45 protein-coding genes and 1 pseudogene (1 of these 46 running past the window's edge) are annotated in these 57,671 nt (G+C 52.9%); 26 read left to right on the forward strand and 20 right to left on the reverse strand.

The window, feature by feature from the left end; all coding sequences use genetic code 11:
• Positions 1 to 411 precede the first annotated feature (411 nt).
• Positions 412 to 1,599 carry an MFS transporter gene (locus ACIONG_RS02230; RefSeq protein ID WP_401296419.1) on the forward strand — a complete coding sequence of 396 codons (1,188 nt, stop codon included), beginning with the start codon at positions 412 to 414 and terminating at the stop codon, positions 1,597 to 1,599.
• Positions 1,600 to 1,728: 129 nt separating this feature from the next.
• On the opposite strand, the gene ACIONG_RS02235 is transcribed toward ACIONG_RS02230, so the two are convergent.
• From ACIONG_RS02235 to ACIONG_RS02260, 6 genes are all read right to left on the reverse strand, one after another.
• The gene (locus ACIONG_RS02235) at positions 1,729 to 2,766 is read right to left on the reverse strand and encodes a dienelactone hydrolase (RefSeq protein ID WP_103302077.1); all 1,038 of its coding nucleotides are present in this window, start codon (positions 2,764 to 2,766) and stop codon (positions 1,729 to 1,731) included.
• 236 nt (positions 2,767 to 3,002) lie between these two features.
• A complete protein-coding gene (locus ACIONG_RS02240; protein WP_129393628.1) occupies positions 3,003 to 3,614 on the reverse strand; it encodes an FMN-dependent NADH-azoreductase in 612 nt (203 codons plus the stop codon).
• Positions 3,615 to 4,375: 761 nt separating this feature from the next.
• The gene (locus tag ACIONG_RS02245; protein WP_401296422.1) at positions 4,376 to 5,542 is read right to left on the reverse strand and encodes a tyrosine-type recombinase/integrase; all 1,167 of its coding nucleotides are present in this window, start codon (positions 5,540 to 5,542) and stop codon (positions 4,376 to 4,378) included.
• Positions 5,543 to 5,759: 217 nt separating this feature from the next.
• A complete protein-coding gene (locus ACIONG_RS02250; RefSeq protein WP_401296424.1) occupies positions 5,760 to 6,263 on the reverse strand; it encodes a hypothetical protein in 504 nt (167 codons plus the stop codon).
• Positions 6,263 to 8,557, reverse strand: a complete 2,295-nt coding sequence (locus ACIONG_RS02255) for a hypothetical protein (protein WP_401296426.1) — start codon at positions 8,555 to 8,557, stop codon at positions 6,263 to 6,265. The genes ACIONG_RS02250 and ACIONG_RS02255 overlap by 1 nt, the downstream gene beginning before the upstream one ends.
• Positions 8,554 to 10,761, reverse strand: a complete 2,208-nt coding sequence (locus tag ACIONG_RS02260; RefSeq protein ID WP_401296427.1) for a hypothetical protein — start codon at positions 10,759 to 10,761, stop codon at positions 8,554 to 8,556. Before ACIONG_RS02260 ends, ACIONG_RS02255 begins: the two co-directional genes overlap by 4 nt.
• 697 nt (positions 10,762 to 11,458) lie before the next feature.
• Here ACIONG_RS02260 and ACIONG_RS02265 point away from each other — a divergent pair.
• A complete protein-coding gene (locus tag ACIONG_RS02265) occupies positions 11,459 to 12,289 on the forward strand; it encodes a hypothetical protein (RefSeq protein ID WP_401296429.1) in 831 nt (276 codons plus the stop codon).
• A gap of 40 nt (positions 12,290 to 12,329) precedes the next feature.
• The gene (locus ACIONG_RS02270; protein WP_401296431.1) at positions 12,330 to 12,923 is read left to right on the forward strand and encodes a hypothetical protein; all 594 of its coding nucleotides are present in this window, start codon (positions 12,330 to 12,332) and stop codon (positions 12,921 to 12,923) included.
• 434 nt (positions 12,924 to 13,357) lie between these two features.
• Here ACIONG_RS02270 and ACIONG_RS02275 read toward each other — a convergent pair whose 3' ends face one another.
• Together ACIONG_RS02275 and ACIONG_RS02280 are read right to left on the reverse strand one after the other, a co-directional pair.
• Entirely contained in the window at positions 13,358 to 15,238 is a 1,881-nt protein-coding gene (locus ACIONG_RS02275) for a serine/threonine protein kinase (protein WP_401296433.1), read from the reverse strand.
• Positions 15,239 to 15,755: 517 nt separating this feature from the next.
• On the reverse strand, positions 15,756 to 16,958 hold the full coding sequence (locus ACIONG_RS02280) for a hypothetical protein (RefSeq protein ID WP_401296435.1): 1,203 nt from the start codon (positions 16,956 to 16,958) through the stop codon (positions 15,756 to 15,758).
• 532 nt (positions 16,959 to 17,490) lie between these two features.
• Between ACIONG_RS02280 and ACIONG_RS02285 the strand changes: the two genes are divergently transcribed.
• From ACIONG_RS02285 to ACIONG_RS02300, 4 genes are all read left to right on the forward strand, one after another.
• Positions 17,491 to 18,444, forward strand: a complete 954-nt coding sequence (locus ACIONG_RS02285; RefSeq protein WP_232248870.1) for a ParA family protein — start codon at positions 17,491 to 17,493, stop codon at positions 18,442 to 18,444.
• A gap of 215 nt (positions 18,445 to 18,659) precedes the next feature.
• Positions 18,660 to 20,093, forward strand: a complete 1,434-nt coding sequence (locus ACIONG_RS02290) for an ABC-three component system protein (protein ID WP_401296437.1) — start codon at positions 18,660 to 18,662, stop codon at positions 20,091 to 20,093.
• Positions 20,090 to 20,794 carry an ABC-three component system middle component 1 gene (locus ACIONG_RS02295; protein WP_401296439.1) on the forward strand — a complete coding sequence of 235 codons (705 nt, stop codon included), beginning with the start codon at positions 20,090 to 20,092 and terminating at the stop codon, positions 20,792 to 20,794. The genes ACIONG_RS02290 and ACIONG_RS02295 overlap by 4 nt, the downstream gene beginning before the upstream one ends.
• Positions 20,791 to 23,202 carry an AAA family ATPase gene (locus tag ACIONG_RS02300; protein ID WP_401296441.1) on the forward strand — a complete coding sequence of 804 codons (2,412 nt, stop codon included), beginning with the start codon at positions 20,791 to 20,793 and terminating at the stop codon, positions 23,200 to 23,202. The genes ACIONG_RS02295 and ACIONG_RS02300 overlap by 4 nt, the downstream gene beginning before the upstream one ends.
• 284 nt (positions 23,203 to 23,486) lie before the next feature.
• On the opposite strand, the gene ACIONG_RS02305 is transcribed toward ACIONG_RS02300, so the two are convergent.
• Complete coding sequence (locus tag ACIONG_RS02305; protein WP_401296443.1) at positions 23,487 to 24,335, reverse strand: DUF2726 domain-containing protein; 849 nt, start codon at positions 24,333 to 24,335, stop codon at positions 23,487 to 23,489.
• A gap of 191 nt (positions 24,336 to 24,526) precedes the next feature.
• Positions 24,527 to 25,774: a DUF4427 domain-containing protein gene (locus ACIONG_RS02310; protein ID WP_401296445.1), complete on the reverse strand. Its 1,248-nt coding sequence runs from the start codon at positions 25,772 to 25,774 to the stop codon at positions 24,527 to 24,529.
• A gap of 499 nt (positions 25,775 to 26,273) precedes the next feature.
• Here ACIONG_RS02310 and ACIONG_RS02315 point away from each other — a divergent pair, with 499 nt between their 5' ends.
• From ACIONG_RS02315 to ACIONG_RS02340, 6 genes are all read left to right on the forward strand, one after another.
• On the forward strand, positions 26,274 to 26,870 hold the full coding sequence (locus ACIONG_RS02315; RefSeq protein WP_401296447.1) for a hypothetical protein: 597 nt from the start codon (positions 26,274 to 26,276) through the stop codon (positions 26,868 to 26,870).
• Between the two features lie 468 nt (positions 26,871 to 27,338).
• On the forward strand, positions 27,339 to 28,544 hold the full coding sequence (locus ACIONG_RS02320) for an ABC-three component system protein (protein ID WP_401296449.1): 1,206 nt from the start codon (positions 27,339 to 27,341) through the stop codon (positions 28,542 to 28,544).
• Positions 28,541 to 29,047: a three component ABC system middle component gene (locus tag ACIONG_RS02325; protein WP_401296451.1), complete on the forward strand. Its 507-nt coding sequence runs from the start codon at positions 28,541 to 28,543 to the stop codon at positions 29,045 to 29,047. The genes ACIONG_RS02320 and ACIONG_RS02325 overlap by 4 nt, the downstream gene beginning before the upstream one ends.
• Positions 29,031 to 31,028 carry a DUF3732 domain-containing protein gene (locus ACIONG_RS02330; protein WP_401296453.1) on the forward strand — a complete coding sequence of 666 codons (1,998 nt, stop codon included), beginning with the start codon at positions 29,031 to 29,033 and terminating at the stop codon, positions 31,026 to 31,028. The genes ACIONG_RS02325 and ACIONG_RS02330 overlap by 17 nt, the downstream gene beginning before the upstream one ends.
• 103 nt (positions 31,029 to 31,131) lie before the next feature.
• Positions 31,132 to 31,941: a hypothetical protein gene (locus tag ACIONG_RS02335; RefSeq protein WP_401296454.1), complete on the forward strand. Its 810-nt coding sequence runs from the start codon at positions 31,132 to 31,134 to the stop codon at positions 31,939 to 31,941.
• A gap of 122 nt (positions 31,942 to 32,063) precedes the next feature.
• Entirely contained in the window at positions 32,064 to 32,477 is a 414-nt protein-coding gene (locus ACIONG_RS02340) for a helix-turn-helix domain-containing protein (protein ID WP_401296456.1), read from the forward strand.
• Between the two features lie 81 nt (positions 32,478 to 32,558).
• Here ACIONG_RS02340 and ACIONG_RS02345 read toward each other — a convergent pair whose 3' ends face one another.
• Positions 32,559 to 32,888 carry a hypothetical protein gene (locus ACIONG_RS02345; protein ID WP_024717970.1) on the reverse strand — a complete coding sequence of 110 codons (330 nt, stop codon included), beginning with the start codon at positions 32,886 to 32,888 and terminating at the stop codon, positions 32,559 to 32,561.
• A gap of 6 nt (positions 32,889 to 32,894) precedes the next feature.
• Complete coding sequence (locus ACIONG_RS02350) at positions 32,895 to 33,773, reverse strand: hypothetical protein (protein ID WP_401296458.1); 879 nt, start codon at positions 33,771 to 33,773, stop codon at positions 32,895 to 32,897.
• Positions 33,774 to 33,862: 89 nt separating this feature from the next.
• Between ACIONG_RS02350 and ACIONG_RS02355 the strand changes: the two genes are divergently transcribed.
• The 5 genes and pseudogenes from ACIONG_RS02355 to ACIONG_RS02375 all read left to right on the forward strand — a co-directional run bounded on the left by ACIONG_RS02355 (position 33,863) and on the right by ACIONG_RS02375 (position 38,412).
• Entirely contained in the window at positions 33,863 to 34,963 is a 1,101-nt protein-coding gene (locus ACIONG_RS02355; RefSeq protein ID WP_401296460.1) for a helix-turn-helix transcriptional regulator, read from the forward strand.
• A gap of 128 nt (positions 34,964 to 35,091) precedes the next feature.
• The gene (locus ACIONG_RS02360; RefSeq protein WP_016486484.1) at positions 35,092 to 35,994 is read left to right on the forward strand and encodes an FRG domain-containing protein; all 903 of its coding nucleotides are present in this window, start codon (positions 35,092 to 35,094) and stop codon (positions 35,992 to 35,994) included.
• 150 nt (positions 35,995 to 36,144) lie between these two features.
• Positions 36,145 to 36,993: pseudogene (gene proC, locus ACIONG_RS02365) on the forward strand (pyrroline-5-carboxylate reductase).
• A gap of 59 nt (positions 36,994 to 37,052) precedes the next feature.
• Positions 37,053 to 37,247, forward strand: coding sequence for a hypothetical protein (locus ACIONG_RS02370; RefSeq protein ID WP_401296462.1), 195 nt, complete (start codon positions 37,053 to 37,055; stop codon positions 37,245 to 37,247).
• A gap of 436 nt (positions 37,248 to 37,683) precedes the next feature.
• A complete protein-coding gene (locus ACIONG_RS02375; protein WP_401296464.1) occupies positions 37,684 to 38,412 on the forward strand; it encodes an abortive infection family protein in 729 nt (242 codons plus the stop codon).
• Between the two features lie 84 nt (positions 38,413 to 38,496).
• Here ACIONG_RS02375 and ACIONG_RS02380 read toward each other — a convergent pair whose 3' ends face one another.
• The 3 genes from ACIONG_RS02380 to ACIONG_RS02390 form a co-directional block, all read right to left on the reverse strand.
• Complete coding sequence (locus ACIONG_RS02380) at positions 38,497 to 39,201, reverse strand: HNH endonuclease (RefSeq protein ID WP_016486481.1); 705 nt, start codon at positions 39,199 to 39,201, stop codon at positions 38,497 to 38,499.
• On the reverse strand, positions 39,198 to 40,412 hold the full coding sequence (locus tag ACIONG_RS02385) for an AAA family ATPase (RefSeq protein ID WP_401296795.1): 1,215 nt from the start codon (positions 40,410 to 40,412) through the stop codon (positions 39,198 to 39,200). The genes ACIONG_RS02380 and ACIONG_RS02385 overlap by 4 nt, the downstream gene beginning before the upstream one ends.
• Before the next feature lie 277 nt (positions 40,413 to 40,689).
• Entirely contained in the window at positions 40,690 to 41,037 is a 348-nt protein-coding gene (locus tag ACIONG_RS02390) for a hypothetical protein (protein ID WP_401296466.1), read from the reverse strand.
• A gap of 85 nt (positions 41,038 to 41,122) precedes the next feature.
• On the opposite strand from ACIONG_RS02390, the gene ACIONG_RS02395 reads away from it, so the two are divergent.
• Both ACIONG_RS02395 and ACIONG_RS02400 read left to right on the forward strand, forming a co-directional pair.
• On the forward strand, positions 41,123 to 41,290 hold the full coding sequence (locus ACIONG_RS02395) for a hypothetical protein (RefSeq protein WP_016486478.1): 168 nt from the start codon (positions 41,123 to 41,125) through the stop codon (positions 41,288 to 41,290).
• Between the two features lie 229 nt (positions 41,291 to 41,519).
• Entirely contained in the window at positions 41,520 to 41,729 is a 210-nt protein-coding gene (locus tag ACIONG_RS02400) for a branched-chain amino acid transport system II carrier protein (RefSeq protein WP_122556966.1), read from the forward strand.
• Positions 41,730 to 41,791: 62 nt separating this feature from the next.
• On the opposite strand, the gene ACIONG_RS02405 is transcribed toward ACIONG_RS02400, so the two are convergent.
• Entirely contained in the window at positions 41,792 to 42,124 is a 333-nt protein-coding gene (locus ACIONG_RS02405) for a hypothetical protein (protein WP_016486477.1), read from the reverse strand.
• A gap of 1,083 nt (positions 42,125 to 43,207) precedes the next feature.
• Between ACIONG_RS02405 and ACIONG_RS02410 the strand changes: the two genes are divergently transcribed.
• The 5 genes from ACIONG_RS02410 (at position 43,208) to ACIONG_RS02430 (ending at position 52,603) form a co-directional block, all read left to right on the forward strand.
• A complete protein-coding gene (locus tag ACIONG_RS02410; RefSeq protein ID WP_016486476.1) occupies positions 43,208 to 43,852 on the forward strand; it encodes a hypothetical protein in 645 nt (214 codons plus the stop codon).
• Positions 43,849 to 45,048: an XRE family transcriptional regulator gene (locus ACIONG_RS02415; protein WP_024717971.1), complete on the forward strand. Its 1,200-nt coding sequence runs from the start codon at positions 43,849 to 43,851 to the stop codon at positions 45,046 to 45,048. Before ACIONG_RS02410 ends, ACIONG_RS02415 begins: the two co-directional genes overlap by 4 nt.
• Positions 45,049 to 45,203: 155 nt before the next feature.
• Positions 45,204 to 47,963 (forward strand): ATP-binding protein, encoded by a 2,760-nt coding sequence (locus ACIONG_RS02420; protein WP_401296469.1) that lies wholly within the window; start codon positions 45,204 to 45,206, stop codon positions 47,961 to 47,963.
• Positions 47,964 to 48,526: 563 nt separating this feature from the next.
• The gene (locus ACIONG_RS02425) at positions 48,527 to 51,427 is read left to right on the forward strand and encodes a UvrD-helicase domain-containing protein (RefSeq protein ID WP_401296471.1); all 2,901 of its coding nucleotides are present in this window, start codon (positions 48,527 to 48,529) and stop codon (positions 51,425 to 51,427) included.
• Between the two features lie 123 nt (positions 51,428 to 51,550).
• Positions 51,551 to 52,603, forward strand: coding sequence for a restriction endonuclease (locus ACIONG_RS02430; protein ID WP_016486472.1), 1,053 nt, complete (start codon positions 51,551 to 51,553; stop codon positions 52,601 to 52,603).
• Between the two features lie 61 nt (positions 52,604 to 52,664).
• On the opposite strand, the gene ACIONG_RS02435 is transcribed toward ACIONG_RS02430, so the two are convergent.
• Together ACIONG_RS02435 and ACIONG_RS02440 are read right to left on the reverse strand one after the other, a co-directional pair.
• A complete protein-coding gene (locus tag ACIONG_RS02435) occupies positions 52,665 to 53,009 on the reverse strand; it encodes a hypothetical protein (RefSeq protein ID WP_401296473.1) in 345 nt (114 codons plus the stop codon).
• A gap of 332 nt (positions 53,010 to 53,341) precedes the next feature.
• Positions 53,342 to 55,969 (reverse strand): AAA family ATPase, encoded by a 2,628-nt coding sequence (locus ACIONG_RS02440; protein ID WP_122556963.1) that lies wholly within the window; start codon positions 55,967 to 55,969, stop codon positions 53,342 to 53,344.
• Between the two features lie 330 nt (positions 55,970 to 56,299).
• Here ACIONG_RS02440 and ACIONG_RS02445 point away from each other — a divergent pair, with 330 nt between their 5' ends.
• On the forward strand, positions 56,300 to 56,929 hold the full coding sequence (locus tag ACIONG_RS02445; protein ID WP_016486469.1) for a hypothetical protein: 630 nt from the start codon (positions 56,300 to 56,302) through the stop codon (positions 56,927 to 56,929).
• A gap of 49 nt (positions 56,930 to 56,978) precedes the next feature.
• On the opposite strand, the gene ACIONG_RS02450 is transcribed toward ACIONG_RS02445, so the two are convergent.
• Positions 56,979 to 57,245, reverse strand: coding sequence for an antitoxin Xre/MbcA/ParS toxin-binding domain-containing protein (locus ACIONG_RS02450; RefSeq protein WP_122556962.1), 267 nt, complete (start codon positions 57,243 to 57,245; stop codon positions 56,979 to 56,981).
• Between the two features lie 206 nt (positions 57,246 to 57,451).
• Positions 57,452 to 57,671, reverse strand: partial view of an HAD family hydrolase gene (locus ACIONG_RS02455; protein ID WP_016486466.1) — the 3' end only. Its footprint extends 416 nt past the window's final position; 220 of the gene's 636 nt are visible here — the last part of the coding sequence; its start codon lies beyond the right edge, outside the window — the gene reads right to left on this strand; the stop codon is at positions 57,452 to 57,454.

Genomic DNA, 57,671 nt, shown 5'->3' on the forward strand with positions numbered 1-57,671 from the left:
CTACCCGGGCACGCTGATCTTCGTCAGCCACGACCGTGAGTTCGTATCGTCCCTGGCCACGCGCATCATCGAGCTGAGCCCGAACGGCGTGACCGACTTCAGCGGCACCTACGACGACTACCTGCGTAGCCAAGGCGTAGTGTTCTAAAACGCTGCTGCAATCTGAAAGCCCTGTCCACGTGACGGGGCTTTTGCATTTTAAAGCGCTGATCGTTCCCACGCTCTGCGTGGGAATGCATCCCGTGACGCTCTGCGTCACACGAGCGGGACGCGGAGCGTCCGTGGCGGCGTTACCACGCAGAGCGTGGGAACGATCGGTCACTTTTCAGGAAAATAGTTAGCCTGCTTTCTTTTGATTCAGACCCAAGCCATGATGCGAGCTCTCCTACCGCCGCCCGCGAACGAGTTCTCATGTCTGCGCAGCAACAGCCACCGCAAAGCTCCATGGCGATCACCCTGCAGATCGTCTCCATCGTTTTTTATACCTTTATAGCCTTCCTCTGCATCGGCCTGCCGATTGCCGTGTTGCCCGGTTACGTGCATGAACAGTTGGGTTTCAGCGCGATCATTGCCGGACTGGTCATCGGCTCGCAGTATCTGGCCACCCTGCTCAGCCGACCGATGGCCGGGCGCATGTCGGACACCATCGGCACCAAACGGGCGATTGTTTATGGCTTGCTGGGGATCGTGCTTAGCGGTGTGCTGACGCTGATTTCCACGCTGTTGCAAAGCTTCCCGCTGACCAGCCTGTTGATACTGATCGCCGGGCGTTTGCTGCTTGGCATCGCTCAGGGCCTGATCGGTGTCGGCACCATCAGTTGGTGCATGGGTCAGGTCGGCGCTGAACACACGGCGCGCTCCATCGGCTGGAATGGCATCGCCTCGTATGGCGCGATTGCGATTGGTGCGCCGCTGGGCGTGGTAATGGTCGCCGACTACGGTTTTGCCAGTCTGGGGATTGCGCTGACAGCATTGGCGACCATGGCGCTGATGCTCATCCGCAATAAACCGTCGGTACCCGTGGTGCGCGGTGAACGCTTGCCGTTTTGGGCGGTGTTCGGCCGGATCGCACCGTTTGGCGCCAGTCTGAGCCTGGCGTCGATCGGTTACGGCACGCTGACCACGTTCATCACCCTGTATTACCTCAATCGCGGCTGGACCGGCGCGGCGTACTGCCTGACGGTGTTCGGCGTGTGCTTCATCCTTTCACGCCTGATGTTCATTTCTGCGATTGCGCGATTCGGCGGGTTCAGCTCGGCAATTGCCTGCATGACCGTCGAAACCGTCGGGCTGACAATGTTGTGGCTGGCGCCTTCCACCGCGTATGCGCTGATCGGTGCGGGTCTGGCCGGATTTGGCCTGTCGCTGGTGTATCCGGCGCTCGGCGTCGAAGCGATCAAGCAAGTGCCCAGCTCCAGCCGTGGCGCGGGGTTGAGCGCTTATGCCGTGTTCTTCGATCTGGCGCTGGCGGTGGCCGGCCCGTTGATGGGCGCAGTGGCGTTGAACCTGGGCTATTCGTGGATTTTCTTTTGCGCGGCGATGCTTTCGGTCACCGGGCTGGGGCTGACCTTGCTGCTCAAGCGCCGCGCGATGGCTTGAATCTTCGGTCTAAAACCTGTGGGAGCGAGCCTGCTCGCGAAGGCGTAGCTTCAGTCGATACACGTGCTGACTGATTCACCGCCTTCGCGAGCAGGCTCGCTCCCACAAGGGTTCTGCGGTGGGATCAGGTTATTGATCGGCGGTCTGCATGCCAGCCCGCGTCGGTTTGCCCAGTGCATGTGCAAAGAACCGCCCCGCTTCGGAGATCAGATTGCGATGGATGTCTTCGCGATCGACGCCATCGGCGTCGGTGCACAATGCCGGCATCGCAAGAATCTGCTCTTCGGTGCACGGCGCCATGAACACGAAGTGCCCTGCCCCGGCCAGTAACTTGAAGTCCGGTGCGGTGGGCAGTTTGCGCGCCAGTGCGGCAGCATTTTTGTCGAACGCGACGAGTTTGTCGCCGTCGCCGCTGTAGAGCAGCACCGGCACATGCACATCGGCCAGGGTGTGACGACCAAATTTCAGGCTCAACGGCGCCATCAGCAACAACGCGTGCACGCGCGGATCGGCCACCGGCTGCAGGTCATCGCGATCAACGATCAGTTCGCCCTGGGTGTTGCAGGCGTCGCGGTCGTCTGGACGTTCCTGGCAATAGCGGCGCAGGCGATCCAGATCCGGTTGCGCGCCGGACAGAATCAGCGCCGTCTCGCCACCCGCCGAATAGCCGATCACGCCAACCTGATCAGCATTGACGAACGGCGCCAGCATGCGATCGCCGAGGGTCGCGGTAATCGCTTCGGAAATCTGGATGGGTCGGCCGTAGAGATTGCTCAGGGTGCCGAGACGGCTGTGGTCTTTGGAGTTGTCGCCGGGGTGAATCACCGCCACCACGACAAAACCTTTGCGCGCCAGCGATGTGGCGAGGTCGTGCAGCGCCAGCGGTGTGCCGGTGTTGCCATGGGACAGCATCAGCATTGGAAAGCGGCCCATGGCGACTTTGGTGTCTTCACCGGCTTCGACCGAATAGCCTTCGAGCAGGCTCATGTGCTCACGGTCGCTGGAGGGGTAGAACGCGATGGCGCGCATCGGTTGCAGGTCGAGCGGATCGAGGAAGGTCATCTCGTGATAACCGACGCTCCAGACAGGGTGTCGCCCCGGCGCAGCCTGCACTGAATTCAGGCTGCCGAGCAGGCAAATCAGTAACGTTGCACAAAGACGCATCATGGGATGCCCCACCCTGTTGTTACTCAATCGAAAGATCCGTTGCGTTGTCAGGCCGGAACGCCGGGGATTCAGCGCTCCGTTACGACACTGCACTCAGACGTTGATCGTTTGACTGCATAACCCGGGCCAGATTATGTAACAGTCAGAAACAAAAAACTCCGTATTCGGCCCTTGCAGAACCAGAATACAGAGTTTTTTGGGTATTACCTGAACCTCAGCTGTTCTTTACGCAAGCCTTACGCGGCGGCGAACAATTGCTCGCTGATCTTCGCTTGAGCTGCGGTCATGGCGTTGTTGCGCACTTCGTCACCATACGCCAGACCTTCGGCACGGACGATTTCGATGTCGGTGATGCCGAGGAAGCCCAATACCAGCTTCAAGTATTCTTCGTGGGCGATGCCGCTGGCCTGACCGGCGTGGATACCGCCGGAGGTGGAAACGATCACCACTTTCTTACCACCGCACAGGCCTTCAGGGCCGGCTTCGGTGTAACGGAAGGTCTGACCGGCAACGGCCACACGGTCGATCCACGCCTTGAGTTGGGTCGGTACAGTGAAGTTGTACATCGGCGCAGCAATCACCACAGCGTCAGCAGCGATGAACTCGGCCAGGGTCGACGCGCTCAGCTCGGCTTCGTGCTGTTGCGCGGCGTTACGCAGCTCAGCGGTGGTGCCGGCGGCGACCAGCGTGGTCGAAGAGAAGTGACTGATGGCGTCAGCCGCCAGATCGCGGTAAGTCACCACGGCGCTTGGCTCAGCAGCTTGCCAGGCTTTGACGACTTGGCTGCTCAACTGACGGGAAGCCGAGTTGTCGCCCAGAATGCTCGAATCGATATGCAGCAGTTTCATGTGGAATCTCCTGGAATGAATCGCCGGTGGCGACGGAATGGAGAGAATCCTACGCAAGAAACCAATGGATGATTAGACGGCGACAATGCGATAGTTTGTCCCACTGATAGAACAGTTGGATTTAAACCATGCAAGACCTCAACGTTTTCCTAGCCGAACCACTTACCCCCCCTTTTTTGATCAAAACCACACCTCCCTCCCTTAACCAATAGTCATCAATCTCTTCTGATGGGGAGTGACCCTGAGCTGATCTCTCTGACACACCATGCCTTCATGCTCTGATCATCCCATGGAGCCGTAGCCTGTTTACCCTGAACCATCTGAGCCCGAAACATCAATCCAGATACTGGATGTCCTACCTCTGCAAACCCCAAAGAACCGCTGCCCCCCTGAAAACCTCGAACCACCGAAACCACCCAGTCAGTCTCAATGATCTGTTTCAGGATTACCCGAAGCCGACCACGCCATTCAGTTCTGCCCCACCCGCTACCGAACCTACAGAGCCATGTGACACACCTTAGGCACGTGATGAGCCCTGATGCCCCTAATTGCCCCATGGCAACCACGAAGGCTGTAGAACTCCCCAAAGCAGCATTACCAAGCAAAGATGGCACGTGCCCAGAGAGGATCTTAACCGGGCTCAGAATGCCCCCATGCGCCGGTAAAGCCCATCCGCAACGAAACGGCATCGCACGAAATCCGTGCTCATGACTGCCAGTGCCCCTTCCCAGTGATCCCTGCCAACGCCCCCGAAAGGTGGGTCATTTGCGCGTGCGCACATAATCCAAAACGACCTGAACCGATTTCTCCTCTTGCTCGACCGCCGAAATAACACCGGCTCGAAACTCTTGCTCATAGTCAGAGAGAACGGTCGAAAGTGCTTTGAGACTGGCATCAGCTAAGACGTCGCTGACAACAGTTTCCATGCGAGCCAGCTCGTTGAACGCCAGGTGGATGTAGCGATCCAGGCTTTCGGTGACTTTGTGCCCAGTCCACTCCTGTAAGACACGCTTAATAACATCAGAGTTCGCAATTGCCCTGCGCATGACATCGGTGTTTTGCAGGTCATAGTGCACGATCAACTCTTTGAATTTCTCCGTTATGAAACGATGCCTAAACATGTGAGGATGCGACCGCTCAGAAATACCAGATGCCTTTTTAAGGTCGGAAACCACATTGGTGACGGTGTTAATTGCCAAAGGACTACCATCCACTGAGCCTACAAACAAGAAACCATGCTCCTCAAAGTTGGAATATTTAGCCGTACCCTTCAAATTTCGAATCAAATCAAATCGAGCACCTTCAATGTAATTCTCAACCCATGTTTTAATTACCACATGCGGGACTGGAACATAGCGAAAGGTGTTATCACCTTTTGCAGATGGAACCCTCACCAGAGGGTGAGATAACTCAGATCGATAAGCCCTCATAATATCTGGAACTTGAATCCTTGCAGCTTCGCTACGCCTGCAGCCAGTGTGCGCAAGCACGTCTATCATCGTTTTAGCTCGTGACGCCAAGAAAGTAGGTAATCTCCTAGCAGCTGCCTTCAATGCGCTGATAGCGCTGGGCGTGATAGGAAATCTGCGCCGGTCACCACTAGATACTGGAAACGAGGGATGATACCAAACAATTTTCCTATATCGAGCGGGCATCTTTTTGCGCATATGAGGCTCTACCTTATACGCTTTTACGACCCCTTTTTTGCCCACAAAGTTCGGATAATTATAAAGCGTGGCCACATAGCATATACAATCAATGCAGACTGACCCGATAGCCCTGGCCGAATCTGCGACCATTGCTGGCTCATGGCGTTTTTCGGGGATCGCCGTGAGGCCTTTGATAAACATGGTGAAGTAGGCGTCAGTAAGCTGCAAAAAACCAAGCCTGTTCCTCTCTAAAAATCTGATTAAAGGACTCAGCTGCATACAGTATTGCCTGAGTGACCCTCCATTATTCAGTAGAGAAGTTTTACTCCGGCGCCACTTTTCAAGGATGTAAGCATTGACCTCAAAGCAATACTCACCGCTAGACCAGTAGACACAAGGTATACCAGAACTATCTCGCTCGCTAACATCATATGTCAGCCCATCATGTAAAGTCGAATTCTTGGGCAGAGGTCGGTGGAGTTGATAGTTCGTCAATTTACAATCTCCTAGTACCTAGCATTTTCATAATTCGCTTTATTTCCAGCAGATAATATTGCTCACGATCCACCAAATCCAAGGTGACCAGTTCAGAGCACAGCGCTAATAGATCTGTCACCACTAATGTAAAACGATGAAGATCAACGTCCTGGGATGCACGCTCTGTAAGCAATTTCTGTTTCTCATCCTGTAGCGAACGTCTTGAGCCTGGTTTTCGCCTATCTTTCTTAAGCTTAGAAAATGCATAATCCAGTTTGGTTCTCAAATTCTCTACGCCCTCAAACCCCTCCCCCAATTCAGCGCAAATCTTCTTGAAAGTATTCAAGCTAGAACCAAAAACGCCATGCTCTGGATCGTCAAATGCTGCCAATTTCAACTGAGAAGTGACCGCCATGCGGAACCCTGGAATACTGACGTACTCAACAGGGGTAGCCAGCGCCGCATCCAAAAGCTTTATAAGATTTATTACGGACTCTCTGGTCGCTCGCGATCGTCTGCTCACTATATATTTATCCTAACGACGAGATGAACATCCTGCTGAACACCATCACTCCTCTCCACCCGAACAAATTCGGGCTGCAGGTCAATTAGTTTCACGCTCAGAAGATAGTTCAGATCCGAATAGACATCTTGCTCAAGCAGTTTAGGTATGGCATCGTCGTCTACCTCACTATCTGCCATCGCCGCCCGGTTCAATACGGCTCGTAGCGACGGAAGCGTTCGAACACTCAAATCGTGAAAGCCATTAATCTCACACAAATATTTTTTGATAATGTTAATGTTTTCGATCGATGAGTTACCCGTCAACACTGCCTCAGTCAAGGTTTGTGCCTGAACGCTTTGCAACATAGAGCCAGGAGTGACCTCCAAAATATAAGAATACAGATGCTGAATATCGCTATGCCCTAAAAATGCACGAAGCGCATCCAGATCTTTAAAACCTGCACAGGAGAAAAAGGCTGTTGCAAAAAAACGTCGGAGTTGATGTTGCCGTACGTAAAACCTGTGAATTTTACCGTCGATAACAACAGTTGGGGCCTGCGAATAATCACTGAACTGGGATATACACCAATTATATGTAGTTGGACTCATCGGTGTTACCGACAAGTCCATAGGACTGACATAACAAAGTAAAGGTGCGCTTGCAGGAACCAGACCAGATGCCACGAATCTTTGGTGCAAACATTTCAGATCCCACAACAGCCTGGCCACCAATGACGGGATTGGAACCGTGAGAAACTCTTTATCACGACGATTCCCTGTCTTCGCCGCCATGAAACCAATATCGTATTCGGTATCAAAATTTGCAGCCAAGTAAGGATTTGAATTGGGTACCAAGCACGTTTCTGCCGACAGCGTTAACAACTCCGTTTGCCGTCGAGCGGTCAACGCGCCGATGATCGATAGATAGGCGCCCATTAACACGGTATATGCGTCAAATAAAGACTTACCTTCACGCAAGAAAGTGTAACACTCGTCATCTTGCCTAGAGAATGGATTGAGCCAATGGCTAAAATTACTTCCTGAAAGTGCCAGCATATTGCTTACAGAAAGGGCATCATTGGAGTTAAGATTAAGGTGCTCAAACTGATAATCCAGGACGTTCTTTACGGCCAGTTCTATAACATTGTCCACCACCCTGTCTTTGACGGAAAGAATGTACTCATAGGCATCATGAATGAGACCAAACACAACCTCTCCTGGCACTGAGCGATATCGTCCCACCGGCTGATACACAGCCCTCTTACTTATGACCTCTAGGTTGATATCCTTGAGCACGTCCGGATTAAACTTCAAGCCCGGAACCAACTCCTGTACCAGTCTGAGACGAAGAATGACTTTGAGGTGTCTGGTGACTGCCCGCTTCGATGGTGGTCTCTTGGACTCATTGCGTACAGGCACTGCTGGATATTCACTTCTCCAGGACTCCCCCTCATTCAACTCAATGAACGTTTTCGGGGTGAGATCACGCCCAGCCAAGGTATTTACATACAACGCCTTTAAAAAGCTAGTGGAGTTATATTTAACCAAGCCAAATTGCCGACTGAAAAGCTTATTCAGCACAATATAAGCACGCGCACGAATAAGCTCATCATCGGTCAAAACCAACACCCTATCTTCTGATGAAGGTAGTTCCATTAGACCTTCAAAACTCCTTAACGCCAACTCAATTTGACTATCAGAAACCTCCTGCGCCACACAACTCAAAAAGCTACTTAGCTTTGTTGGGTAGTCATATAAACATGTAGAAACAGGATTCCCTGTCTTTTTAACCATGTAGTCAAAAAGATCTATTGACCTGATGAGATTAAAACCCGTGCTAGCCAGTTGTAGGCGCTCGCCATTCATCAACAAATGATCGACAAATTGCATCCCATACCGAAACTCTGTCGCTTCAACAGTCCCGGATCGCCTCTTATTTCCATTAAACCTAGGATGAACCTGTACAGCCAGGAGCACCTTAATCCCCTGAAGCAAAGTTTCGTTTTCTGGACTGGTGAGCATTGTTCCATTATAAAGCTCAATGTTGAAATCCACCGTAATCCTAACCGTGTCATTGCCTACCCCAAAGCAGCAAGGCCACAGAGTTGAGTAAAAATTTGCGCCACCGATAATCCAATCAGGAAAATCGAGATCTTTGTCCCCAAAAGACCCAGATTTTTTGAGTTTGCGCAACAAGATTCGCTGATCGTAAAAGCTCAGTTTATTAAATTCAGCCTGGTCGACCTTGGGTTCTCCGGCGGCGTCTATGTTTGCCCCCTGCCCTTTACGTGCCGTTTTTTTTCTGGTGGTCATGGAAGTTCCGCTCCTTCGAGCTTTAAGGCCTCAGTCAACATTTTTACCAAAGGCTCCGACACCTCAATTTTTGACAGGATCGAGAGCACTTCATCTTCGACCAAATCAAGCTCACCGCTTCTACTGATTTCGACAGCATGCCGCGTGTACTCGGCGTTTAGTCTCCAAGCTTTAAGAAACCCCGGTAGTTCCATATCAGACGCCTGGTACTGTTTCGCAAGGAAATCCATGCTCACCATTAGCGTAGATATACCCGCGCCTACCAGAATTACCCCTTTAGTTAGCCCCTGCTTAGAATTCCTCTCATCCGCCGGCAACCAATTTCTCAAATTCATCTGCGGAGGCAGAGGCTTCAGCTTGTGATTCGCAATAAATTCTTCAATTTCTGCTATAGTTTTTATTCCCATAGCAAGAAAAAGAAGTGGTGATTCTTTAAATGCCTCAAATATGATTCCGTTTTGAAAGTTCCTTATCCAACTGCCCAGATAATAACGTCTGATCGCCTTTGGTAGATACCGATTGAGCAATTTTGAGTTGTAGGTTTTATGCCCTAAGGCTTCTGACATTGCATAAACACTGGAGGTTCTGAAATACACAATAACTGCGGAGGTAAAACGCATTGAGTTTATCGTGAGGCGTTTTAGTATAGTGTTACCATGACTACCAAATCGCTGTAAAATCTTTGATGCCAGGATACTTGTACAGTTTTTTTGACCACTCATCCCCGACAGCTTTCCAAGCTTTGTCGGCTTGGTAACTCCGGACGCTGAGCTCAACAATGTATACTGCGCTGCCTGGTCACCTTGAGCCTCCAGCCACTCCCTCGCCTCCGCTGTAAGCTCATAGATTTCTGCAAAAAGCTTGTTTGCTTTTGGCGTCAAACGAACAACTTGTTCAGAGTCACCTGGCCCTCTCCGAGGTTTGATACCTACGGCATGGTTTGATTCTTCACTGTAGCCGAACACCTGCTTATTCTTATCTTTGTATAAATGGTTTAGAATCCAAGACTTAGTAATCGCTGGCACTTCATTGACCAAAAGATAAATAAACGGCAACAGTGTTACGCTACTCAGCAGACCTAATTGCCGGCTGGCATCAGGTTTCGAAACCCCATAAAAGCTTTTGAATTTCTTATCCTTCATTGTAGGATAGGGATGATCGCGCCACCTCTTACATAACACCATGTATTGTTGTTCTTCTGGACTTGCAGCCCAAAATAATTTTTTATCATCGTAGTTATCAGCAGCCGCTTGCCGACGCCGGAACAGATCAAGAGTTTCGCGTCGGGCCTCCTCACAAGCAGAAATCACACCTTCAACATCCTCGTTGATTTTCGCGTATAGCCTCTTGGCCGCGGCCTCATTGCTAAGATGGGCTGGTAGCTTTGTTACGAGGCTTACGAGCTTTTTGCTTTCACCCGGGGTAAATGGATTATTCGCTTCAATGGGGACATACTTCTCAAACGCAAAGTCGTACAGCTTCTCTGGAAGTATTTCATTTGCAATGAATACCTCCTCGACAATGTGCATCATTGCCATCCACTGACGCGAGAAAGCCTCCATATCTTGACGATTCTTTATCCTTCGCTGCTGCTCTATTCCGTGCGCATATACAAAGAATGCGTGCATTTCTGTAGGATCTTGCAACAGCTCCAACTGCTGGCCATCCTTAAAAACTTCAGTTAGCAGACCAAGAAACATTGAAGTCAGCCGATTAATTGCTAACGCACTTGTATGGGCATATTTTGTTATGTAGTCCCGCACCCGCCGAAAGAAACTATCAGAAACCGATTTGCCATATTGCCTGTAGACGGTTGCCAGCTGCACAAAAACTGTTTTTTGGTTTGCGAACGTCAACCACCAACCTGCATAAAACGTCAAGTTCTCTATGCTTTTAGGAAGTGATTCATAATAAACTACAGTTTCATGTGTACGTTTTTTTCCGCATAGCACACGATATTGACTGACGTCCAGACCAATTACATGAGCTACCTTCCTCAGCTTCGACACAAGCAAATGCAAATAGGCAGGGTTAGCATCGGTTTCTTTTGCTAAAAACCCCCAGAAGCCTGCAATAGTTTTTGGATCTTTGAGCGCACCAATATTTTGACCAGTGATGTCCAGGTACATATCCAACAAACCTAAAACCTGCTTAATCGCGCTTTGATCACAGACAGCTGGAAAAAAACGCGCACACTTGGCCATAAGCCGGTCGCTTATAACTACCCGCGAATAGTACAGGTGCGATACAGTTCTGATCATTATCTTCACTCAATCGAGATATAACTATCGATAGCACAAGCCGTTTAAATATTCAATAATAATAACTATATATATTTCCAAACTTTTCGTAGGTACGCCTAGAGCAAATAAACGCACTCCGCACCAATCAACAATGATGCCGACTTAATCACTGATACTGAATTTGCGGTCTACCCCAATTTGGGTATGACAGGGTATTTCTGGCCTGGATCGAAACGCTGCCCTATCGCCTCACGTCAGAGGGGCTCACCTCTGGGCTCCCTGGCGTATCAAGCGTTACCCCAAATTGGGGTAAATGCGGAGTCGCTGAAAAGATAGTCAATAGCCATAACAGTAGGAATCTATAAAGATCAATATTTTCAGGTAGTTACCGTATCCATAGCGATTTCGGCTTGTGATTGTGATTCATGAAATTGCTGCGACAGGCTTTCACGACGATGAAGGAATCGGTCACCTAGAGCCCCCCACCACGGTCTCAGCGGCTGATCGTGCTGCCCTGTTCAACGCAATATACTGGACTTAATGATAACCGCCCCCACGCGGCTGATTTAGGTGCTAAGGTCACCTTTACCACTTTAAACTGCGCTCACAATATGAGTCAGAATTTTTAATATGCGGCGGGCCGATAATGAAACTTCCTATGGACTTCAATGACCTTGCTCAGGATTCTGGCGCCCTTTACTCACTCGCAGCTCATTTGCGCCGGGTCTGGCCAAGTAGTTGCGCTGTCTCGGCTTTCACTGCAAGGAGACTGATTATAAAAGCCTTTGGTTATGAATCTCTTCGACAAATGACGATGAGTGCCGAAAGTTTGAAAACTAGTGGCTTCAATTCACCAGCACTAAATCAGATCCGCACAAGCGTTATCATAACTGTGGGCCGCTATCTGACTTCCAGAGACGACACGAGCTGTACTTTTGCTGATGTAATAAATGCAGTTTCAGCGCTGGATCTTCAGTCGTTAAAATACTTCTCCACCCCCAGCATTGACTTACCTCCACACGTTAACAACCATGCCATCCCGGTAATCCAACGCACCTCGAACGTAACCACGATCCTGACTGCAACTGAGATCGAGTCAATTACCGCCGTCGTTGCAACATTCAATCTTCCGCGAGACTCACTATTGCTACAAGCCTTAAAGTCCGGCTTCCAGCCTGCCGATATCATACGTTTGCGTGTCAGCGACTTACACTCTGTCTGTACTCCCAGTGATTCATACAATCGACTGCCCGTTGAATTGCTTGCCGCCATGGAGCACTACATCAAACTCACCAAAAGAAAACCTGGGCAATTCATATTTTCCGCTTTTCCAGGCGCCAAACGACCGTTGGCATTGAGAACCCTCGCGCGAATTTTCAATAAATGGGGTCGCGAAGCGTTGCCCTATAGACCTTTCATAACAATGAATGCCTTTTGTCTTTCCCTTGCCAAACAACGTTTCTATGCGATTGGGAAGGCTCTAGGCTGATCGCCCAAAGCTGGGCAGGCCATCACGAGAATAATTAACCATGATCTATTCACGCTTTCTTTACACCGAACATGAAGACCCACCCGGCGAGAACGGGGAAGGTGCTTTCACCATTTTCAGCACTCAACAGATCAATGATCGTCACCTCAATTTGATGGATGAAATTTGCATACAAAGGTTCGCCGTACTTTGGGACAAGGTTAAGGACACTCGCATCATCGACCTGATCGAGCGCTCCATCGTTCAAGGTGTCCTTTCCCCGGTCAAGCTGCTTCATGCGTCTAAAGGGACACTGATGGTTGTGTATGACCACCGGATTGTCCAATCAGTCAAAGAAGATCTGGAGGAAGCCTGGCAGGATCTTGCCGGCGAATTCATGTATGACGAATGGACTGCGGAGCTTATTCCTGATTCGAAAGCTGGAAGCCTGGCGTGTGGTGGACGCATCCTGAGGCAGAATGGCCCAACCATTCTACTCAACGATTTGGGTATTACAGAGTTCACCCGGGACATGTTCCTGTTCGCTGAGGAATGGAAAGCCGAAGCAGTGTTCGGGCCCGACGCCAAGCCTAGCAATCTGAACGATCCAACGCTTCGAGACCCAGATTTCTTAGATGATGATATTGGGTTCTGACCCCCTTTCTCTCGTCTACCCTGCTTGCCAATGTTGGCCCACTGCCCGCGGTGGGCATCCGGATGTGGATCACCATACATGCCTCATCACGTGGTACTCCTCCAGCAGTAGCCTTTGGTGGCTAACATCCAGTTGCTGTCCACGTGGATCGAACGTTGACGGTGAACGCGATCGGAGCACCGATTTGTCGCGTGAATCAGCTCTCTGACTCGGTACGTTCGGGGGGCATAGTCCGAACGCCGCATGAGCCGCCCACGTCAGCACTGCCGCCAACCAAAACTGCCCAAGCTGAAGACTGGAGGCTGTGGCAGTGCTGAATGTAGCCAAAGTCACGCTCTCCGAGCAGCTCGCATCGATGGATGCTCCTGGGCACCTACTGATTTTCGAGAAAGCCCCTACGAGACTTCGCAGAGTTTCGTTAGCTCCACGAGTGATCAGTCATACAGCCTGTTGACGTTGATCAAGAATACTTTCCCTCGAAACGCCTGAGGGCAGACAGTAATCGCCTTACCGTGCTTGTCACGGATGTGAGTCTCGCGGCCAAGTGCTATATATCCGGGATGCGAGACACCGTGGTCAATTACAGCTTCGACAGCATACATGTAGGTATTACTATCGTCGTTGATCAGCTCGAATCGGCTATTCAACTCAGGCCAGTAATCTGCGGCGCCAGCGGAGATAAAAGACCCAATGCCTGGTGCCGACGTCAGTTGGATTACGTTGTCCGATTCAAGTCTCCATTGCATCTGGCCGCGATGCTGCGGATGAGCGATAAATGCAACGGGGGCAATTGGAAGATGAGCGCCTAGCACAATGCGGCCATCTTGATCCGTAAGACCATTAAACCAAGCTCCATCGCTGCCAACTAACCCTACCTCCGCTCTCGCCAACGGAGCGCCCTCACAGTCCAGTACCAGGAACGTGTAGTTGCCCATTTTTTCAACGGGTTCTCGCTCTGCGAAAACCATCGTGAATGCCTGTGCGACCGCTGCACCAACGGCTTCCTCAACGTACTGCTCAAGCCGTCGAAGCGCATGGGGTTCTTCGCTCCCTGCATCCAAAAATGTCTCAAGATGCTCCCAAAGCAGGAATTGGGCTGTTGTCGCTTTTGTCCATGCGAGGGTGATACGGCCACTGATCATCAAATTGGGTGGTTGGAGGTCTACGCCAATCCGGATAACCAGGTCGCAGGCAGTGGTACCAGGCAGGCTGCCCCTGATGGTTAACGAATGATCCGTAGAGCTCCACACAGGCTGGACAACTCGGAGGTTTGCCTCTTGCAACGCTAACACCAGATTGTCAGAGAACGACGCAAGTTCCCCTTTGACTCGGGCTGCCGCTTTGGCAAGCTGCTCCCGCCTGACGACCTCCCTGTTCGAGGCCATAACTCGCGCGCGCTGTTCTTGTTCGATTCGCGCTTGAAACTCGCTTACGTCAAATTTGATCGCCAATTCGGGCTTCTCCTGAGGGTTCAACCACGCATGCAATTCAACCCGCATCTGAGCCATGCTCGGACGTTTTTGGGGAGAGAATGCTGTAGCGCTGGCTATCAAACTGTCTAGCTGATCAGTACGCTCAGCGGCGGGCAGATAGGTTCCTATTCGAAACGCCTCATGGTTCAAATCATATGCGCCAGGTAAAGCAAAGCGCTGACCGGTCGCGAGTACCCATAAGGTTTTTGCGAGGGAAAACACGTCCGCCGGCCTACCGTCTGCTTCTATCGCATCGTTGAGCATTTCAGGGGCGTTGAAGTAGATTGGGCCAATGCGCTCGTTTGGTTGCGTTTTCCCCTGCTTACCCTCAAAACTCACCAAGCCAAAATCACCCACTGTCCAACGTTCTTCGTAGAAAAAGAGGTTGTCAGGCTTGATGTCGCGGTGGGAAAACCCGCGCCCATGCATCGTTTCAAGCACCTGTGCGATGTCGTGGATCGCCTGGACGACGTCATGAAGAAAGGGCGACTTCCCAAGCTGTTTTGATAAAGGCTTGGCCAGTCCCATCACAAACCACGGTAATTGCTTGGAATCTGTGCCCGTGTCAGCGTCAAACACAGGGATGACACCTGGGATATCCGCACATTGTCCGAGCGCAACCACTTCATCGCGGAAACGGTCTATCCGTTTTTTCACATGCGCTTTGTCACGTTGTTTGATATTAATTCTGAGTTCTTTGAGGGCACCGTCCCGCCCTTCCTTCTTTGCGAGAAAGACATCACCGTTGCCACCATCGCCGAGTTTTTTGCTGGTGTTGTAAGACCATCCATTCACCACCTTTAGCTTGTTCTTCACCACTTTCGACCTGTTCTCCCCGGCCATATCACTCCCTCGATTTTCTACAACGCTGGCAACAATCAGACCTCAGCCTGGGCCTCACGACGAGCTTTGCGCGATCTCAGACGCGCGACGGAGCCCTGATGATCAACACCAACACTGCCGCCCAGATCGCGATGAGGTTGGCCAGTGATCAGGTGCGATCTTTGCTGAGCTCAGTCCTTGCACCATTGCACCACATCCGCCCTGGGATGTCGGTCACTGGCAGAATGCTGCGTTGAATTAATTCCTGGGAACCTAGTGTCCTATATCGAAAATAAGCTGTTCACTTTTGGCGGCGTCTTGGGAGCCCGGCCCGCTTTGCCACTCCTCGCCATAGCCCTGCTATGACCCGTCGCGACGCCTTGGCCGAACACCCAAGACACTCGCCAAAAGAGAACGTATTCCGAGACAGGGATCGTAATAGCAGCAGCCCTGCACGCGAAAGCAATCTTCCCTACCAATCACCCTGCGCTTGCCAAGCCCCCTCTTCCTCATCAACAACACCCGAAACCTGCATTACTCAGACCGTTTGGTGCTCACACCCCTTAAGCGCGTCAATAATCGCGACGGGGGACGCCACAACCTCGGTGCCAAAGGCTTCGGCTAGCGGCTGCAACACGCCGCACATGTACCGATCGGCCCGGAAGTAGGAGACGTAAGGGATGTATAGGGCATGGATCAGGTCGACAAAGTCACTGGCCTTAGGCTCTCGTCCATTCTCCCCCAGCGACTTTTGTAGCGAGGCGAAGAACGCGTTGATGCATACGTAAAGGCCTGGACAGTAGCGCTCAATAAGCGAGGCGTCTTCACACTTAGGGGCATCGGGCAGCAGAAGCTCAAGCAGGCGGTTCACGATGTCGACCATCCCCTGCTTCTTCAGCTTCGTCCAACGCTCCCCCCTGACCCCTTTCATCGCATCGGCACGTTCAGCCTTCGGCAGTTGGCTCATCAGATAGTTAAGGTCGTCGAGCGTCTGCTGGCTACTGGCGAAAAGCTGCTCGGCGGGTTTCCTGAGCCATTCGACAACCGATCCCAACTGATGGTGGTTGTGGATGAACCACTGGGACATGAACGTAGGGTCTCGCAGGCTTTCCAGGAACGCCTGGTCGGCCTGTTCGCGTGTGGCGGTACCTAGGACATACCGCTTTAGAACCGCCGCATCCCGCGGGCGCATAGGCACCTTCTGAAGCAGCGCTGTGAAGTCCAACGTCTCACCGGTCTTCTTTTCAAAGTCGTTTTTGAAGCCACCTTTCTTCGAAACGCTTTTCTGGAAGATCCGGCGCGCCTTGCGGTTCATCTGCTGCTTGTCCATCTCCGCTTGCATCACGCCGGGGATGTCCAATTCATCGAGAGGACTAATCAACGACCCCATGTCCGGGAACCAGCCACCATTGCTATCCAGGACATCCACAGGCACAGGATCGTGCCCGACCAGGCGCGCCAGTTCGGCCTTCATCAGGCGATCGCAGGAGATCATCGTAGTACGCCCACAAAGCTCAACCATGAGCGCGGTACGCGTCACGCCTGCGCTGGCGTACTGCTCCTCCAAAGGCGACATTTCTGCGATGTGGGCACCGGAATACACGAACGTCACGTCGTCGCGCTTTTTGAGCGCCTTCAGCGCCGCCAACTGCTGGTTCTGCGCGGGCTCCAGCCGTGGGCGGGTCAGGGTCGAATAATCAGAGCTATCGAGATAGATGACGGTTGGCTTGTTGCCTTGCATGTCCTTTTCCTTGTCAGTACGAACGCGGATGAACAGCTGCTGAGAATCTAGTTGGGCAAAGTCGATGATCCGAGAAAACCTTCCGCTTCGCCACCTTGGCAACGAGCCATTTTCGCCCTGCCCCTACAATGAACTTTTGCCCGACAGCCCAGGACGATCAGATCGCCAAATCCCGCTGCACCTGGAACTCGTGCTGCTGCCAGAGCGCAGACCAACTGCAGCTCTCCAAAGGAGCAGTTTTGCATAAATTGTCTCTATGACAGGCGGTGGCTCACCTACAGCCAAGGTTCATAACGAAGACGGGGCACTTGTCCCGGTGCGCACGACTTCTGGCATCATCTGCTCGGTACCCTGCACCCGAACAGGAGGCTGGAGGTGAGCTGAGAGCCCTGGAAACTGGGCACCAGCACACCTCACTATTTTTCCGATGAAATTTGCGAGCAGATCATTCTTGTTCTACGGTCAATAGCATTAATAGAAGTATTGACCGAGGATCAAGCAAGTGCTGAATGCTGTCCTACTCAAACGGGCCATGAATTACCTGCAGCTCAGTGGCGTGGCCCTGGCCGATAAGGTCAGCGCGCTGCGTGAAGATGGGAAGCGCACGGCGCCGGAGACCATTAGCCGGTGGCTTAACGGAACGCGGCCAGTCGATCCATTTCTCATGGGGTGGATAGCTGAGTTGGTGCGCTCCAAGCTGGCGAGCAACGAGCGCTCACGAGTCGTCTTGCCCAATGGCAGGCTAGTTATTGCAGTTGCCAATCTCAAAGGGGGTGTCGGCAAGACAACGCTAGCCAGAAACCTCGCCGCCGTCGCAAAGTCCCTCCATCTCAAAAGCACTTTCCTGTACGCCGAATATCCTGAAGCGCGTCGCCGGGCCGGCTACGTCTTTTACGACCTGAAGCCACTCAATATCAACTGCCCAGAGCTCAGTCCTGAGGAAATCCTTGCCTATGAGCCCGGGGATGGTGAGGTGGTGATCGTTGATGTCTGCAACAGCATCGCCCAAGACTCATTCTTCACCGCCAGTGAGCGGGACGAGCCTTTGAAGGCAAACCCCCAAGGGTTCCTAGCGCGCTTCAATCCCGATATCTATGTGATTCCGGGAGAATTCGCCAGCAGCTTGGACAACTGGGGGACGCAACGATTGATCGAGAGCAACGCCCTCCAGGCCCCCGTACAACTCCTGCATCGACCGAGCTTGATGTGCATGGATTTCGCTGCCACAGCCAGCCAGGATGGCTTTGACGTTACCAGCCAAATGTTTTGCCCCTTCTTCATCCCCCAGTCCGTATCGGCAAGCTCGCCGCTTCCTCGTGACTTCATGAGCGAATGGCAAAACCTTGACCAGAAGCACCACCATTTCAGGCTCTTCGAACATCTGTTATCTCAAGTAGGTGGTGAGGTCTTTGAGAGTTATCAGATGGAGCAAGAGATGAAGGTAGTAGGTCTGGAGAAGTTGCTCGACTGGGCGGAGGCTACCTAGATTCAATGGAGGCCTAACACTGAGGGCTTTCTAGCCGCAGCCGACCTACATCAGCGCGGGCTGACTTATGGGTCACTGCATGCCACCGCCCTTCGGAAAGATGGCAGATAGCCACGACTTTCCCTTATGATCTGGGGCTGCGTAGGGAGACGCTAGCGTTCACCAATTGACCTCCCTACCCTCGAAAATTTTGTGATGGTGCTGGAGATTGTCTGATGGCTTTCGATGCTTCACCCTCCTGGAGCGGTTTCAACTACCAGGGCAAAATCGCTCTCCATTACGCGCTGACGTTGATTAATGCTCAGCCAGTCAATCACGATTTTTCAACAACCGATTTGATGCTCGAAGCCAACGAGGACTTCGAGATCTTGGTCAATGGGAACTCCGTCTCATTCCACCAAGTCAAAGCATACAACTCCAGTACATTTGAAGAATACTCAGATGCTCTATTTGGCCTCACAATAGAGCTAAACAAGAGAGCCGGCGTATCGGGCTATATTCATACCTGGAAAAAAATCAATGACCGCCCTGGGTTTACAGGCCTGTTGGAATCGGTAAAAAACGACTTCAGCAAAGTGCTCAAAGAATATAGGGACAGCGAGCCTAAGACGGGGATAACGATTCTTGAAACCGCTGCTGCAGGTGGAAACAACCTCAAGAAAAAAGCGTCCATTCTAAAAGCATCACTCCCAGGCTTCGATGCCGACGCGTTAGCTGAGACTATCGATAGCATAGTCATACAAGAAAGTGACGCACTGGCTCGCCTGGCGAGCTACGTTTATGAGGATGGTAACGCTTTTTGCGACCTCAGCGACATCAACAAAAAAATAAAAAATCAACTTTCAATCGCGCTAGCAAGACGAGAAATTGAAATAACTGATGAGCAGCTGGAAAAAGCATTCGATTACTTCCTAGGCGTCATCGACAACTATATTATTGAACGCCACAAGACAAAAACAGACGCACTTGCCAGACCGATAAAATTCGAAGAAATAATCAGCATCCTTAACTTTGACCATGAGGACGTGAGCAAACACTACATCGCCTGTCGGTTCAAGGATCGCTTTTCTCGATTGATCGATGACTACCTGAGTGACGAAGACGACTATCCGCACCCAGCCCCAGAACTTTGCAATTTAAAGGCTGCGCAGAAGCTGCTCCTGTCGCTTCCCCCTTTGGAGCTATGGGAGCACTACAGGCACTTTTCGCCGCAGCTTCATTTGGACAGTGGAAACAACACTGACAACGCTTTCAGAGCATCTGATGATGGTATTCGTCACTGCCTATTGAAAATCCTACACGAAATAGATTTTTCACGTTTAGCGCAAGAGGCGGAGCGCTTTAGATTTTCATACAGATGCGCCACGACTCCACCACAAGGTTATCTCCCGACTACCATAATGCCCGTTGGCAGGATCAGCTATACGATCCGGCAACTAAGCACAAATCCATGCCTTGGCGAGCTACTCTACGAGATTCCTAATCTCATATATTGTGGTACTGAGGTGCATCCCTTCTCACCGGATTCCGACAAAAGCACCACCGCGCCAAGGGCGGCAGCGGAGGATACGCGTGCCAAGCGTGACGATATATTGCCGTTAATTACCCTCCTCCCTCTAGAACAAGCTAAAGGTGTGCTTGCAAAATGATAACAATCCTCAACAATATCATGGCAAGCAACCGGTTCACGCCAGTGGATGTCAACCTGCCCAACCAATATTTTGAATTCAGCTTGTATAAGGCCGAGAGCCGCCACAGAGAAGAGTACTTCTTAACCGTCCAGCTTGACAATAACAGTGACCAAGCGCTTCAAAACTTCCTTGACAATACTGCGCAAGAGATATTTGAAGAGATCCAAAGCACAGGTAAAGTTGAACTGTACTTTGAGAAAAACTGCACCATGTTAATTTGCCTAGAATCCCATGGCCTGAATCATGACTTGGTGCTAGCCCTTGAAGAAGACCCTTATAATTTCAAAAAGAATGTTATCAAATACTCCTTACCCGAACTGACGGCACTTAATGTTTACCTGACCAGCAACGCCATTGAGGCGATCACGAACGACATCATTAACGATATCTTAAACGCCAATAACGGAAAGGATTTTCTGGCGTTCAAGTACCAGAGTGGAAATGGACACCATTTATATGATCTTGTCGTACGGGTCATACTGAAGCTTTCCTTCCTGTCTTACCACCCACAAGAGCAAAAATTAGAAAACCTCACAGGACAGATCGACTCAGCCCTACCAGCCGCATTAACCGAAACTTTTGAAAAAATTCTGGCAGTAGACTGGGCAGACGAGATGGTCATCGGGAACGTCGAATCGATCTGGGGAAATAAAGCATGATCACATTGAGCAAGGTGACGCTAAAAAACTTCAAGATCTACGGAGGTGAGCATTTCACGGTCAACTTCGAAAACAATCGCTTGGTTCTGCTGGACGGCCCGAATGGGTATGGAAAAACAACAGTATTCGACGCCATTGAGCTGGCCATTACTGGTACCCTTCGCAGGCTGATTGTGCTCGAAGGTCGGCAAAATCCTGCTGACATTGTTGTAGCCCATAATGGGCAGAGCGACGTTGAGATCACCATCGAATTTTTGGACGAAGACGGCGAAAGACGAACCTTTCTGCGAAAGCTCAAGCGAGACATCGCAAACTCAGCGAGGCGTATCGGCAATTTTTCTGCTCTATGGGAAATCCATGAGATTGTTAAATCTCAAGCGAAACCTGTGGACAACAAGGAGTTCGACCAACTCTTCAATAGCAAGGATTTTGCGCGCGACTTCCTATTATTTCATTACATTGAGCAAGAAGACACGTCTCGATTCCTCAAGTCAAATAACGAGGCACAGCGCGCTGAAAAACTGGCCAATCTATTTGGGGATACTTATGAGTCAGAGCAAAAACTTCAAAAGCTTACAGATGTCAAAAGGAAAATCTTTACAGCGCGCCGAGACATCAATACCAAGATAGAAAACATTCGTAGCCTGCACAACCTGGAGGCCATCAATGATCTATCTACAGGAGAAACGGAGCAACATGTCTATGCCTTGCCTTGGCTGACGGGCGAGAAGTCACCGTTCTGGGATCGCCCCACAATTGCCCAGCTCAACGAAGATCGCATGACCAAAGCGATTGCTGAACTGCAAAAAATATCCGCCCTATTTACTCATAGAGACTTCTTCCTGCGCTCACGCTGGTATCAGCGAGCAGCACAAGAGCGTGAACTCATCGAGCAGTACGTGGGCTATGCAGGCACTTACCAACATTACCATCAAATCGAAATAGACCATGGCATCTATCAATATATCAAGCGGTCACGTGACATACTCAACAGCGGTGACTTTAAAGTCATACAGCAAAACCTAGAAGCAGCTAAACTTTTTCAGATCCTGAACGTCGACTTCCCTGATGCATTCATCAACGAAGTAACCTCACTGATCGGCCTTACAGATAAATTCAGGGGACTGACGTCCATTTACACTGAATTGATGAAGCATCACACGGCTATGCATGAAAGCATGCAGGCACATCCGACAGAGACCACGTGCGGTCTTTGTGGCCATGACTATGCAACTCATGACGCATTGGACAAAGCGATTACCGACCATGGGCATCTTTTGCGCAGCCAGTTGGGCGATCAAGACCGGGAGTTGGTTACAGCGCGGGAAAAATTCGAAAACAATCAACTCAAGCCACTGCTCAAGGCGTGCGACGATTTCCTACAGCTGCGGGAGCCACCGTCGCAAGAAGAATTGTCGAGAATTGCGAAAGCGGCGGCCAACAAAGACCGAGTGGAACGCCTACGTGGTTGGCTGGAAAGCGAAGATATTTCTGACCTAGATCTCATTGCACCGGCATTCCCTGTAACAGGTGGACAAACCTATATTTCAGAGAAAGCTGACTTGCTGTCTGAAAGAATCCGAGGACAAATCGGCGCATCCCCTGACGGTTACACGGAATCATTCAGTACTGATATTTACGAACGTGTTTATTTAGATTACTTCCAACGTGAAAGTGAAAAGCTTCGCAGCTACGACATAGCTCAGCTTGAACGAAAAGAGAGATTCATTAAGTCTCAATATTTCAGCTCTCTCACTGAAGTAGCAGCGCAACTCCTTAAACTCGACGAGCAGAAAGCGCTCCTTGAAGTGGCATTGACCGAAACAGGCGAACTAATAGCTGTCGTCGGAAACCAGATAGGTCAATATCGAAAAAAACTTATCACCGACATCGAGATCCCGTTCTTTATATATTCGGGTAAAATCCTTCAAAGCCATCAAGCGGGTAAAGGCCAAGGGGTATTCATCAAAGACCCCCAAGGCAATGACGTGCTTAAAAACGTGCGTTTGGTGTCAGATTGGACGACAGACCACGACATTATAAACACCATGAGCTCTGGCCAAATCTCAGCGGTGGTTATCGCTCTCACCCTTGCCCTAAACCGTGTCTATGCCCGGCGATTCTCTACTATACTCATTGATGACCCAGTGCAGACCATGGATGACATCAATATGTCGTCGCTTGTAGAGCTTCTACGCAATGATTTCAGCGACAAACAAATTATCATGTCCACCCATGAAGATAAGGTTGCGCGATATTTCACATACAAGTACATCAAGCACAATGTAAGGGTGAAAATCATTAATCTTATGCAGCGCAAAGAATATGAGCCGACCAATAGCTATGTGTACCGTGCGCTCGTGAAACCTCCAACGTCTAACCAGAGCCAGCAACCGAGGCGAGACTGATGGCGGTGATAATATTCGCTTGGACTGAAAAAAATTGAGCCGTTATCAGACCTTAGGACACCTTGATTAGTCAGCGTTTCCACCGAGATTCCAGCGAAGCGATCCCCTAAGACACAATCCCGCCCAGGGGCGGGACGGTCTAGGTCTCCTCTCTTGGCGTTGCCGATGAGCGCCTGTCCAGCCGCAGCCTCCCCTCCCAACTCTTCAGCCCCGGCCCACACAACCAACAAGCCCAGCAGCCCAGCAGCCCAGCAGCCCAGCAGCCCAAAGACGTTACGCCATGATCAAAGTTGGCGCATCAGCTCCCGCACCAGTCGCTCAAACTCGTCCACGGAAGAGGCCTTGGCATTCAAAGGGCGAATGCGAATGAGCTTCGTGTTGGCAGCTCTGAAGATGGCGTCCTTCAGCTGGTCATTGACCTGCGCCTGTGGGTCATCATGAAAGCTGCTATCCAGCTCAATGAAGTACTGAGGCACGTATCCACTGGCCACGTCGAATAGGACGTTGTCGACGATGCCCCGGAAGAAATAGGACTTGGCCTGCTCCGACAGCTGATCTTTGATGGCTGGATAATCCAGGACACAGCTCAAGGCGACGTTCGGATACGGATGGTGGGTAGGGAAAACCCGGCGTACCGCCTCGTAGAAATTCTGTTCCTGCTTGGATTTGAACAAGCTGATGGTCTTGGGCTTTCCGGGCTTTACTTCTGTGGCACGGACAGTCATGTTTTCCCTCAGACTTGCTGCAACCACTTCAGGCTTGGCATGCAGGAAGGACTGAATGATTTCCTTGGCAAGCGGACGGTGCTGGTGCGTCTGCGCATAGTTGAGGAGTGCCGAGTGCTTGGTGTCTTGCATCAGCTTCAGCCGCTCATCAACAAATTGATCGACGAAACCCTGGCTGAATCCATGCTGATTCAGCTCAATGATCAGATTGGTGGACTCAAACTGCCTGGAGCGCTCAGCAGGAGGAAGGGGTTCTGCGAAGGTAAAAAATTCGGTCTCAAAGTACCCGGTCATTAGTGTCAGATAGGGATCCTGTACCTTGGCCTTCTTCTTTTGATAAAGCAGCTTGCCAATCGCCTCCCAATTCTTGTCCGCCAACAACGAAAACCAATGCTCTCTGTCTTCCATGACCGCGCTCCACGGTTACTGCCGTATGTCGCGCTAGCATAGGGCGCAGAAGGAAAACCGTGCAAGGTCAGGTTAGGCGGAGCTTCCCGGCCCCATGCCACGAATCCCATTAACCGCGGATGCCCATCTCCTGCCCCTCTACCGACCTGCGACATCGCTAGATGAAACCGCATTGGCAATCCCCGCCCTGCTCACTCGTCATCTTCATCCATCGTTGCCGTGATGAAGTATCCCCCACCCCAGATCCTGCCAGCGTAGGCTGGATCATCGTCGGGGGAATACGAATACTTCACACTGAAATAGCTGCTCTGGACGCCGTATTTCTCACGAAGTTGCTCGGATAAAGCCAACACGATTTCTTGGCGCTCACGCAGATCTCGCTTCGTGTCTAGTTCGTCCAGCGATGCGAGATAGCGCCCCTTGTTGTTCGGTTTGACACGGCCAGCCTGCACCAACTTCCTGACGTACGGGTGGCTGTTGTCCTCAAACCACAGCCAGCAGCCTCCTCGCTCGTGTTGAGGTGCCCTGGGGGTCGAGGCCTCAAGCACAATGAGGCGGGTGGAGAAATCCATCGCAGCCAGCCCCGCCTTGAACGCCGGGACATCCCTACAGGATTTGAAGTCAAAGCATGCATTGGAGAAAGCCGCATACAGCGCTTGCTCATCCAGCCCCTCAAGGGTTACCGGCAACTGGTCGCAGACGAGGATGTGATCGAACTGTGCTTCGGATACCAGCCCCTGATCAATCAACATGAGGACGTCGTACTGAAGCCTGTGGGCCGTCGGCATATCGGGCACTACGATACCCAGGCCCGACCATTTTTTCTGGGTAATCTTCAGGCCAGGGATGACGTTATCTTCAAAACCGTTCGCCTCGATCTTCTTGATGTTGCGGCGGTAGTTCCTGGGATACCTCCACCGCCATTCAGGGTGCGTAGTGGGCTGGCTGGACGCCGTCGGTTGGTCACTGACGTACCGGTACTGGTTGTCGGCATCATCTGGCGTCAATCCATCAACTGAAGACCCGTCCAGCAGGCTAGCCTGGCCGTTCGACCATTGAACGACCGGTTGAATCCCCCCTTTCAGCGCAGCCGTTATAGGAAACGTAATGGCGTACTGAGTGGCCGCGGCATTCTGCGGGGTAAAGCCATCACGCACTGCGATGAGGTCAGCCAGGTTGAAACCCGTGAAACACACCGCAGGGTGCTCACCCTGGATGGTTCTCATGCCCTCGCGAACCCCGTACGTGGGCCAAAGATGGTGCATACGCAAGGCAATCCTGAGCAGAATCCCACCCGACCACTCGTCATCGTCAAACTGGCAATAGGAAGGGAATGATTCAGGGATAAACTCCGGGCACGACGCGCCGAGAATATTGGTCGCGCGAAAGTAATGAGCCATACGAGGTACAGAGCAACCATCTTTTTTCTTCATTGGCATTTCAAAATCCCCGCTGATGCTATATATCGACCTTCAAGAGCACGTCCAACTCTGCGACTAACACTCAAGTTAGGGAAACCATAGGTACACTCTCAAAACAACGCAAGCATTCTACTAAACTTCTGGACACCCCAGACAACATCGACTTAAGCCATTATTATCCTGCCAGCAATAAATACATCTGCGAGCTCTAGTCACCTTCCCGTCCCAGTCAAAAAATAAAGCACCACATTTCGCCATCGTACAATTAAACCTTTATTGACCATACCCCACAGCAACCTACTGATTTCACTGAGCAACCCTCTACCAGACCTCATCCCCCAGAGAAGCACCCTTGCACTTATATTGCACCACCATCTTGATTTCGCCTTAAATTGCGAAATCATCAATATTTAAACCCACCAACAACATCCACAGGAAAACTTCACCTTCGTATCTTGACAGCATCTCAACCCTATACTTCAGTGAGCAATACAATCAGCATCCACGCGAAGCAGCCATGAACTACTCAAAAGTTATCAACATCGTCCATGAAGAGCCCATGAATGATTATGCTGAAGGTGCTTACACCGTTTTCAGTGCGACTCACTGCTTCAATGTAAACCTCACTCCTGAGCCCAGGGTGTTCATTCAAAATCTTGCTGTGTTTTGGAACGACCGCGTCGACATCCGCATTATCGGCATGATAGAGAGAGGGTTGATTCAAGGTGTACTTTCGCCCGTCAAAATACTGAGCATAACTGAAGGCAACCTGAATATTCTTTACGACAGTTCGATCAGCAGAAACGCACAGATCCGCTTCGAGCAAACCTGGAGCGAAATCGCGCGTAAGGCTTGGGGAAAGGTATGGATTGCAGGCTTTATCTCCGAATCTCAGCTTCGCGACATAATCGTTCGCACTACTGACTTCGCGACTTACGCTGACGACATTATCTGCAGTCATTGTCTTGGCATTGAGGAGTTCAAGGGGGACAGGCTGCATCACCTCAATAGTTGGCAACCGGACAACCATTCCGATTCGGGAGTTACCAACCCTCGGCCTGAAGCGGGCCCAGAGGACGATTTCGGAACATTTGACGACGAGTTACCCTTTTAGATGGCTCATATCCCCCCACCCAGTGGCTATCATCTGAGCGAAAGGCCATCGTAACCATATGGCCTGATCGGCACTGCTCGGTGTACGGGCGTACTGGGATCCAGCCGAACCGTTTCTAGAAGTGCCAATCCGTGAGAAGAGTGCCTCCCTGGGTCACCCTCCCCCCCGTGCTGGAGCAGTGATCTTTCCTGACCGTGGAGTCCTTCGAATCCCAACCGCTGGCTGACGGGGTAAGTGACCATCAGAAACAACACACACCGATCTCATCCGAGACGAAATGCTGGTAGGCCTGGGTGAACGGAATTCCGTTGCCGATGGGGTCATTCCGTGTCACATCCGCCCATCTAGCACCTCAAAGCTATGGCCAAATGACATCTTCGCCGGTACATTCCTTTACCCGTTGCGCCATGGAAAGAGGAATGGGGGCTCGGCCCCGCCGTTACACGGGTATGGACTGAGAGATAGAGGATGAAAGATCCAGATGCTAGCCCCAGCGCAGCGGGGTATGGCTACCAGTACGAACGCGCGCTGTACCGCATCTTCACGGCACCCAACGCGCAGACCAGGTTTGGCATTGAAACGGCTGATGATGTTGAAGAGATCAGCCAGACAGCGACAGGTTCTCGGCGTGTGTCAGAACAAGCGAAACTGTCTGTCCAACCTCGCAAAAACCCACTGCAAGACAGCAGTAAAAACCTTTGGAAGACACTCCGCATCTGGTTGAACGGGTTAGCGGCTGCTCGGAAGGAGCATGAGGAGTTGCAATTCCTCCTCGTCACGAACCGAGTGCTTAAGAAAGGTACGCTGGCCATGCGGCTTTCTGATGCCCTTTCAAAGCAAGACGTGGCAGACGCGGTCGTTGCCCTTCGAACCCATGCCGGCGGCATGACAGGCAAGCCTGGCGAGATCGCCCGGGATGTCATCGCCTACTCGGACGCCGACTTGGCATTTCTGATCGAGCACATGTCCATTGAGGACGGCCAGCTCAATGCCCAGATGAAGCAGCGGGTGATCGCGTCCCTCCACCTACCGGAGGACGCGGTGGCGAATGCTGAGGACATCTACCATGGTCTGGTCGGTTTCCTGTTCGACCGCTGCCAGGAAACCTGGGTAGCCCGAAAGCCTTTCTGGACGACCGCTCAGCCTTACTACAACAAGCGTCAAACGCTCGTTGAAGCGTTCATGAATGGCCCTTGGGAACCTCTGCCCTTCGAGAAAACCGAGTTCGCAGAGTGGGCCGAGAAGATCGACCCCGCGGACATGCTGTTCGTGGAGCAACTCACCAAAATCAACATGCCGAAAAACCTGCTGATGAAGCAATTCGGCTTCTACTGTGCCGCCTACTCTGAGCGCATCCGCCTTCTGGAATCTGGTGGAGTTCTGGCCGCGGACTTTGATGTAGCTGAGCGTGTGCTCAGTGATCGCTGGGAAGCGATCAACGACCGCCACCAGCTGGACAACATGACGTCGCTGGATGACTACGCCACGGCTGATTACAGATCTGTGATGACCAAAACCTTGTTTCCAGAAACCTTTCCCATGAAGGTGGGACGGGTGAACTCCACGGCTCAGTACCTGTTCAGCGGCACCTATCACCGGATGGCCAATGCCGATGGAACACAATCCCCCATCCATTGGCACCGTGAAGCGCCGACCTCGGAGGAAGAGTCATGAGTGAGGTGTATCTGGATCATCAATTGATCCACAACTCGTCATTGGCCTGCTTTCTCCTGACGCACTTCATAGGCGAATACCAAGAGGCAGGGCTTGGGCAAACCCCGGATCTACCGAAACTGATGTTGGTGCTGCCCTTGGTGTGGAATCAGCGCGCACGCGATGCGTTGAGCCCGCGCACCAGCCGCTCCACCCTGAGTGCAGTGCTCAGGGAGACCCCGGTGTTGAAAATTGATCTGCAGCGAAGGGTGTCTGCCCATGCGGCTACCACCCTACAAGGGCTCAATCTCGCCGTCTCTTCGCGTCTGGTTGGAAAGATCGGCTCCAAGGGCAGTGAGAACAGCTTCCAAGTCCTGGTCGATCGTTGGCCACGAGGCATCAAGAACACCATCCCCGCGGCGATGCTGCAGACCACTGAGAAACTGGCGAAGTGGTTTGCCACCGACACGACAGAAAACCTGTACAAGCACTTGTTTGGGATTCCCAATGAAATTCACGATTGACGCTGTCATCCTCTGGCCTCGCTGCCCTGGCCTGGAGCCACGAGTCATTCCCTTTCAAGACGGGAAGATCAACATCATTTACGGGCTGAGCGGCACCGGCAAGTCGTCAATTGTGCATATCATTGACTACGTGCTGGGCGCGACCAAGTGCCAGATTCCGATCGGCATCATCCGCGACACAGTCGATTGGTTCGGGATGAAGATCCGCCTTCTCGATACCACCTACATCGTCGCGCGACGTACTCCAGGAAACTCCCAAGGCTCCAACGAGCTTTGCATGCTGGAGGTCGACGATGAACAGATCCCGGACTCCGTTTACCGTACCCATTCCCTGGCGCAGTACAAAGCCGCCTTTGATGGCATGGTTCGGGTCAGTGATCTCCCCCACTCCGATGAGGAAGAGCCGTCCAGCTTTGATCGCCGCAGCTCCTATCGCGACATGGCAGCGTTCAACTTCCTGCCTCAACACATCGTGGCAAACCCCAACACCCTGTTCTTCAAAACCGACTCGTTTGCTCACAAGGAGCGCCTGACGCGCGCCATGCCCTACGCGCTCGGTATGGTGGATGCCAACTACATCATGAATGAGCGGCGTCGCGATGAAGCGCAGCGCGAGCAGGATCGGCTGCGCAAGCAGCTAGCAGTCCACCATGCGGCAAAGGCAAGCCACTACGCTGACGTCGACCAACTGTTTGATCGCTGCATTCAGCTGGGCTTGCTTGAGCGCACAAGCACCCAGGGTGCTCAGAAAGTCGAACTGCTCAAGAAGGTCGTCATCGCGACCCATGAAGGGCGGCTTGAGCAGACACTTCTGGAACCTCAACGGCTGCATATCTCAGAAAAGCTGAAGGTGGTCATCGAGGAGGTCGGGAAGCAGCAACGTATAGTTGACGAGTTTGATGCCCAGATCGATGGTTTCGACCACCTGGCGCGTAACAGCAAGCGATTCGTCGCGGCGATTGATACTGAGAAGTCCCATGTCATTGGGCTCGACTGGCTCAAGCAGAGCGTCACTGATGGTGGGCACTGCGTGGCCTGCGGCTCGTTCACCAACGCCTTGCCTATGGTGATCGAGAACCTAGAAGAAAAGGTCAACAAGGTCACCCGGATTTCGGACGCGCTCAAGGACAACCCCGTCGTCGACAAGCAACTGGCTACGCTGAAACGGCAACGTGCCAAGGAGGAGCGTGAGCTGTCTCGTTTGGTGCGAGAGCAGGGTCGCTTGATCCAAGAGGATGAGCGCACACGTAATGCCATTGGCCAGATCTACTACGTGGCGGGTGAGATCAGCCGGCTGATCAAACAACTGGATGGCTCTGAAGCAGACGAGGGTCTGACCAAGCGCATGGCCGAGCTGGAAAGCCTGATTCGGCATTACAACTTCCAGATGTCGCTGACCGACATGGCTGAGCAAGAGCGGAAGGTGGATGCCCAACTGGCCCCGATGTTCGAGGACTATGCGGATCAGTTCGGCTTGAACGGAACGCCTGGCGCTCAGATTTATCTTGATCGGAAAGAGCTCACGCTTCGCTTCGACTCCCACGGCCAGCGGGATTTTCTCTGGGAAATCGGCAGTGGTGCGAACTGGATGGGGTATCACATCGCGACGTTCCTCGGCATTCATGAATACCTGTCGAAGGACGAGAATCGCAAGCTCCCCCCTTTCAGCTTCATCGTGATCGACCAGCCGAGCCAGGTGTATTTCCCAAGCAATACCGGTGGCATCAACGCATTGGATGCAGGTTTCGAAGCGGTGAATCAAGCCCGGCCAGCGGATGTCGTTGCCACGCGCCGAATCTTCGAAGTCTTGGCTGAAGGCCTCAAGCGTGCAGGCCATTTCATCCAGATCATCGTCCTTGAGCATGCGGGCCCGGACATCTGGGGCCAAGTCGCTGACACGGTGCCCGTAGCGGCATGGCAGAGCAAAGACGACGGGCTCATCCCTGCCCACTGGATCCACCGTCACAATGACTTAGCGTAAGTACACGTGGCCAGTTGTGCTCCTCGGGCACAACTGGCTTCGGCGTTGATCGAATCAATAGCCATTAGCGTGAAAAAAAGAACATCTTGGCAAAGGAACCTGTATGTCACTCATGCGCATTAACCATGTGAGAAACGAACTAAAAAGCTTGAGCGACGTGATAGCCTCATTGATAAAAAACCATGAGCGAGACCTCACGGAGTACAACGCTCAGACTAGCGAGAGCGAAAGCAACTTCACTGAAAGAGAAAACATGGCGCACAGCCAGCAAGACTGGGATGCCCTGCATGAAATACATATAGAAAAACTCAGCAGCACTCAACCCCTGAAAACTATCGAGTCGCTTGCAAAGCTTCAGAATGAGCTCATTCTCGTCAAACACGTTGCGTTAATTGAGAGCATGATCGTCAAAACCTTCTGGTGCCTGACCCATGTGCTATCTCACCAAGAATATCAAAAACAATACTTCTTAGATCAGAAAAATTTTTCAGATGGCTTTGAAGCAGCCAGCAAAATACAAGAACTCACAAATAATAATGTAAAACTAAAATCCTTGAAATTTTGGGACATTTTCGAAACACTGAAGACGATAAGAAACACAATCGCACATGGAGATCCGCTTTTCGTAATCAGCTACAGAAGGGCAAATAAATTCAACAAACAAATAGATCTTATCCATTTATCATCAGAAAAAAATGAGTGCCCTCACACCAAAAGTCTCTATCCGAGCCGCCCCCACCCTTCGTGTGAACCAACATCCAAATGGTTCTGCAGCTTAAAAAGTGATTTAGGGGGGATTGAGCAACTCAACAAAAAGTGCCTCGACTTCGTTGAAGAGGTTCGAAGCCAGTACTTGAAATTTGGAGAGCTCAGAGGAATATCCAAAGACATGCTTTACGCATGCCGATTTTAATTCGCCATAGGCTCAAGCTACCGGGGCACTCGTGATACGCTCTGATGCTCTATGTCAGAGCTTTCCGCCGCTTCAAGCAAGCGTGGAAAGCTTTTCTCGCCTCGCTTTGGCCAGGAGCATCTATGTCGCTCAAAACAGGCTTCGCCACTGTACTGAAAGCCATGCGCGTCAGCCGCGGGCTTACTCAGAAGCACATGGCCGACACCACCAGTCGGACTTATATGTCGAAACTGGAGCAGGGGCGATCTAGCCCTACCATCGACAAGCTGACGGCCATCAGTGGGGCGCTGGGGCTCAGTCCATTAACGCTGTTCACTCTCACGTTGAGCGTGGAAAGCGGCCAGACCGTTAAGACCCTATTGCAGCACCTCGAAGCCGACATTGCCGACCTTGAGGCAATGGGTGCACTCAAGAGCCTTGGCCTCAGCTCGGTCTCAGACATCCGCCCAACCCGAGCCATCCTATCCCGCCTGGAAAGGACGACTGCCCCATACTCGCAAGCTGAACTGTGCTTCGCTGAGCAAGAGAAAGCGTGACCTCAGGATCAAATCCTTAGACCCATCGAAAAGCGCATCTCTGAGCTCAGACGGAGGCGCTTGATCCTCCAGAGGCAGCGTCTAGCTCTTGGCACTCCGGGCCTTCACGAGCATGGCTTCAAGCTCCGCGATCAGCTCATCGACATCGACCTCCACGAACTCCCCCGGGTTGAGCAATTGCTCCAAAATCGCGGGGTTGTAACACTCCACGATTTCAGCATGCCCTGGTAGCCACATTCCGCCAGCGCCAATGATCACACCCTGACGCTGCAACTCCAGAAGTGCCTCATCGATGTCACCCACGGCCAGGCTCGGCGATTGTCCGGTGAGTAGCGCTCTGAGCGTTGCGTCCAACACGCCATGCCCAATGAGATCGATGATCAATGATTTGATGTCAGGCGACGTACTCAAGGTTGTTCACGCTGCGATGCCGAGGTCGTACCCCATCATGAAGAGCGCCATTTCGAGCCGACGCAGCGCGTTTGCACCACCGCTGAGGAAAGGGCTGGTCGCTGCGGATTGATGGGCCAATGCCTGGCTCAAGATCCAGCTTGCGCGCATGTTCCAGATCGCATGATGGTGCCCGCGTCGCAAGCCCGGGAATTTGAATGCGTCGCCCTTACTTGGATTACGACGTTTAGGGACAGCGGCGCTCTCCCCCTCCTTTGCGGGAGCCCACGGGAAACGCAGGCCGTCAGGAAGAGCATGGATGCCCTTGTCCTCACAGAAGATGATGACGAGCATGCCCAGGGCAGCGGCGACGCGGCTGTCGTAGATGATGAAGTCCTGGCAGATCAACGAATACACCTTAGTCATGCCTGCGTTGAAGCGAAGACTTTTCAGGAATCGAGGACTGTCGAGATCCCCACTACGCAGCACCTGTACGACCTGTGCAACCATGTTGGCCAAGCCTTTCTGATTGGCCTCAAGCCACTGATTGTTGTGCGCCGACACGCCACCCCAGGACATCGTAGCTTTCGTTCCTCGCAGCATGGTGGCATCGCAGCTTGCCACGCTGAGATCAGTGCTCAGCGCATTCAATGCACTCGTGTTGCTCGTGGCGCAACTGCCAGCGCTCACCTTCAAATGCGGTATTCCTGGGTGCTGCCACTCGTACTGTTGGTAAGCGTCGTACAGGTCAGTGAACTGCCAATGCTTACCCGTTTTCCGGTTGACGTACTCATGCTTAAGCGGCTGATTCGAACCAAGGTGCAGGGCGAGCCACTCGATGAAGGTTTTAACTTCTGCGCGTTGTTTGTATGGGGGATAGATGCGACGGGTCACTCGGGTTTTCATAAGCACTCCAAGGGCAATGTCCAAAATTCGTTGCTGGCAAAGCGATACTGCAGCACCATAAGGACACTTTTTGTCCCTGAGTGCCTGATGTGAGCGAAATTAAGCCGAAAGATTTGCGCCGCAGAACGCTGACGAAGATTTTGCACCGTGCAAGAACTCCGCTGACGACCGAGGAACTGCATGCCCTGCAAACTGAATGGGCCGAGCAAATCCCTCACATCAAAACGACCTTGCGTGATCTGCGAGCCCTCGCCAAAGATGAGCAGGTCGTCGGTGAGAAACCCAAAGGTAAAAAGTCATTTCAATGGGGGTTGCACAAGAATGTGAGCCTCGACCTGGTACTGACGCCGACCGAATCGATGACCCTACTCGCGATGCTGCAGCATTCTGAGCGCTTCGGCTTCAAGCTTGTGACCAAGCAACTGGTCAAGCTGCGTGACTATGCGTTGGGCGTAGTCACTCGGAACTCAAAGCAAGACCTGATTGCACAAGGCCGCATCACGTCCGGCACGCGATTCATGACCCTCCTCCCTGGCATCTACGACCCGGCCCACTTGGATATCATTCAAGCCGCTTTATTGGCTGGCCATAGCCTCACCATGGTGTACAAGCCGCGGGATGCCGAGGACGCGGAATGCACCTATCTGCTGAAGCCCTTGGCGCTCTCATTCCAGGATTCCAATATTTATCTATCCGCTTACGTGGACTCAGAACAATGGCCAAGCGGCGAAGCACCTGAGCCGGGTGCTTCGCGTGGCAAGTACAGCAGCAATGGCCCTGGAATGACCTGTGTCCTGATGCTGCATCGCGTGGTCAGCGTAAGCACTAGCTTCTTGGACATTCCCGACCCTAAAAATTACCGGTTCGATTCATTCGCTATCCAGAAGGATCTCATGACCGTCCACGGCCAGGAGGAGATTGATCTCGTGCTGGGGTTGGGGCCGAATCTCTTGAACCGGCTCACAGAAAATCGCCTGAACGAGACACAGGAGGTCGAACCTACCGAAGCGGGAGCGATCTTGAAGTGCTCCGTCCAAGACACACAGGGGCTTCGTTTGTTCCTGATGAGTAACGCTGATGAGATCGAGGTGCTGCAGCCTACCTATCTGCGCGAACACATCCGCAAAACGCTGATGAAGGCACTCCAGATGTACGTCGAGGTGCATAGCGTCATCCCCGATACCCGATGAGTGCAGGTCTAAATCCCCAAACCGCTTTCCAGGACAAGCATCTGGGTGCACACAGGTCAAGCGCTCTACAGAGCTGCTCGTGTAGCATTGGATGGCACAACCAGAAATCAAAATTCCAAGAGGCTATTGTGAAAATTTATACAGCCAGGACGCTCGTAGAATTCGTAAGCATCATTGACAGCTTGAAACCTGACGAACCCAACTCACTGTGGTTCCGAGGACAATCGAGCGCCAGTCACCGGCTCATACCTGGAGCACTGCGAAATATCCATCAGTCTCATGACCACCTTGGCGAAGAGATTGACGACACGGCAGTAAGACTCAGCAGTGGTGGGGTCTACTCCGGCCCGGACTCGGAAAAAATGCTCCAGGAGTTCAAGCAGCTAGGCAGACCATTTCTGGAGCAGCAACCCACGAACGAATTCGAGTGGATGTTCATCGCTCAGCACCACGGATTGCCGACGAGACTGCTCGACTGGTCTACCAATGCCCTAGTGGCATTGTATTTTGCAGCCCAGGGTGCTCAAGTGCGCGAAGGCGATGGAGAGGCTGAATGCGAGCGATTTGAGGAAGATAATTTCAGTGAGGAAGGCTTCGCGGTGTTTGCTATTGAACCGACGAAGATCAATGAACAAACGATTCTGCAGCCCAAGACGATTGATATCGCTTCACATGCAGAAAGCTGGGACAAATACATCGACCCCTTCGCAAAAGATATATCCACGCTACCGGTATGTATCACCGCCCCCCACATGACGACGCGAATCCGGGCCCAGAGCGGTACATTCACACTTCATGGATCGCAGATCGCGCCACTTGACTACTACACCCCTCTACAAGACCTCATCTCAAAAATTTTCATCCCGTACACGTCTACCAAAGCCATCCTGGCCAGCTTGGCAAAATTAGGCATCAACGAAGCCTTCATCTATCCCAGTCTTGATTCGATCGCCAAAGACATCGCGAAGTCGGCCAACCTGACGTACGCCAACGCACGAAACAAAAAGGCAGGCAAACGATCCGCTCGTTGATCCTGAGTCTGTGTTAGGTACTGCTGGTAGAATCTGGCGCAATACCTGCCTGCCCATTTTGACGATTGGCTGTGTTCCATGGCAGTCAGCCTGCCACGGTACGCCGCCAGTCTGGGCCAGCAGCACTGTTCATCGCGGAGTACCTGCGCCATGCTCGATCCTTCAAACGTTGCTGACTCGCTCAGAAACCTCACGTGTTCCTTTCTGGGTGGGGGCAACATGGCTTGTGCGCTCATTTCAGGTTTGATTGCTGGCGGAGTAAGTCCGACCCGCATCAACGTATGCGTACGGTCTGAAGAAAGCATGGTGCGTCTGCGCGGTGAGTACGGTGTAAACACCCAGAGGGTACTGGATCAAGCGTTCGCTCAAACCGACGTCCTGGTCTTGGCAGTAAAGCCTCAACAATTGCGTGATGTTCTACCCCTGCTCACCCCGTTGCTCGGCGACAATCTGATCATCAGTTTGCTCGCTGGCGTGCGGCTAGGGACGCTGGAGCGCATGCTCAACAGCACCCGAGTGGTCAGAGCCATGCCAAGCACTCCCGCATTGATCAGAGAGGGTGTGACGGGACTAGTAGCCTCCGAGCATGTGAGCGCTGGGGACAGGAGCATCGTGAGCGCTGTCGCAGCAGCGGTGGGCCAGCATCTATGGCTCGATGATGACTCAAAGCTGGATGCGGTCACCGCCGTCTCTGGAAGTGGCCCGGCCTATGTGTTCTACCTGATTGAAGCGCTTGAGCAGGCGGCGCTCGCGCTTGGCCTCACTCCCCAGCAGTCCCGCCAACTTGCATTAGCGACCTGCTGAGGCTCTGCCCTGCTGGCTGACTCGTCTTCCGAGGCGCCAGAAACGTTGAGGCAGAGGGTCACATCCAAAGGTGGTACCACTGAAGCCGCCGTACAGGTTCTAGATGATCGCGCAGTAAAGCTCGCGTTCATAGAGGCGATTTCAGCTGCTGCTGTCCGAAGCCAGGCACTCAGCCAAGAGTTGGATAAAGCGTAAGAACACATGTTAGTTGTCGCCGCCATCATCGACCCACCCCACATTGACCCAGGCACACCATGACTCTCAGTGACGCCGTATTGGTTCTGCTCTTGGCCGAGCGCATTCACGGTACAGACGATGCCGTTCGCCGTGCTGGCAAGAACATCATGAAGAAATTACCGCGAGGCAAGCGTGACATCCTGTATGACCTCATCAACAGCCCCGCGCCGCTCAAGCTGGTTCAGCACATCGCGGCCAACCTCGACGATTGAGCCATATCGCTTGCCAGATGGGATCAGAAATCAGGAAAGGCATGACTTGATAAGGCGGTCTATTCAGAAGTCGCGAGCACTGCCCTCGACTACATGTGCCCTTCCGAGTCCACTCCGAGCGATCAGCAGACACATGGGTAGATCCTTAGATTACGTTTGAGCATCGCCATCTTCATGCTGCAGGCGTACGCACTACCAAGTCCCGGAAAGTCGATGGCCATGGACGTTTGGAACATCTGTACCGGGGAGGTGCATGCTGTAACTAACCCAAACGCACCCTCAAAGAGGGTGTCGCTCTTCCAAGCAGAGGTATCTGCTAGACGCCTGCCTCCAAACCTGAGTAAATCGGCAGGTCAACCCCTGAGCCATCGGACTCAGGTAAAACGTCGTCGAGCAACGGCGCTCAAGGGTGCAGGGCTTTAGGGAGGATGGCGTCATGGATCGGACACTGCTGGACGTGCTCAGGCAGGTCGAACATGGGAATAATGAATTTTCACCTGCTGATCACACCCGAGAAGCGCTGCAAGCCTTTCAGGGGACGGCCAAGGCACTCGACTATGCCTGCAAAAAGGGCTTGATCAACAAACAGCTGCCACACATGGAGTCGTTGGGCGGTGATCTGCTTTGCAGTCAGGTCATCGTCATCGGTGGGCTCACTTATGAAGGCGAACAGCTGTTGCGAGAAGCCATCGGACAATTGGAGCCCGTCGACTACCATCTGGGCGCACTGCTAGGTCGTTTAGGGGATGAACACCTTGACACGCTTTGGGCGAAAGCACTCAACCGTCATCCCAACGACCCAGCCGGTGCCCTGACAGCCGCAAGAAGCTTCTGGGAGGCGACCCAAAAATGGATTTTGATCCAGCATGGGAATGACCGTCACCTACAAGGAGATCAGTTGTTTAAGGCAACCTGCAAAGTCTTGCGGTTAGACCAGGGCCCGCCGAAGGTGCAACAAGCCGTCCAGGACATGGCCGCCATGATGAAAACGGTTGGGGATTTACGCAATGAGTTTGGCGACGCGCATGGTCGTGGAAGTGCTGCCGACAATCTCAGTGAAAGCGTGGCCACCATGTGCGTGAATTTGGCCGGCACGGCCTGCCTATTTTTACTGCAGCAGCATCATGCGATCCACAGTCCGGCTAAAGGCGAAAATTTGACATAGGGCTGCAACGCAAGTTGCATTTGCTCTCAACAGGCAGCAGTTGAACAAGTATTACCATGATTTTTTTCTCGCACCGGCGCCCATCTAGCGAGTGACAATTTTCAGCTTCAGCTTTGTCAAAAAAAGGCCTATCTCACCATTATCGTCATCGTTGCACTCAACGACGGCATCATCGATCCTGTGGCTGAGATCTCTTATATGACCATTGAGACCTGACACAACCTCAAGCGCTTCAATTCTTTGGAGCAACAAACGCTCATAGGTTTTAGTGCCTTCTGGTGAGATCGGGGAATATTTCAAAAAGTGAAGATGCTCCGTAGTGACTTGGAGATAAGACAAGTGGGCGGAATAGGAAAACCCCGTACTCCCTGGATCTATGATGTCGAACAGGTACACCTTGGGATTATCAATCTCAGTATTTTTTGTGAAGTTACAATCTATGCAGGCATACACCAAATTGCTCATCGAGAACATAAGCTCTGGAAACCTCGACTTGGGCTTGATGTGCTCTATATGCCATGACATCTTATGCGTTCCCATAGGCCGGCGACAATAGGCGCATCGTTTGCGCGCACCAGTCCTTAACCTGCTTTTCACAGCAGCCAACAATGACTCTACAGCCTCAATTTCTATCGGCGTGAGACGAAGGCTTATCTTCTTGAACTCGTGCTTCAGGCCAGGAGACTTAAACACCTTCCACGCATCTGTCACGGTGATGGCTTCAGCATCGACCAAGCTTTCTAAATCAGAAAGCACACGATTCGCGTCCGAACTGCCCATTGTCTTCATGAAGCGCGCTCAGTCTTGTGAGCGAAATGCCTCTGAATAAGATCGATAGCCTCTAAAATAGCCGCATCCGTCTCGTCGGTAACCTTTTTGACAGCTCTTAATGCATCCAACTCATCAATATTTCTTTCCACCTCTTGAGTAAGACCATTTGAATTCGCCGCTTCCAGCATGATCTCAGCGATCTTCATGTCAATATAAGGACTATTGTAGGTAGCCAGTTTAAAATAATCCAAAACGGTCTGATCGAAACTTTTGATATCATCCGCACTCGCAACACGACAGGAGATATCGCTAGCATCACTCACTTCAGACTCCTCAAGAAGAATAATCGAGCGCGACTCTCCAGGCATGTCTTTGGCAGCTTCAGACACAATAACTGGCGAATGAGTAGCAACAACAACGTGATAATTTTTATAGCCTGCTAAAAGCCTGCCTAGAAACCTATGGAATTCAGCTTGCCATTGAACGTGAAGACTCAACTCCGGCTCATCAATCAGCACAAGCATACGATCATCAGCGTGGCTCAGCAACTTAACGGCAAGGGCAATCCTGTTTTGCTCTCCAGAACTAAGATTCGCATAAGATACAAAAGAATTATTCTTTCTGATTTCGCATGTTACATTAGGAGTAAAAGAAAAAAACTTGAGTAGTTCGCCCGCCTGCTCGACCGACATTTCACTGAAAGGGTAATTCTTGCCGAACAAACTGGTCATCCACACTCTCGCCTGTTCGGAAAACACATCATTCAAGTCAACACCATTCAGGCGGCGCTTGTCGATCAAGTCCTCTAATACCATTGAGCCGGATTTAGGCTTTTTTCGCAGACCAGGTAAAGCAAGATAAAACTCAGTACCAAGAGCAGCCTTTATTTTATCAAATAGTTCAAATTTCGAACTAACAATACCTTCACACAAATTTTTCGCAATCGATCGCGCAAGCAAAGTCAAATGAACTGCATTACCTACGGTTCGACTGCCGAGATATTTAACTTTAACATCAACACTCGAACCAAACTTAAACCTGTCCGTCACAGCATTACTTATACAAAGGACTGAATCAACATGCCCTTGATCAGCCAATCCGTAATGCTGAGCAAGCTCAGCCAGTATCCTACTTTTACCAGCACCATTGTTACCAATTATGTAAGTAACATGCGAGCCCTCACCATTTTTTATTGATGACGAAATATTCGCATGCAGCTGATTAATCACGTTGACCAAAATTGCTCCTTGCTATGTAATCAAGCCAATCCAAACGCCGCCATTTTCCCGAAACTGATTAGACCTGACGTTCTCTGGGTAGGCCGAACATGCTCGTTTGAGTTTGGCACAAGCGCTCCCTCTGACACACGCCGCTCAAAAGCCACTTCCGATAGGAGTGGAACGCATGCGCCACTAACCCATCGAAACCGTCTGTTGCGAATGCTGACAGTACCTCTAATCAGAACGTGACCATAGGACGGTGTCAACCATACGCAGGGCCCGAGCATCATAGCCCCAGATCTGCACTGATGTGGTCGTCCACCATGGCGTCCGTGAGGTACTCGTCGAGGATCAGTTTTCGACGCAATGAGTAGAAAAGATGCCACCGCAATTCCGGGCGAATCTCAACACCCCCGGGCAAGGGATAAAACCAGACCTTACTGCCACGGTTGAGCGACATGAGCAACGCCTCCAACCCAAGCTCTCCGATGCTCTTCTCATACAGGCGAGTTAATCCTTTAAGCCCTGGTGACCTCTTGAATGTGCCAATCGCGATATCAAGGAAATGACCCAGCTCAGGCCCGTAAATCTGAGCAGCTCGCAGCCAAACAAGCTGCTCTGCATTTGCAATCAAAACCAGGCTCCTCGGTGCCCTCCCCGGACTCGCCAGGGTTTGAATTATCATGGCCGGCGCAAGCATCACGACAACGGAATCTCGCATGCTCATCGAATTTGATCTAAATCACAACGACGCGGACGCGCTGCTGCGTCACTGCCTCACCTTCCAGCCCAAGACAGATGACCCTCGGGAAGACCAGCGTTTGCGAGATGCCTTGGAAACGCTTGCAGAGGCCTTGAGGGAGGCAGCTCACTCCGATCAAGCGTGATGACGATCAGCCCCTGACCTGGTCTCTAGCAGCATGCTCGCCACTCCAGGTGAGAAACAGCCGTAGGGCTCCGACCGTGCCATGGTTGGCATTTCAGACCGAACACTAGGCCGCCGGAGCCGATCGAGCACGCGCAATATATGCGAAACCACTGTTGCTTGCTGAGCTGAAAGATCAGTCTGTGGCGATCATTGATTAAAATGTCGACCAAGGGCTTTTCTATGCCCGGATTGCCCTAGCGCTCGTATTGGGACTTCTGGACAGCGTGAGAGGAACGGCACTGGATTTGTGGAGCATTGCGGCATTGATGGATGCGCTCCCCCTGAACGGATACGGCTTAGCATGGCTCCTGCCAACAGCGGCGACCGCATTCCTCTCATGGATTATCGATGCAAGGCGTGACTCAAGAAGCCCGGCGGCGCTCCGGCAAGGGCGATGACAATCAATCAGGCGGCCCAAGAACTACAACCGGTCTAGGCGATGGTAGTGGTGCAGCTCCACTCAGATCGGGGTAACTGAGACCACTTCAACATATCGGTATTTCTTTCGGGCAGCCTTGATTGCCTGCTGCTCTGCCAACAGAGTGCTGAGGGTGTCAGCCTCATGGATCAGCTCAAACATGCGGCCTTCGTACTCGTTGCTGACATGTAACGTGACTTTGATTCTTGGTCTAAACGGCTTGGCAACTTTCTTCTTGTCTGTCGGGGCAGCGGGCTTGGAGAACACTATGCTTGGAGCGGGCTCTGGTTTGGAGGCCACTGCGGCTGGCAGGGCAGGTTCCATGCTACCGAAAAGCGCCCGGCGCATCTCGTCTTCGCTCAATTCAGTACCCATCTAACTCCTCGGATGCAGTAACTAACCGCCGGATCTTATCATCATGGTGGATAGCCACCGCACTCCGTCCACTAAACGATGCATGCGAAGCTAGGGTTGTGCGCCGCCTGGTGGCTGAGCATCCTCAACCGAGCCTTGGGAAACGAGTGGCCCGCGGCACCGCCGTGTAAGTCGCACTAGAAAACTCAGGCGGAGGGACATTGAATGTCTGCACAGAAACGCCGCCCTCTGACTCTACAGATCCAGGTATGGCCCAAAGCCCCGAGACGGAGTGATCCGTCTCTAAATGCCGCGCCAGACGACAATTTTTTGTCTGTAAATTTCTTAATTTGCAGTCAAAAGCGTAGGCGGCGGCAAGCCGCCGAAGCCACGATTCCCCTGACCGCCATGGGCTGTAGATCACGGCGTCCGGCTTACCAAGCCGACACCAACTTCAAGATCAAAAGCAACAGCCAGAGCAGCAACCCGAAAGCAAAAACCGACGGTGTCCTATCCATCTGACGACAGATTCTGAGTCAGCGCGCTTTTTATTTGCCTTCAAAAGATAAAACTCCGTCGCGCTTAAAATTTTTCAAGGGGTGGGGTATGCAGGTCGTCGCAACTATGTACGAAATGTCGCCTGTAGAAATGTTTGTCTGACACTGACCTGAAAACTCGCCAGTTTAGGACTGTCGCGTCGCTGTGCTACCCCCCCCTCTTTTCCAGATTTCGAGTGCTGGCATGAGCCGCCTTGAGGTGTGCAAAAACATGCCGCGAGACTGCCCTGATCAACCAGGCAATCCAGGAAAAGCCGAGGCGACCCGCTCGACCTCTGGCAGGCCTCCTACCCGTTCAAGTTTCCTTCGTTCGCCAAGCGGCACGCACTGTAGCCAAACGGAGCCTCCCTCCCCTCCCAGAAACCTGCGCTGATCGTCAGCCCCTTGTTTCGGATAAATCCACCAAACCAATGACGGCTCCGCGCCCCATCGCAGGCTAGCCATCGACGGTAACCTCGCTTTTATCTCAACACGAACGATACAGGGCCTATCCACACGAAATTTTTTGAGGCTATAATCTCGTTATCCGAAACTAGAGAATCACTCAATGATCAAACCCCGCAGCCTTACCATTCCCGAGTTGCTGATGCAGCACGTCCCGCGCGACCTGATCATGGGCGTTGAAGACGCCTGCGAGGTCGGTGCAGTTCGCGCCCATGAAGCGACAAAGGACATGGACGAGAACCATCGTAAGAATGCGTTGGGTCAGATGCGGGCTTTTTTCATGAATGAAGCGTTTGACGAGACCCTGCGCGCTGCTGATGCCGTTCACACCCCGCTCAAAGGCAACAGCGTTGTCGTGGGGCATGCTGGAATTTTCAAGTTCAGCCGGGTGAACATGTCCTCGGAGACCTGGAACAATTGTGGTCGCAGCGCGATTCGCCGTCAGCTTGCCGAGGCCAATCAGTCGATTACTCAACTGGTGCAGCCATCGCTTTTTGCAGCGGAACCTATCACCACTGCTACGTTCTTCTTCGTAGCGTGCTTCAGCGGCTCGTTGACCAACCAACCTGAACGGCCACTGGAAATACACATTGCAGTGCCAGACACCAAAATGAAGGGCTGGCTTTTCCGTGAGCCATTGGGCCGATTCTTGGCTCGCTACGACGAGGCGCCTCAGTTGCAAGTCGACCTGGCAACGCCGAAGCTCAAGAAAGGCCTACTCGAAACAGGACAGCAAACAGCATCATGAGTCGTGGAATTACAGGGTTTGAGCCGGGGCGGCTGATACAAGCGCTCTCGGCCCGCGGCCTTTCTCAAGTTGCCTTGGCCAGTATGGTCGGGGTTTCACCTGCTACCGTCAGCAAGTGGAAAAATGGCCAGCAATCCCCTGAAGCTGAGGCGTTGAGGAGCCTCTCCCAGGTCATCAATGTGACCCCGGAGTGGTTCACTCGCCCCTTACCAGAGAAGTGCTCACTCCCACTGTTCAGGAGCAACGCCTCGGCGCACTCCGACGCTCGCAAAATGCTTGAAGCCCGGTTGGAGTGGGCTCAAGACATCGCGCTGGCCCTCAGCGAATTCGTGGATTTTCCAGACGTGAATTTGCCTGTGCGCTCATTCACGGATCCGGAGCAGATCACGAGCGCGGATATCGAGGAAGCTGCAGATGAATGCCGCGCGCTCTGGAATTTGGGGCGACGCGCTATCCCAGATCTGGCCATGGCAGTTGAAGGCGCTGGGATAATTCTGGTTCGTGAAGAAACAGGCATCGCGACAATCGAAGGCCTTTCTTCATGGAGCCAGGCGTTGGATCGCCCGATGATATTGCTGTCAGCGGACAAGCAAAATGGCTTCCGTAGCCGTTTCGACCTGGCGCATGAATTGGGTCACCTGATCCTGCACAAAGGCATCGAGCGCTCGACCGACCCTGTTCGACACAAGATGATGGAAGACCAGGCACACCGATTTGCGGGTGCGTTCCTGCTTCCGGCTGAAACCTTTGCCGCCGATGTGCGAAGCCCGATCACGCTGGACAGCCTGCTGTTGCTGAAGCAGCGTTGGGGCGTATCCGTTGCCGCCATGTTCATGCGCCTTTGGGCCTTAAAGATCATCGACGACGAAACCAAGAGCTTGCTCTTCAAGCGCCGCTCTGCCCGCTGGGGCGTCAAGGCTGAGCCAGGAGACGATGGCCGCGCACCTGAGCAAACTCGGCTCCTCAAGCGCACCATTGAGTTGCTAGCGTCATCGGGGGTTATGCCCGTCGACGCGGTATCCGCTTACGTTGGTTTGTCGGCAACTGATATCGAAATGCTCACCGGCTTGCCGCTGCGCTACCTCAGCGGCAACGCTGCTGTGGTGCACCTGGCCAAGCTCAAAAGTGTTGAAGCTCCCCAGGCCAAGCCTCCGAGCGAACCAGGGGTTGTGGTTCCGTTCACTCGGGGTCGCTGACCCTGGGTGGCCGAGGTGATCAGCCTCTGATCAGAAGTGCCAATACCGACTGAAGGCCCTTTGCAGAAGAGTACACGCGGTACTCTTCTGCCCTCTGTTCGCGGGCTGGGCTCGTCTGGCTCCAGTACGTTGGATACCGGTCGCTTTCAGGCCGAATGGTCAAGCAGAATGCAATTACGCACGCCGCGTTTGATGCCAAGGAAAGCAGGAAACACTTCATGTCAGTCGATTACCCAACCCTTGATGAAGCCCAAGAAAAGCGGATCGCTGCTGTCCATGGAGGCTTCCTGTATCAGCATCTGTTCGCGGTGGCTTGCCTGTTCAAAGCCAAGGCATCAAACGTGCTGAGTGTGGTGATCGAGCGAGATGAGGACGTCGAAGTCGTGCTCGCCGATACCCGGATTTATGTCCAGGTTAAAACTCGCAGCGATCCCCTTATCCCGAGCGACCTCGGCACCGCTCTAGATCGGTTTCAGCTACTCCGCGAGCAGCACGAGCAGGGCTTACGACATGGCACTCCTAGTTTCGTGATTGCCTCTAACCAGCCCCCTGGCCCGAAACTCGGTTCCCAAATCAAGCAGGGGGAATTCGGTGATGATGTGCAGTTCATCCATCCGGGTCAGGTGCGCCCTGCGGAGCTTACGTCTCTGCCGGATTGCTGGACTGATCTGAGTAGCGCAGTGGCCGACTGTGTGAAGCTTGCAGAAACGATTCCTCATGGGGCATTGGTACCCGAATCGCTGGTATGGAAACTGGCGGGAAAGGTGCAAGCCGCCGCCACTGGCCACCAGAACCTAGGTGGTTACACCTTCCACTCAGAATCGCTACCTGCCCTGTTCGAGCAGCTTCTAACGCAGCTGCAACGATTGCCGGCGCTTCAATCCCACTATCTCCCGCAGATTGACGAGCCTGCACTCATCAACGGTGAGCGCATTCGGATCATCTGCGGCTTTTCCGGTGCGGGCAAAACATCCTGGTGCGCTCAGGCCGCAATGCATACCCCGGAACCATGCATCTACTTTGACGCACGTGAGACGGCAGGCCCAGCCTTCGCACGATCCCTAGTGAGGGAGATCGCCGGCGGGCTAGTCGACAAGCCCCACGAAATAGGCGAACTCTTTGCCCCTGGCGCATCTGGCATCGACTCGATGACGGCACTGGGTCGTCACCTGGAAAACCAAGGCATAGAGCCACTGGTGATCATCGACAATGCTCACGAAATTCCTGCAGTTGATCTGCAAGCAGTGTGCGGTTGTACCACGCAAGTGCGCTTCATCCTCCTGTGCCAACCCGTCGGGTCGACCCAGGAAGTGGAGCAACTGACGGGGGTGCGTCGGGAGGTGCTTCAGGGTTGGAGCTTGGACTCCGTGGCGGCAGAGGCCTCTTGCCTGGGTGCCAGAGGCAACGTTGAGACCATGGAAAGGCTCCGCGTACTGACAGCCGGCATGCCGCTGTACCTCCAAAGCGCCGCCAGACTCGCAGCCAAGGACTATGCGGGAGATCTATCCGCGCTTTGTACCGCGCTGGAGCAACAGGCCACGCTGGAAACGACCGCACAGGAACTCATTCTTGCCAAGGTGAACAAAGGGCTCCCAGAAACGAGCCAGCACATCGTCACCCTTCTGAGCATGGTCGATGTCGCCATCACACAAAACGAGCTGCAGAGCTTGATGGCAGCTTACGCAACAACACCTCCTGCTGCGGTTAATCAGGCCATCCGAGCACTTCGTGCGCTCGGCGTCTTGGAGGTGCAAGGCAGCCTCGAAATCAAACTCCACGATGCCGTGCGATTGGTTGGAGCAAGCGAGTTGCACGCCGTGGCAGGCCCACGCTTGCTGGCAACCAAGGAAGTGCTTAAAGATCTGCTCCTGAGCTCCTTGAAGCAATCGCGTAGCCACCATAGGCTCAGGCTGCTCATCAAGACGTTGATCGATCTTGAAGAGAGCGAGTTTCTCATTGAGCTGGCCGGGGACGAGCTTTTCCAGGAGACAGGGCTAGGGCCACTGCTCATCGATTATCTGGAAAAGGCGTCCAAGTCTTCTGATCTTGATGCAGAGACTAGATTTTGGGCGTTCGACTCTCTCTTCTTCATTACGAATCGATCGGAGAACCCGGAACAGAAACCGATCTATCTGTCCTTAATGGCCCAATTGGTAGCCAATCATCAGCTGTCAGATCGGGCGTTGCTTTCCTACCACCAAAAGGAAATGGAGTGGCAAGGCTTACAGCAGAACGCTAAAGGTGTTCACGACGCTATCGAGCTCATCAAAAAACTACCCGCCCTGACTCCAGACCGGCGTCTTACTTTGGATTACAACACTGCAGTGGCGCTATGGCGAGTCCACCAATACTGGGCAGCCGAAGAAATGATCGAGAAAGTAATCAATGAACATCTCAAGCTGCTCCACATGGATGAGCAGTGGATCCATGGGCGCCCGATCAACTCAGTCATTGAACACCTCAACGAGGTATCTGCGGATACCAGATTGGTATCCCACCTCGCGAATGCCTACGAAGTCAAAGCACTCCTACTAAAGAAACGAGGGATAAACCCACAGCTCTATCGTCTGTATGCATGGAAATTCTTTGTGTGTACCCAGTCATTCAGCTCAGTGGTGAGGACTGGCCTGGACGCTGCTCAAGACATGATGGATATGCGTGACTTTCAAGCTGCACGCAAAATGGTCGGCAGCAACATTATCCCTCTCATCAAGCAAGCGCACCTATTGGGTGAGCTCTCCAGTGCTCGCAGCTTCTACGCTGTGATCTTGGCCTACTGCAGAGACTTCGAAGCCGCCGATCGCGAGATGGCATCGATCGCACCGTTTCGCGCAGGGTTCACTGATGACCAACGCCAGGAGTTTGACTCCCAGCTGAGCTTGATCGAGGACATTCGAGCGGGTCGAGTAAGGTAGCCTGAACATTGAGGCCCTTCCGCTTGGGGGGCATAACATCCGCCTCAGTCACCTTCCAAACCGGCTGACGTGGTGAACTGATATGCGACTACAACATCGGCGTGTAAACCATTTTTTTACACTGTAAACCTACGTGGTTTACACCACAAAAAACTGGTTTACACGCTTTCTGGCATGCGTGCTTGGAGGTGCGAAGCGTGCCGGCAAACAGTTTGCGTCGTTCATGAGTTTTAGCATTGAGATGCGTGCCCCTCGGGCGCTCCACGCTAAGTGGGCTTTGATGCAAAGAACAACCAGCCGCCTGACAAACGGCTCCAAGCGCATCGCCAGGCCTTTGATCAAGCACTTCCGCTCGCCTGGCGATGACGTGCGCCGCTCCTGACGGATCTAGCGAAATCCTGTCAATGGTAATGAGATGTTGTGAGCATTGAGGTGGCATATCACAATGCCACTTCACTGGTGATGCAGTGCTCTACGTGACGCACTAACAGTTCAGGCCCAGACAGCGTCGTGGGCAAGACCCGCCCATCAATCGAAAGGAAGTGCACCAGGCTCAGTTCACGATGCCGGTGCTGGTACAGATGTTGACTGACATTACTCCCCCCTGGTGGGCCCGATGGCTTCCATCAGCAGCGTATGCCCTGGGTATATCCAGTAGCAGCATTCAGATTCGCACACGCAAAGGCATTGAGAGCTTTGACTGGTCGGCCATCAGTCAGCCGCCGAAACGAGCACCCATAGCATTCTTCCACATGGTGTACATCATCACACCCCGGGGCACCTGGCGCCTGTACTTTCGAACAACGCAGCAACGCGATACCGCTTGGCTAGAGCTCGTGCGAGCTTGGTACATCCCGCGCATCATCGAAACCAAGGCACGCCTGGAAACTTTCGAACAAGACCTCAAGGAGGAACGCTACCTTCGGACATCGAAATGGGAGCCCTATAGGCAGCAAGCGCTGTCCTGGGCAAGCACCTGCCCTCCCATCCCACCTGAGGGTATTCTCACTCCAGAGCACCACCGCCTGCTGGTCAAGATGAAGCGGCTTGTTCAACTACCCGGAGATTGGCTCACGAACTCCCGCGCCACCTACGTTGATCAGGCGCTGGTCGACTATCACGATCTCTTCGAAACTGTAGAAAGCCAACCGCTGACCATCGACCAGCGCAAGGCGTGCATCATCGACGAGGACAACAACCTGATTCTCGCCGGCGCCGGTACCGGCAAGACGAGCACCGTCATCGGGCGAGTTGCGTTTCTGGTTAAGAGTGGGCAAGCCAAACCCGAAGAAATCCTGATCCTGGCCTACGGCAAGAAGGCTGCCATCGAATTGAGGGAGCGCCTGGAAAGCAAACTGGGCATCCAGGGCATAACAGCCGAAACCTTCCACCGGCTAGGCCGGTGTATCGTGAAACAGGCTGAAAACAAGTCGATTGCCATCAGCACAATGGCGACGGATAAAAAGGCCAAGGCCAAATTCGTCAACACGGTTTTCGAGGCCAAACAGCGTGAACCGGAATACCGAGAGCTGCTGCTCAGCTATTTCGAGCAATGGTTGCATCCGGTGCGCAACCCATTTGAATTCCAGACGCTGGGCGATTACTACCGTTTCCTGGAAGACAACGATATTCGCACGCTGAAGGGCGAGGCAGTCAAAGGCTTCGGCGAGTGCGACATCGCGAATTTCCTCTTCAAGAATGGTATCGAATACCAGTACGAAGCCACGCTCAAAACCTCACTGCAATCGCCTGACCGATCCACGTATCGGCCCGATTTTTTCCTGCCGGAATTCGGAATCTACATCGAGCACTTCGGTACAGATCGGCAAGGAAACACCGCTCCCTACATCGACCAGGCCAAATACCAAGCCGACATGGCCTGGAAGCGCCAGGTTCACGCAGAACGAGGCATCCCGCTAATCGAAACCTTCCACTATGAAAAACAAGAAGGCGTCTTGCTCAAGGTGTTGAAGCAACGCATGACCAGCGCCGGCGTAGTGCTCAACCCTCTTCCTCCCGAAGCCGTCCTGGAGACCCTCCGGGAGTTTGGTGTCATCTCGAAATTCTCGCTCATCCTGACGGATATGCTGGGATTGCTCAGGGCCGCGAATCTATCCGATCAGCAGCAAGCTGAATTGATCGCCCGAAGCGCTGACCCTGGCCAAGTCGGTGCAGCCATCACGCTGTTGACCCCCATAGGCGATGCGTACGTCAATGAGCTGCAGGCCGAAGAGAAGATGGACTTTGATGACATGATCAACAAAGCCAATCAGTACGTCCTCGACGGCACATTCAAAAGCCCGTGGAAATACATCGTGGTGGACGAGTTCCAGGACATTGCCAAGTCTCGGGCTGATCTCGTGCAGGCCCTGCGCAGGGGCCAAGACGATGGGTCACTGTTCTGCGTGGGCGACGATTGGCAGTCCATCTTCAGATTCACGGGCAGCGACATCAGCTTCACTGCTGACTTCGAAAAAATATTCGGGCCAACGCAGTCCAGCGAGCTCAAGAAGACCTTTCGCTTCAACAGCAAGATCGGTGCAGTCGCCAGCCGTTTCGTGATGCAGAACCCTCGCCAGATCGTCAAGGACATCCAATCCCATACGGTCGCAGACACACCGACCGTGTCTCTCGTTCGTGCTTCGATGGCGGACGACAAGGCTATCGACGAGGTAATTGAGCGCACCGTGGCGCAGCTCAATACACTCGCGAAACCCGGATCCTCGGTTTACTTCCTCGCCAGGTTCAAACACGACCTGCCCGACCTTGATCCCCTGAGTCAAAGGTTCCCAAACCTGGCCTTCAAGAAGGACTCGATCCACAGCTCCAAAGGCAAAGAAGCGGATTACGTCATCATCCTCGGCCTGAGCAAAGGCAAGTACGGCCTCCCCTCGGAGATCGTGAATCACCCACTCATCGAAGCACTGCAGCCGAAAGCCGAGGCTTACCCCCATGCCGAAGAACGGCGATTATTCTACGTCGCACTGACGCGGGCGAGACATAGGGTCTACCTGGTCTGCGACATGATGAGGTGCTCACCTTTCGTTCAGGAGCTGCTCCAAGGCGATTATCCCTTAGAGCTCGAAGAGCTCGCAGCAAGCCCTGAACAGGTGAATGCAATCCTTGCCAGCTGCCCTGTCTGCACCCAGGGAAGCCTGGTAAACCGTGTAAACAGAACTACCCGAGCATCCTTCATTGCCTGTTCAAACTGGCCGCGCTGCACCCATATTGAGAACGGCTGCCGGCGCTGCAATGCCCCCATGACACGCTCTGGGAGATACAGGGTCTGCGTGTCACCCTCCTGCAATGGCTGGGTCGCTGTTTGCCCCAGAAGCGGTGGAAGCATGGTGTTTCGAGACAAGGCCAAGAGTTGGGGGTGTTCTGATTATCGAGGGCTGGACGAGGGATCCTGTCGCCACATGGAGCGCAACATCCAGGCGCCTCCGCAAAAACCGGGAACATGAACGTGCAGCTACGCCGCAGCCGCCTACATGAGGGGGCTATACATGGCTTTCAGGTAAAAGATCCATTACCCACACCACCCTGATGTGTTAGGTTTTTGCCATTTTACCCGCAAGGAAAATGGCATGGTGCAGGAGCGAAGTCTTCGTCAGTGGTACACAGAGCTTTCAGAGCTTGCTCCAGACGCGGATGCCGTCGCAAAACGCCGCCGCGGTTATGACTTTGAAAAGGTCTTGAAGGGCTTACTGGAGTCTGAGGGACTGGAGCCCCGATCCAGCTACAAATCCGCCGGCGAGCAAATCGACGGTTCGTTTTACCTGGATGGAGGCTTCCTTCTCCTAGAAGCGAAATGGCACGCGGATCCCATCCCAGCCTCCACCTTGTACCAGTTCAAGGGCAAAGTAGATGGCAAGCTTGTCGGGACGCTAGGCGTTTTCATTTCGATGTCCGGCTACTCTGCCGACGCGGTCGATGCCCTCATCGCCGGCAAATCGCTCAATCTGATTCTCTTCACCAAAGAAGACATGGATGCGGCCATCATCCAAGAGCTCGGATTCAAGCAAATCCTTAAGGAAAAATTGCGCAAGGCAGCAGAGGAAGGCTTGGTGTTTTACCCTATCGTGACCGAATTGGTGAAGACCTCAGCATCGGAGCCCGTGCATATTGAAAGGGCTCACTACGATCGAGTCACAGGGAAAGTGCTGCGCAATGACGCCCAACCAGCAGCACCAACAGATCTGATCATTGTCTGCGAAAGCGACACTGACCGTGAAGTTCTGGCCAATATTGTCCAGCGCATCCTGAGCGGTTCAAAAACCGCTAAGAAAATCGAAATCATCTCAGCATTAGGGAAAATTTCAGTACCACGAATTGCAAACAGCTTACTGATGGCTAATCCCAGCGTACGAATACTTACGGTAGTTGACAGTGATAATGACGTTGCAGGCTCACAACTCCTTCTGTCAAACAACATAGAGCCCACCAACTGGGCACCTATCATCATTGATCCGCAAATAGAAGAATGGCTTGGGCTTTCTGAGGAAGAAATGCGTCGCCTGCGTCGAAATGCCTCTCGCCTGAATCGTTCTCTCCAGGCAGTTGAACAACTCGACCTTGATCAGTTGAGAAAAACTGACCCTGTGTTCGACGCTTTCTGCCGTGAAGTGCTATCGGCTTAATTGCTGGCGGCAAGCGTGGGGCTTTATCTCCAAGCACCACATTCCACCATCGACCTCAGCCTCAAGCTTTCTGAGGCTTCAGGGCGGTGAAGGAGGTCTTCAGCGACTCCCAGTTATCGTTGATCCAGTCAACAACCTTGGGGCGGCCAGGCGCAGTGGACTTGAATTTCTCCTTGAGCATCCATTCCACGTAAAGGCGGAACTGCGCGCTCATGTCCTCACCGCTGTTGTAAACCACTGTTTTTTTGCCATCCGCCCAGCCCAGGTGATTCAGGAAGTCGAGCATTTCATAGCCTTCTTTTCGACTCAGATGGCTCGCATCTTTGTGGATCAGATGCGGATTATCACCCGCGCTTGCTTTCCAGCTGTAATCGTAACGCAGTTCGCTTTTGGTAATCCTTGGCATGGGGCATTTCTCGTTGAAACCCGGTAGTGGGCCTCATACTAATGAGGGCTCCACGTGGTAGTTCAAGGTGAGCAACAGGCTCAAAACCTGAAAAACAGATTTCCAGAAATAGCGGTTGTCACGGCGAACTTCGAGATGCTCTCACCCGCCCGTGCACGCCACCTCTCACGTGAGAGACGCAGGGGCCACGCTCCAGAACACCTGGCGGAACGCTTCCAATGCAGCAGCTAGATTGTCCGGTTGATAAGCCAGTGCCAATTCAGGGGTTGCGGACGGCCCGCTCAAAGGTACGGAACGACGCCAGCAGGATTCCCTGCTGGTCATCCTCCCCCTCAACCGTTCCTCAGCGCTTCAAGACCCTGATCCATTGCCAAGGCAGCCGTAACGATCGTGTTGACGGCGGCTCGATCAAACTCATGATCTTGCTGAGAGTCGTGTGTCCCACTGTTCAGATAGCTCCATTCAATCGAGGCGCCACTGACGTGAAGCAACGCGTCAAGCCCAGCGAGGAAGTCTTGAAGGCCCTGGGTAGGATTCGGAATCCTACCTAGCCCTGTTCGAAGCTTGAGACATTTGTTGTTCAACTCCCATTTGGCTCGGGGGCCTCCAAGCTTCAGCTCTAATCGTCCATCCTGACGCCTCCCAAACCATGTCCATGCTCGATCCGTCAAGCTCTCGATTGCAGCCCTTGAGTGGCGCAATGCATCGCGCTTCTCTTCGGCTTGCAACGCCGCATGGGCAAGCAGAACGTAATTCTTTGTAGGTGGGTCGGTGTCGATGCGGAGATGGTGCTCGCCATGGTGGGGAAGGAAGCGGTACCGACGAATCTGCTCTGCCCGCTGAGCGCCAATCTCCTGCTGGATTCGGTGCAGAAATTCCTCAGCATGCGAGGTGAGAATGACCTGCTTGGCATCGAGCAGACCGCTTTCAAAGAAGGTACGCCAGATGCCATCTCGGTGCTCATCATCGATCGCGTTGACGACATCGTCGAAGATAACGATCGGGCAGTCCTCTGCGAGATTTTTCGCCAGAAGAATCGCAAGACCCAGGCACCGGATATGCCCTTCGCTCAAGATCAGCAAGGCATCAAATCGCTCACCTGGCTGACCTACGAACTCAATTTCGATTTTCCCATTTTCAGCCAACGGCAGCCATAGAGCATGGATCTGAGCTGGCCTTGGATCTTCCCGGTTGAACAGGTTGTACAGATCCCGAGCACTGTTACCAAGACCCTGGAGCAATTGAGCAGGCAATGCGGCCAGGTACGCCTGCAACTGGGGCAGATAGGCATCGTAGGCCACCTTGATCCGCCTATTGTGCTCAAGTGCCAAAGCTTCGCGCCCCACCTCTTCGATCAGTTGCTGATTATCAGCCTCGAATTGGGTGATCGTTGCTTGCGCTTGGGTGAACTCTTGAAGTGCTTGAGAGCGCAGGAGCCTGCAGCGCTCGATCTCACCTCTGAACCCATCAAGCGTCTGACGTTGCTGTGCAAGGGTTTGTCGTTGCTCGATAACCTGGCGGCTAGCAGCATCCGCCTGCTCAATGAAAGTCATCAGTTGCATAAGCGCTTGCCACGACCTCTCATTGTCACTCATCCAGGGCTGCAGCCACTGACCGACAGAAGTGGGAGGAAGTACGGGTAATTGAGCTGCCTGGAATTCGTTTGGGCATACCTGTGACGCGACATCGCACACCCGCTGCATCTCAATGAGCAACGACCGCAAGGCTTCATTGCAGTTATTGGTGGCGTCCACTGACCGCTGCTGCAAGGTTCTTAGCTCGGCGAGTTGCGCCAATCCCGTTCGCGCGCGTTCAAATGGATCGTAAGCAACCCGATCCAGTGGCGTACCACACGCCGGGCACGCTGCTGCACCCTCTGCCAACTGCAGGAGGGAATCGTAGAGGTTGGAAAACGAAACGTCCGCCGCTCTGGCATTGAGCGCCTGTTGCGCTGCTTGGCTTGCTCCATGCCACTCATAGACTTGTGCGCGCAGTTGCCATAGGCTCGCCGCAGTGCACCCGTGGATGATGGGCAGCGGTGACTCCAGAACACCCTGCAAATACGCCAATTGGCCTTGCCTATCCTGTGTACCAAAAATCCAGTCGACACAGCCTTGATAAGTGCTGCCCGGATCAATTCTGGCGGCCAACGCCTCCTCTTCTTGAGCAATCCCTACGAGCCGTTGTTGATAGCCATCCAAGGTCTGCTGAGAGGCGGCAACCTGGTTGCGTCTTCCCTCCAATTGAAGTGCTTTGATGCTGGAGATACTAAGGTTTTCATCCAGCGTGGCATTGAAGCCCCGGACAAATTCGCTGAACTGGTCGACGCCAAACAAGGTCGCGATCAATTGGCGCTGATCACCTGGAGTTCTTGCGGCGATGCGACCGAAGTCATCGAGCCGGTTTTTCTCGACGAAGCAAAAACGAAAACTCTCTTCGTCTGCCTGCACCTGAGCCGCGGGAGAACCGTTTAGCGAACCCATCAACCGCGGCGCTACATGGCGGCCCAAGCGTGCGTTATTGCAGTAGGCGCGATTATCGAATCGCTTGGCCTCTGCCTCACTGATCGAGCCGAGCATGGCCATCTCAAGCGCTTCGAAGAAGCTGCTCTTCCCCGTCCCGTTCGGCCCGTAGATCAAGGTGATATCATGGCTCAGGTCGAATGATTCGGCCTGCATGAACCCTCGAAACGGGCCGACCTCCAATCGATCCAGGCGCAAATGACTGCGGCTGGCTTGAGCAAGTTGGGTTGCCCCGGGTAGCTCTGCAGTCGTGTGAGCAAGCTGCTGAAGCGCGAGAGGAGCCAGCCTCGTGGAGCGCCCGCGTCTTTGTGCGCCTACCTCTGCGAGAGCTCGAAGATTTGCCATGACCAAATTGGCCATGCGCCGAACGTCATCATGCACTGGCTGGCCGGCCAGATAGACCAAAAACCGCTGATATTCCGCCTGTAAACTCGACATGACCGCTCCCTGTGTTGATCAAATAACCGCCCCCTCTTTGGGGAGTTCGGCAAAGAGCGTAGTCGGAAAAATCCGGTACTAGCATGCGTTCACTCGCTCGCGAGGACTGTTGGCGACCATCGCCATGAGTGATAAGAGAAGCAGTGGCGCAGCCAAGCAGCATTGTCAGCCAGGATCGGCGATGGTAAGGTCGGCACCAGGTGCTCGGTAGGTGCCTGCAGTCCACACTCGTGAAGCTTTAGCACTATCGTGATCGTTGAAGTAGCCCGACCTGACTCTCATCAGGTTGCCTTGTAGTGGACGCCGGGCAAGCATTGCAGGAGCTGCTCCATGCAGATTACCTACAGCCACATCAAGAAAATCAAGCGTGTCGCGAAAGAACTGAAGCACACTCACCCTTCCCTCAAACTCGGCCAACGGCAAGACATCGCTGCTGTCCAAGAGATTGGTGTCCGGAATTACCATGAGGCGATGCGTCTGTATGAAAGATGGCTCATGGAGCATGTCCACACTCCCCCAGGTGATGCCGGCGTAAGCAAATGCTCGTTCTGTGAGTTCAGCTTCTCAGCTGACCTCAAGGAGGATCGTGATGATCATCGCGAGATCCATGAGCGCTACCACGAAGTTAGCGAAGTGTTGGGATATGTCCCGGCTGGTTTGATGGAGCGCGAACGCATGAAGCGCAACGGACGTGAGCAGGCGCTTTCTACTGGAGACTTGGAAACAAGGATCGAAGGGCTACTACTGGCACTGCGTGGCTGGTTCGATCGATCCCTCTCCAGCGCGATCCACCGCGGATACTGGCGCAACCATCCGACCTTCGACGATTACGTGTCTATGATCCAGGACACGCTCTCCGGCAACTATGATGAGCTGAAAGACGAGCTCAAAACCAGATACGGGTATCGCCCGGGACAGATTGATCCAAGTGACAGTAATTGGTATCCGAGGGCACGCTAATCTTGGTGTGGGCCTTACCTGATGGGTAAGGCCTGCTGGGGAGCTCAGCCTACATGCAGATACCATGCTCAAGCCGCATCAACCAATCATGAACGTCTGAGTACCCTGAAGGCTGGGACAGCAGGACGCACGGCGCTTTATGACCTAGCCCAGCTTTGGGTTTTCTCATCCAGCCATCTGCAAGCTCATTTCCGCCAAACACTTGCACGGCGATCACGGAGATCTGCTCATACCTCACCTTGAAGCAGCGGTGCTCCATACTCCAACAGGCCACGGCTGCGCGAAAGCAAGGTGCAATAATTCCAAGTTCGCTCATTGCTTAGAGCTCCCTATCAGTCTTGAGAGAATTAGAAGTCTCGGCTCGCTCTAGACAGACTCGCGATTTCAATTGCTCCACCATCCACGCCTGGGCCACATTGAAATCATCCATCATTATCTCGAACTCCGCAGAAGTCAGCTGATGATGTACAACCCGACCTTTCTCACTGTTTAACCTTGGCATGGCTACCCTTGGCATGAGGCTCAGTTCTGCGCGACTATTACATTGTAAAATTCAACCAAGTTTCTAAAGCCCCCTGCACCAGAGCGGTCGAGATGGAAGCCCTGAATCCCGCACGCACGCGGCCCTCGCTCATCACACTTCTTTGAGTCACCCACCATGATGATCTGCCCTTGCTTAGTATCGATAGCATGCTCAGGCTCAAGCCCTAACAAACTGGACACATATCGATAAATCATTGGA

This window comes from Pseudomonas sp. NPDC087817 (assembly GCF_044742875.1).
GTDB lineage: Bacteria > Pseudomonadota > Gammaproteobacteria > Pseudomonadales > Pseudomonadaceae > Aquipseudomonas.

Excerpts from the sequence above, each read along its gene's own strand:
- ACIONG_RS02230 (WP_401296419.1), top strand. The coding sequence starts at position 412 with ATGTCTGCGCAGCAACAGCCACCGCAAAGCTCCATGGCGATCACCCTG.
- ACIONG_RS02315 (WP_401296447.1), top strand. The coding sequence starts at position 26,274 with ATGAACTACTCAAAAGTTATCAACATCGTCCATGAAGAGCCCATGAAT.
- ACIONG_RS02280 (WP_401296435.1), bottom strand. The coding sequence starts at position 16,958 with ATGCAAGGCAACAAGCCAACCGTCATCTATCTCGATAGCTCTGATTAT.
- ACIONG_RS02435 (WP_401296473.1), bottom strand. The coding sequence starts at position 53,009 with ATGCCAAGGATTACCAAAAGCGAACTGCGTTACGATTACAGCTGGAAA.
- ACIONG_RS02325 (WP_401296451.1), top strand. The coding sequence starts at position 28,541 with ATGAGTGAGGTGTATCTGGATCATCAATTGATCCACAACTCGTCATTG.
- ACIONG_RS02265 (WP_401296429.1), top strand. The coding sequence starts at position 11,459 with ATGGACTTCAATGACCTTGCTCAGGATTCTGGCGCCCTTTACTCACTC.
- ACIONG_RS02425 (WP_401296471.1), top strand. The coding sequence starts at position 48,527 with ATGCCGGTGCTGGTACAGATGTTGACTGACATTACTCCCCCCTGGTGG.
- ACIONG_RS02235 (WP_103302077.1), bottom strand. The coding sequence starts at position 2,766 with ATGATGCGTCTTTGTGCAACGTTACTGATTTGCCTGCTCGGCAGCCTG.
- ACIONG_RS02290 (WP_401296437.1), top strand. The coding sequence starts at position 18,660 with ATGGCTTTCGATGCTTCACCCTCCTGGAGCGGTTTCAACTACCAGGGC.
- ACIONG_RS02300 (WP_401296441.1), top strand. The coding sequence starts at position 20,791 with ATGATCACATTGAGCAAGGTGACGCTAAAAAACTTCAAGATCTACGGA.
- ACIONG_RS02310 (WP_401296445.1), bottom strand. The coding sequence starts at position 25,774 with ATGCCAATGAAGAAAAAAGATGGTTGCTCTGTACCTCGTATGGCTCAT.
- ACIONG_RS02240 (WP_129393628.1), bottom strand. The coding sequence starts at position 3,614 with ATGAAACTGCTGCATATCGATTCGAGCATTCTGGGCGACAACTCGGCT.
- ACIONG_RS02335 (WP_401296454.1), top strand. The coding sequence starts at position 31,132 with ATGTCACTCATGCGCATTAACCATGTGAGAAACGAACTAAAAAGCTTG.
- ACIONG_RS02245 (WP_401296422.1), bottom strand. The coding sequence starts at position 5,542 with ATGCAGCTGAGTCCTTTAATCAGATTTTTAGAGAGGAACAGGCTTGGT.
- ACIONG_RS02450 (WP_122556962.1), bottom strand. The coding sequence starts at position 57,245 with ATGAGCGAACTTGGAATTATTGCACCTTGCTTTCGCGCAGCCGTGGCC.
- ACIONG_RS02420 (WP_401296469.1), top strand. The coding sequence starts at position 45,204 with ATGGTCAAGCAGAATGCAATTACGCACGCCGCGTTTGATGCCAAGGAA.
- ACIONG_RS02440 (WP_122556963.1), bottom strand. The coding sequence starts at position 55,969 with ATGTCGAGTTTACAGGCGGAATATCAGCGGTTTTTGGTCTATCTGGCC.
- ACIONG_RS02415 (WP_024717971.1), top strand. The coding sequence starts at position 43,849 with ATGAGTCGTGGAATTACAGGGTTTGAGCCGGGGCGGCTGATACAAGCG.
- ACIONG_RS02375 (WP_401296464.1), top strand. The coding sequence starts at position 37,684 with ATGGATCGGACACTGCTGGACGTGCTCAGGCAGGTCGAACATGGGAAT.
- ACIONG_RS02430 (WP_016486472.1), top strand. The coding sequence starts at position 51,551 with ATGGTGCAGGAGCGAAGTCTTCGTCAGTGGTACACAGAGCTTTCAGAG.
- ACIONG_RS02305 (WP_401296443.1), bottom strand. The coding sequence starts at position 24,335 with ATGGAAGACAGAGAGCATTGGTTTTCGTTGTTGGCGGACAAGAATTGG.
- ACIONG_RS02260 (WP_401296427.1), bottom strand. The coding sequence starts at position 10,761 with ATGGCCAAGTGTGCGCGTTTTTTTCCAGCTGTCTGTGATCAAAGCGCG.
- ACIONG_RS02370 (WP_401296462.1), top strand. The coding sequence starts at position 37,053 with ATGACTCTCAGTGACGCCGTATTGGTTCTGCTCTTGGCCGAGCGCATT.
- ACIONG_RS02330 (WP_401296453.1), top strand. The coding sequence starts at position 29,031 with ATGAAATTCACGATTGACGCTGTCATCCTCTGGCCTCGCTGCCCTGGC.
- ACIONG_RS02410 (WP_016486476.1), top strand. The coding sequence starts at position 43,208 with ATGATCAAACCCCGCAGCCTTACCATTCCCGAGTTGCTGATGCAGCAC.
- ACIONG_RS02270 (WP_401296431.1), top strand. The coding sequence starts at position 12,330 with ATGATCTATTCACGCTTTCTTTACACCGAACATGAAGACCCACCCGGC.
- ACIONG_RS02350 (WP_401296458.1), bottom strand. The coding sequence starts at position 33,773 with ATGAAAACCCGAGTGACCCGTCGCATCTATCCCCCATACAAACAACGC.
- ACIONG_RS02275 (WP_401296433.1), bottom strand. The coding sequence starts at position 15,238 with ATGGCCGGGGAGAACAGGTCGAAAGTGGTGAAGAACAAGCTAAAGGTG.
- ACIONG_RS02405 (WP_016486477.1), bottom strand. The coding sequence starts at position 42,124 with ATGGGTACTGAATTGAGCGAAGACGAGATGCGCCGGGCGCTTTTCGGT.
- ACIONG_RS02255 (WP_401296426.1), bottom strand. The coding sequence starts at position 8,557 with ATGACCACCAGAAAAAAAACGGCACGTAAAGGGCAGGGGGCAAACATA.
- ACIONG_RS02395 (WP_016486478.1), top strand. The coding sequence starts at position 41,123 with ATGCTCATCGAATTTGATCTAAATCACAACGACGCGGACGCGCTGCTG.
- ACIONG_RS02445 (WP_016486469.1), top strand. The coding sequence starts at position 56,300 with ATGCAGATTACCTACAGCCACATCAAGAAAATCAAGCGTGTCGCGAAA.
- ACIONG_RS02380 (WP_016486481.1), bottom strand. The coding sequence starts at position 39,201 with ATGAAGACAATGGGCAGTTCGGACGCGAATCGTGTGCTTTCTGATTTA.
- ACIONG_RS02340 (WP_401296456.1), top strand. The coding sequence starts at position 32,064 with ATGTCGCTCAAAACAGGCTTCGCCACTGTACTGAAAGCCATGCGCGTC.
- ACIONG_RS02320 (WP_401296449.1), top strand. The coding sequence starts at position 27,339 with ATGAAAGATCCAGATGCTAGCCCCAGCGCAGCGGGGTATGGCTACCAG.
- ACIONG_RS02285 (WP_232248870.1), top strand. The coding sequence starts at position 17,491 with ATGAATTACCTGCAGCTCAGTGGCGTGGCCCTGGCCGATAAGGTCAGC.
- ACIONG_RS02295 (WP_401296439.1), top strand. The coding sequence starts at position 20,090 with ATGATAACAATCCTCAACAATATCATGGCAAGCAACCGGTTCACGCCA.